Below are 56,120 nucleotides of genomic sequence, written 5' to 3'. Positions count from 1 at the left end.
GCCTCTCCGGCAGGCTGATGCGGCCCGTCCTGGCCAAGCCGAAGCTGTTCGCCGCCGTATCGGGCGCGCTGCTGCTGGTGCTGTGCGCGCCCGCCCTCGGGATGAAGACCGAACAGCTCGGCTTGGAGAAGCAGTTCGGCTCCGACGCCCCCATCACCGTGGCGTACCAGGAGATCACCGGCTCCTTCCCCGGCGGCCCCGCCCCGGCCGAGGTGGTGCTGCGCTCCGACGAGGTCGGCTCCGCCCGCTTCGACGCGGCCGTGGCGGACTTCAAGAAGGAGCTCGCCGCGTCCGGGCGGTTCGGGAAGACGGTCGACGTCGAGGCGCACCGTAAGGAGGGGGTGGCCCGGATCGAGGTTCCGCTGGCCGGGGACGGCCAGGACGCCACCTCCCGAGGTGCCCTGGACACGCTCAGGGAGGATCTGGTGCCGAGGATCCTCGGACCGGTCTCCGACCAGGTGTACGTGACCGGTGAGCTCGCCTCCAGCCGCGACTTCAACGACCAGCTGAAGACCGACATCGCACCGGTCTTCCTCTTCATCGCCGCCGTGACCTTCGTACTGATGCTGCTCTGCTTCCGGTCGCTGCCGATCGCGATCGTCTCGATCCTGCTCAACCTGCTGTCGGTGGGCGCCGCGTACGGCACGATGACCGCCGTCTTCCAGCACGGCTGGGGCGCGGAGTGGCTGGGGATGGAGCCGGCCGGGGCGATCGAGGGGTGGATGCCGCTGTTCGTCCTCGTCATCCTTTTCGGGCTGTCGATGGACTACCACGTGTTCGTGGTCTCGCGGATCCGGGAGGCCCATGAGCGGGGGCTCACCACCCGGGACGCGATCCGCGAGGGCATCCGGACGACGGCGGGCTCGGTCACCGGGGCGGCCGCCATCATGGTCGCCGTGTTCGCGGTCTTCGCACTGCTGCGGATGCAGGACATGCAGCAGATGGGCGTCGGGCTCGCGGTCGCGGTGCTGGTGGACGCCACGCTGGTGCGGATGGTGCTGCTGCCCTCGGTGATGGCGCTGCTCGGGGAGCGCAACTGGTATCTGCCCCGCGCCCTGCGGTGGCTGCCGAGCGTGGGCCACGGCGAGGAGCCGGTGGAGCGGCCGCGGCCGCCGCTGGTGGGTGCGGGCCGCTGAGGTCCCTGGTGGGTGCGGGCCGCTGGGGTCCCGGACTCGCACCGCATGCGCCCGCCGTGGCGGACAGGCTCCTGGCCTGTCCGCCACGGCGGGCGTTCGCGGGTTGACGAGGGGGTCAGATGGTGGGCACGTACTTGTACCCCACCCGCCGCACCGTCACGATCGTCCCCCGGTGCTCGGGGCCCATCTTGCGGCGCAGCCGGGCCACATGGACATCGACGGTCCGGCCGTCGCCGACATGGCCGTACCCCCACACCGTGGTCACCAGCTGATCGCGGGTGTGGACCCGGTGCGGATGGGCGACGAGATGGCTCAGCAGCTCGAACTCGAGGTACGTCAGGTCCAGCGGCCGCCCGGCGATCTCGGCGGTGCGCTGGTCGGGGTCGATCCGGATCAGTTCGTCACCCGTCACCGCCGGAACCCCCTCCGGGAGCGGCCCCGCCGCCTCGGGTCCCTGCCGGTCGGCCGGGACCAGCACCAGATAGCCGACCATCGGCGGATGGCCGGGGAGCGTGGGCAGGGTGTGCGGGGGAGCGGGCAGCCAGGTGGCGCCGGGGTGCAGCAGATCGGCGACCGGTGGCACCTCGTCCGGGGCGACGGCTCGCAGCCGCTGGCGGCCGGGCGGGAGGGGCGGTACGGACGGGCTGGACGGCGCCGCGGAAGCGGAGGCAGAGGCGGTGGCGGACGACAGGCCACGGAGGTTCGTCATGAGGTCAGCTCTTTCGCGCGAGAGGGCGTCAGTGGACGTCGTGCGCGCGGGCTGGGCGGCCGGGCGAAGAGGTCAGCGGCCGAGCGAGCGGGCCCGCGCATCGGATGCGCGGCAACACTCGCGGTCGAAGTGGTGCGCCTGCCGGGACGGCCAGAACGGCTCGAGGTCGTAACGACCCGTCGCGATGTCACGGAGGCTGGCCATGGCCCTATTGAAGCAGATACCGGGCCCGGGGCGCTCGGCCATTGGGCGCGCAGGCCATTGACCGCGAAGAGGTGCGACGATGCCCCGGTAAGAGGCCCCGCGCGGAAGGCTCCGCAGGCCACCGCGTACCCCTTGAGGAGCGCAAGCCCATGCCGCACATCGTCGTCGAATACTCCGACACCCTGACCGACGCGTTCGACCGCCCCGGCTTCGGTGCCGCCCTGCACCCGGTGGTCGCCAAGACCGTCGACACGGCGGTGGCGGGCTGCAAGACCCGGTTCCGGCGGATAGAGGAGGCCCATCTCGCGGACGGCGCCGAGGACCTCGCCATGATCCACATCGAGGTGTCGATCCTGTCCGGGCGCGACGCGGAGACCAAGCGGGAGCTGTCCGCCGCGGTGGTGGAGGTGGCGCGCGCCCATGTGTCGCCGGTGCCGGGGCTGACCGTGCAGACCACCGTCGATGTACGCGATCTCGACAGGGACTGCTACGAGAAGCACGAGGCGGTCCATCCCGCCTGACGGAGGCTCCACGGCGGCCGGGGGCGCACGATACACCTTTAAGTGCGAATCCGGCATCTACCTATATACCAAGGCGAGGCGCACAATGGGGGTGCGGTGTTTTTACCGCACTGTGCGGTCAGACTTGCATGGATCGAAGGAGGCGAGTCGAATGGCCGACGTCTCACGTGCGAGAGGCGATATAACGGGCCACCCCGACGTGTCCGAGATGCGGGAGCGCTACGCACGCATGATGGACGCGCGGGACGTTGTCTTCCTCGACGGGCCGGTGCTTCTCGCCGGTCTGTACTTCGCCATCTCTCCCTGGGTGGTGCACTTCTCGGGCACCAGCCCCAACCTCATGGTCAACAACCTCGTCCTCGGTATCACCATCGCCCTGCTGGGACTCGGCCTCACCACGGCGCCGAGGAGGATGTACAGCCTGTGCTGGGCCATGTCCGCGATCGGTGTATGGATGATCATTTCTCCCTGGGTGGTCGCCCGGGGCGCCGATGCCGGGATGATCGTGAACAATGTCGTCGTGGGTGCCATCACCTGCCTGTTCGGCCTGATCGCGGCCGGCATGGTGATGCGGAAGGGCAGGGAAACCACCTGACCGGACGCTGAATCACCGAACCGTCTGGACAACGGCGAAGGCCGTCCACCGCATACCCTCCGGGGCCGTGCGGCGGACGGCCTTCGCACGTTGCCCGTGCGCTGGACCTCAGCCGATCGGTTCGGGCAGCGGCACCACGTCGTAGGAGCATTCGATGGTCCGGCCGGTGGCCGGGTCGCCCAGCTCCACCCGCCAGCGCTCGGCGAACTGGTCCACGCCCTCGGCCATCGGGATGGTGCCGGAGATCAGCACGGTGCCGGGCACCAGGTCACCGCGTTCGCGCAGCACCTCGACCCAGTAGGCGGGCGGGAGCAGCTCGGCCAGGGTGCCGCTCTGCACCTCGGTCTCCTCACCGTCGTGAGTGACCCAGCCACGGAGCGTCAGATCGTCGAGGTGGGGCGCCACATCGGACAGCCGCCAGGCGCGGGTGGCCAGCACATCGGGGGCCGCGTTCTTGCTCCAGGCCACGCCGTGGACCTCCAGCTCCCGGTCGGTGTGGTCGCAGGCCGCGGTCAGCAGCAGTTCCCCGTCCGCGGCCACGACCAGCGCCCACTCGGCCTCGCCCGAGGTGCGGGCGTGCTGGACGCTGACGCGGCCGGTCTGCTGGGCCAGATAGGGGGCGACCGGGTAGAGGGCGGGGGTCACGGAGGGCGCGGGCACGCCCAGCTCGGCGAGTTCGGCCACGTGGGCGGCCACATCGTCCTGGCTGCGTCCCGCGTAGCCCGCGTTGAGCACCTGGACGACCTCCACGTGGTGCAGGGAGCCGTCGGGGAGTTCGAAGGTGAGCGAGGACGGGGCGGGCTGTGCTGCGGGCTGTGACGGCTTCGTTGTCATGGGTGCTGTGCTCTCCAGGGCGCGGTGGGGCTTGTGGGGGTGATCTGCGGTTTCCGGGCTTGCCGAGCGGTGACCCGCTGCCGCGGGTGGCCGCGCTGTTCGCGGTTTCGAAGCGGTTAACTTCCTCCGGAGGGGTTGCGCATACGCTTGGTATACAAGAAGTATGCCGGAAGCGCGATCCGCGCAACCCCCACCCCTCGCATCACTGAGAAAACGCCACGTACCATCCCGTAAGCCTCATGCACCACCTCGAGGACGGAATATGCAGCCCACCGCATCGAGCGCACCGCCACCCCGGACCGACCGGTCCGGGGTCCGCCGCGCCTTCGTCGCCAGCCTCACCGGCACCGCCCTGGAGTGGTACGACTTCGCCGTCTACTCCGCCGCCGCGGCCCTGGTCTTCGGCGATCTCTTCTTCCCCTCCAAGGACCCCACCACCGGCACCCTGCTGGCGTTCTCCACCTACGCCGTCGGCTATGTCTCCCGGCCGCTGGGCGGCTTCGTCTTCGGCCGGCTCGGCGATGTCATCGGCCGCAAGAAGGTGCTCATCGCGACGCTCGTGCTCATCGGCGCCGCCACGCTGCTGATCGGGCTGCTGCCCACCTACGCCACGGTCGGCGTCGCGGCCCCGGCCGCGCTGGTGCTGCTGCGCTTCGCGCAGGGCGTCGGCGTCGGCGGTGAGTGGGGCGGCGCGGTGCTGCTGTCCAGCGAGTTCGGCGATCCACGGCGGCGCGGCTTCTACGCCTCCGCCGCGCAGGTCGGCCCGCCGGCGGGCAATCTGCTGGCCAACGGCGTCCTGGCCGGGCTGGGTGCGACGCTGACGGAGGACCAGTTCAACAGCTGGGGCTGGCGGGTGGCGTTCCTGCTCTCCGGGCTCCTGGTGGTGTTCGGTCTGTGGATCCGCGCCAAGCTGGAGGAGACCCCGGTCTTCAAGGCGATGGAGGCCGCGCAGGACCGCCCGGAGGCGCCGCTGCGCGAGGTGTTCACCACCCAGCCCAGGGCGCTGACCGCCGCGATCCTCAGCCGGGTCGCCCCCGATGTGCTGTACGCGATGTTCACCGTCTTCGTACTCACCTACGCCACCCAGGAACTCGACATGTCACGCGGCTCGGCGCTCACCGCCGTGCTGATCGGCTCCTCGCTGCAGATCGTGCTCATCCCGCTGGCCGGGGCGCTCTCGGACCGGGTCAACCGGCGGCTGTTGTACGGGGGCGCCGCCGTGGCCGCCGGGGTCTGGCCGTTCCTGTTCTTCCCACTGGTCGCGGACGGCAGTTGGGCGCTGCTCACCCTCGGGGTCGTCGGCGCGCTGGTGATCCACTCGCTGATGTACGGGCCGCAGGCGGCCTTCGTCGCCGAGCAGTTCTCCCCCCGGCTGCGCTACACCGGCTCCTCGCTCGCCTACACCCTCGCCGGGCTCATCGGTGGCGCGATCGCGCCGCTGCTCTTCACCGCGCTGCTGGGGACCTATCACGCCTGGGTGCCGCTGGCCGTCTACATCGCGATCACCGCCGCGGTCACGGTGGCGGGCCTCTGGCTGGGCCGGGACCCGTCCACCGCCGAGGAGGAGGAGCCGGAGCCGCTCCCCGTCGGCCCCACCGCCTCCACGACCGTGTCCTGACCGCGGTCCGGCCCCGTCCCGTCCCACCCCGCTTGCCGCCGCGCGGAGCTGTAAAGCGAGCCGTACCGGGGAAGGGGCGGGATGGGGCCGCGTACCCCGCCGGGGCCGCGTACCCGGACCGAACCCCGACCGAATCCCGGACCGAACCCCGACCGAAGTCCGGCGCTGCCGACCAGGACCGCGCCCCGACCCTCCGACCAGGAAATGAGGCAAGCACCCGCCATGCCCCTCCGCATCGCACTGAGCCAGATCACCACGGGCCCGGACCCGGCGTCGAACCTCGCCCTGCTGCGCGAGGAGACCCGGCGGGCGGCGGCTGCCGGGGCGCGTCTGGTCGCCTTCCCGGAGGCGGCCATGGCCTGTTTCGGCACCCGGCTCGGCCCCATCGCCGAACCGCTGGACGGCCCCTGGGCCACCGAGGTCCGGCAGATCGCGAAGGACGCCGGGCTGGTGGTCGTGGCCGGGATGTTCACCCCGGCGCCCGACGGCCGGGTGACCAACACCCTGCTGGCCACCGGCCCGGGGGTGGAGACCTCCTACGACAAGATCCATCTGTATGACGCCTTCGGCTTCGCCGAGTCCAAGACCGTGGCCCCGGGCTCCGAGGTGGTGACCTTCGACCTGGACGGCGTCCGGATCGGCTTGGCCACCTGCTACGACGTACGGTTCCCGGAGCTCTTCCGGGCCCACGCCGACGCGGGCGCGGTGCTCTCCCTGCTGCCCGCCTCCTGGGGCGCGGGGCCCGGTAAGCGCGAGCAGTGGGAGCTGCTGACCCGGGCGCGGGCGCTGGACGCCACCGTATGGCTGGCGGCCGTGGGCCAGGCCGATCCGGAGGCGTCCGGCGTGACCGCCGCCACCTCCGCCCCCACCGGTATCGGCCACAGCGCCCTGATCGGCCCCGACGGCACCGTCCGTGAACGGCTGGACGCGGGGCCGGGGCTGCTGGTGGGGGAGGTGGACACCGAGGAGGTCACCGCGGTGCGCCGCACGGTGTCCGTCCTGGCCAACCGCAAGCTGGGCGGACAGTCATGAGCGACGCCGGGCGTACGGCCATGAGCGGCACCGGCGGGGCCAAGCCGGAGCACGAGTTCCATCGGCCCGCCGCGCCCTGGGCGCGGCCGCCGGGTGCGGCCGTGGGGGTCAGCGAACAGATCCTGGCCGCGGACGGGACCGGCACCCACACCACCGCCCTGGTGCGCTGGGAGCCGGGGACGGACACCTCCCCGTCCGGAGTGGTCCGCCACGACGGCTGGGAGGAGGTCTATCTCATCGAGGGCAGCATGCGCGATCTGACCCTGGGGGAGACCTTCTCGCGCGGCTTCTACGCCTGTCGGCCGCCGGGGATGCCGCATGGCCCCTGGGTCTCCGAGGAGGGCGTCACCATGCTGGTGATCACCTATCCGGAGGCGGCGACCGGGCGGTGACTCACCCCTGGGCGGTGGCTCAGCCCGGGCCTCGGGCGGTGGTTCACTCCGAGGCGGTGGCTCACTCCCGGGCGGTGGCTCTGCCCCGGGCGGTGGCTCACTCCCGGGCGGTGGCTCTGCCCCGGGCGGTGGCTCACTCCCGGGCGGTGGCTCTGCCCCGGGCGGTGGCTCACTCCCGGGTGGTGGCTCACTCCCGGGCAGTGGCTCTGCCTCGGGCGGTGGTTCACTCCGAGGCGGTGGCTCACTCCCGGGCGGTGGCTCTGCCCCGGGCGGTGGCTCTGCCCCGGCGGTGGCTCATCCGGCGAGCAGCACCTTCAGCGTCGACTCCAGATGGGCGCTGATCGCCGTGCGGGCCGCCTCCGGGTCCCCGGAGGCCACCGCGTCCAGGATCGCCCGGTGCTCGCCGAGCACCTCCTCCTGGCGGCCGGTCTGGGTGTAGAGGGCCACCACCCCGGCCCGGATCTGGCGGCTGCGCAGCCCGTCGTAGTGCCGGTTGAGGAGTTCATTGCCCACTGCGGCGATCATGGTCGCGTGGAAGAGGTGGTCGACGGCGATGAACTCCTTGGCCTGCTCCGGCCCCATCAGCTCGCGCTGCCGCTCCAGCAGCTCCCTCAGCTTCTCGACCGGCACCGTGCCCGCCTCGATGGTCCGCTCGGCGGCGTGGCGCTCGACGATTCCGCGCAGCTCCATCAGCTCGGTGATCTCCCGGCCGGAGAGCGGGGCGATATGCGCACCCCGCTTGGGGACCAGCTGCACCAGATCCTCGGCCGCCAGCAGGAGCAGGGCCTCACGGATCGGGGTCCGGGAGATGCCGATCCGGTCGGCGATCTCCTGCTCGGTGAGGAACTTGCCCTGCATGTCGGGATCGGTCAGCACGGTCTCCTTGAGGAACGCGTACGCCTTTTCTCGTCCGGACTGCGCTGGCACTGGGCCCCCATGCTGCTTCGCATACAACTCGTATACGAAAATTATCACGGACCGGTGGCCGCGTCGGGGAGGTCGGGTATCCAGGAGCCGTGGATGCCCGCGGGGACGCGGTGGGGCAGCTCCACGGTGGCCACGGGGGCGGCCGTGATATCCCGGGCGTCCAGGACGATCAGCTCGGAGGCGTCACGGTGGAGGTCGCTGACGACGGTCAGCAGATAGCCGTCGTCCTCGCTTCCCCCACGGCCCCCGTACGCCGCGCCGTCACCGCCCCCGGCCGCGGGCACGAACACCGCCTCCCCGGGCATCCGGCCCGGCCCGGTCGGCGCTATTTGCCGGGCCCCGGTGGCCGCGTCGTACTTGACCAGTGCGTACTCCTCCAGTCCGCTCCCGGGGAAGGCGACCGCGTAGGCATAGCGGCTGGGCCGCCCCAGCACGCTGTCATTGATCGTGGGGAACTCGGTGACCAGGTCGTCCAGCGGCTCCTCCCGAGTGCTGCCCGACGCGGGGTCCAGGATCCAGCGGTGGTGCAGGGAGCCGACCAGCGGGACGGCGGCGTGGCCCGGGGCGCCGGTCCACCACTTCCAGGAGGTCTCCCAGGCGGTGCGGTCATAGCGCGGCCCCTCGATGACGACGCGGCCCGCCGGATCCTCATAGGCGTTGGCGATGTGCAGCAGGGCGCCGGGCTCCACCTCGCACCAGGTGACTCGGGGCGGCCCGGTGCGCGGCATGATCCCGATGCGCGGCCGGTAGCCGTCGGACCAGCGGTAGGGGATCCCGGACTGCTCGGCTGGGTCGAAGACGACCGGCAGATCCAGCCACACCACATAGCGCTCGGTCAGCCCGAAGTCGTGCATCAGCGAGGGCCCCGCGCCCTCGATGGTCTCCTCGCGGACGATATGGCCGTCGCGGGACGCCACGTAGTAGACGAGGTGGGGCGGTAACGGGGAGTACGAGAAGAAGTGCAGCTCCCCGGTGACCGGATCCTCCTTGGGATGTGCCGTCATGGCCCGGTTCAGCTTTCCGCCGAAGTCATAGGCGCCGACCGTGGCCAGCTCGGGGGTCAGCTCATAGGGGAGGTTGGCCTCCTGGAGGGCCAGGATGCGGCCCGCGTGCTCGATCACATGGGTGCCGGCGACGCTGGCGGCGAGATCCTCCGCGCCGTCCGCGCCCCCGTCACCCGTGGCCGGGTCCTTGCCGCCCGCGGCCGTCCCCTTGCCGTCCGCTGCCGCCGCCTTGGCGTCGTGGAGGGCCGGTGTGCGCACCCAGCGGTTGCGGTACCACTCCGCTCTTCCCTCGCACAGCCGCAGCCCGTGGACCATGCCGCTGCCCTTGAACCAGTGCGAGGGCACCACCCCGGGCGGGGGATTGTGGCCGTTGCGCAGATAGCGGCCGGTCAGCTCGGGAGGGAGGGAGCCGTGCACGGTGAGGCCCCAGACGGTGGACTCCAGCCCCACCGGGGCGTAGTGGCCGCTGAGATAGGGCGGCCGGGCGGGCTCGTCGGGCTCGGCGGGATTGGCGGATGTGCCGAAGAACCGGCCGCTCATCGCGCGCCCTCCTCGCCGCTCCGGCGGGCGTCCTCGTCAGCGACCAGGACCACCTTTCCGGTGACGGTGCCGGACTCGGCCAGCCGCATCGCCTTCGCGGCGTCGGAAAGCGGAATCCTCGCCGCCACCAGTGCGGTGAACTCGCCCTTCGCCATCAGCTCCAGCACCTGCCCCAGGTCGGCGCGGACCCGCCCCTGGAAGGCGGCCAAGCGCCGCCGCCCGGCCCAGAGGTTGTAGAAGTGCGCCCGCCGTCCGTTCGGCAGCAGGTTCCACAGGGCCAGCCGGGCGAACAGCTTGAGCACCGGGGTCCGGGACGAGCCGGGGACGTCCCGGGTGGCCGCCGTGCCGTAGGAGACCAGCGTGCCGCCGCGGGCGAGCAGCCGGAAGGAGTCCACGATGCCCTCGCCGCCGATGTGGTCGAAGACCGCGTCGACCCCGCCCGGCGCCAACGCCCGCACCCGGGCGGGCAGATCCGGATCGCGGTAGTCGAGCGGGGTGGCGCCGAGGGCGTGCACCGCGTCGTGATGGCGGGGCGAGGCGGTGCCGATGACCTTGATGCCCGAGTGGCGGGCGAGCTGGACCAGGGTGGTGCCCACCCCGCCATTGGCCCCGTGGACCAGCACGGTCATCCCGGGGCGCACCTTGGCCACGCGGTGGAGCATCTGCCAGGCCGTGATCCCGTTGACCACCACCGTCTCGGCCTCCGCCGCGTCCACCCCCTCGGGGACCTCCACCAGATCGCCCGCGTCGACGAGGGCGTGGCTGGCCCAGCCGCCGATCTTCGTGAGCGCCGCGAACCGGCGCCCGCGCAGGGCCGGATCCGCCCCGGGGCCGGTCGAGACCACCCTGCCCACCAGGTCATAGCCGGGCACGAAGGGGAACGGCGGCTGGTCGTAGTACTTCCCGCGGCGCATCTGCTGCTCCGCGAAGGAGACCCCCGACGCCTCGACGGCCACCAGCGCCTGCCCGGGACCGGGCTCGGGCAGCGGGCGGGTGCGGAGCTCGAGCCCTTCGGGCTCCACCTGGCCCGGCAGAACGACTTCGGTGATCATGGCTGACCTCGTTTCACGGTGAGGAGTTCTCGCCGTTGTGAGAACTTCTAACCAAACAATGAACCTGTTACTCTCGAGGTGTCAAGTCCGAATTCGAAGACCCGCACGGGAGGCGCGTCCATGGCGACAGCACGGCGCGAGCGCTACCGCAAACAGACCCGGGAGGAGGCCAAGGCCGTGGCCCTGGCCCAGCTGGCCGAGTCGGGCACGGCGGGCATCTCGGTGAACGCCATCGCGAAGGCGATGGGGATGACCGGCCCCGCGCTCTACCGCTATTTCGCGAGCCGGGACGAGCTGCTGACCGAGCTGATCACCGACACCTACCGCGATCTGGCCGAAACCCTCGCCCAGGCCGTGGCCGACGCCGCCCCCGCCGACCGCTTCCGCGCCATGGCCCGCGCCCTGCGCGACTGGGCGAAGCGCCAGCCCGACCGCTATCTGCTCATCTACGGCACCCCGGTGCCCGGTTACCACGCGCCGCCGGAGACCGCCGAGATCGCTGCCGGGATGATGCGGACCATCGTCGACGCCTGCTCCGCCGTCGGCGGCGCCGATGGCGCCACCGTGCGCGGCGCCACCGCCGGCCCGGAGCAGCAGCCCCTCACCGAGCTCGAGGCCGAGCTGGCGCGTCATCTCGAGGGTGTGCGCTCCTGGGTGCCAGGGGAGGAGCCCGGTGGTGAGCTGAAGGGCCGCGCGCTGCGCACCTGGACCCGGCTCCACGGCGTGATCAGCCTTGATGTGCAAGGCCAGTTCACGGGCATGGGCTTCGATCCCTCGGTCCTTTTCGAGGCCGAGATCGACGCCCTGGTGCGGGGCGGCTGAGGCGCCCCCGTCGGAGCTGCCCGCCCGGCGGGCCCGGCGCACACTGGAAGCACACCGGAACGCGACGGGGAGCGGAGGCCGCGATGGAGCAGGGTGAGTTCGATGTGGTCGTGGAGATCCCGGAGGGGTCCCGCAACAAGTACGAGATGGACCATGAGACCGGCCGGATCCGGCTGGACCGGATGCTGTTCACCTCGACGAAGTACCCGGCCGACTACGGCTATGTCGACCACACCCTCGGCCGGGACGGCGATCCGCTGGACGCCCTCATCACCGTCGCGGAGCCGACCTTCCCCGGCTGTGTGATCCTCTGCCGTGCCATCGGCATGTACTGCATGCGCGACGAGCAGGGCCCGGACGAGAAGATCCTCTGCGTCCCGGCCCATGACCCGCGCTATGTCGGCGTGCAGGACATCGGCGACGTCCCCGAATTCGACCGGAAGGAGATCACCCACTTCTTTGAGGTCTACAAGGACCTCGAGCCCGGCAAGTCAGTCGAGGGCTCCCACTGGGAGGGCCGCGACCGGGCCTACGCCGAGATAGCCGCCTCCCGCGCCCGCGCGGCCGAAGCCGGCCGCTTCCAGAGCCCCTGAGCGGGACCGGCGGCGCCGGCCCCTGAGCGGAGCCGACGCTCAGGGCGCCGCCTCGCGCGGCGCCGGCACGCCGGGGTCGTTCCGCGGCATGCCGGGGTCGTTCTCCGGTGTCCCGGGGTCGTTCTCCGGCGTCCCGCGGTCGTTCTGCAGCTCCCACAGCTCCCGGAACAGCCCGGGGGACCCCGTCAGTTCCGCGAACGTGCCCTGCTGGATCACCCGCCCCCGCTCCAGCACCACGATCCGGTCCGCCACGGCCACGTTCGCCAGCCGGTGGGTCACCAGGACCACGGCGCGGTCCTCCGCGATCCGCCGCAGCCCCGCGAAGATCCGGTGCTCGGCGCGGGCGTCCAGCGCGCTGGTGGGCTCGTCCATCACCAGCAGCCCCGCGGGCCGGTGGAACGCGCGGGCCAACGCGATGCGCTGCCACTGCCCGCCGGACAGCTCCACCCCGCCCCACCACTGCCGGGCGAGCAGGGTGTCCAGCCCGCTGCGCAGCCCGTCCACCACCTCATGCGCCCCGGAGTGGACCGCCGCCTCCCGGACCCGCTCGTCCCCGCCGTGCGGCTGGCCCAGGGTGATGTTGTCGCGGGCGGACAGCGGCCAGTGCGCGTAGTCCTGCGGCACGACCGCCGTATGCCGCCACATCGCCTGCGGATCCAGCTCCGCCACGCCCACGCCGTCCCAGGTCACCATGCCCTTGGTGGGCAGATAGAGCCCGGTCAGCAGCTTGCTCAGGGTGGTCTTGCCCGAGCCGTTCTCCCCGACCAGCGCGAGCACCTCGCCCCGCCGCACCTCGAGCGTGACCTCGTCCAGGGCCGGGGCGTCGGACTCCGGATAGGCGTACGTCAGCCCCTCGGCCCTGATGACCCGCGGCGCCGCCGGGACCAGGGCGCCGCGCCGCATCCGGTGCCCGCCCGCCTCCTCGATGAACTCCGCCCAGTCGTCCAGATACAGCCCCGTACGGAACAGCCGCGTCCCATAGCCGACCATCCCCTGCAGCGAGGTGCCGACCGTCCGCAGCGCGAACACCGCCGTACCCGCCGACGCCACCGACATCTGCCCCGCGCCCAGCAGCAGCGCCAGCGACGCCCAGACCAGCCCGGACGCCAGCCCTCCGGCCAGCGCCCCCAGCACCGCGTACCGCGCCCCCCGGTGCACCGCCTTGTCGGTCGCCGCGTCCACCCGCGCCCCGATGGCCCGGTACCGCTTCAGCAGAAACTCCGCCATGGTGCCGGAACGGAGCTGATCGGCGATGTCCTTGTCCACCATGTACCAGCGCAGCAGCCCGAGCGTGCGCCGGTCCGCGCTGATCGCACGACTGGTCTCGTACTGCACCCGGGCCGCCTTCATCCCCGCGATCCCCTGCGGCAGCGCGGCCAGCAGCAACAGCGGCAGCAGCGCCGGATGCAGCACGGTGACCACGCCCGCCGCCGCGATCAGCGATGACAGACACGCCATGAGCTGCTGCGACTCGGTGATCAGATCCCGTGCCACCTCGGCGCCCCGGTCCGCCGCGTCCCACTTGTCGTTGAACCCGGGGTTGTCGTACGCCGCCAGCTCGGCGTTGATCGCCGCGTCCAGCATCTGGGTCTCGGCCTCCCGGGAGATCCGCGGGGAGAGCCGGCTGGAGATGTTGTTGACCGCGATCCCCAGCAGCGCCCGCAGCCCGGCCGCCCCCGCCAGCACCGTGATCGAGGGCAGCGCGTCCCGGAGCCGGTCGGTGATGTGGCCGGACGAGATGAGCGCCGTGATCGTGCCGGTGGTGGCCAGCAGCCCGAACGCCTCGAGGAACCCCGACAGCGCCTGGCACACCAGCAGCGCCACCACCGCCTTACGGTCCACCTTCCAGGCCAACGCCAGGGAGCGGCGCACCAGTTGGGGCAGTCGGCGGGCCATGGCCCGGGTGGTGACGGGATGCCGCTCCAGGGCCATCAGCGCGGGCGGCCGGAACCGTAACTCCTCACCGGGTCGCTCGGCCGACGGTTCCGATGGTGGTTCAGAGGGCCGGTCCGATGGTTGTTCCGAAGGTTCCGAAGGCTTCGAAGGCTTCGAAGGTTCCGAAGGCTTCGATGGTGGTTCCGGTGGCTGTTCCGCCTGCTCCGTGGATCGAGACGTCACAAATCCCCCCTGAGAGTCTGTTTTCCATTCGGTATGCCTCAGACTGCCGCAGAACGGGACCCGGGCGCCCAGGGTTTACGCGAGGTCCACCGATCGTGGAGCGCGTCCGTGTGTCACACGACCGGGAAAAGCGCTGGAGTCGCGCGCCGTTCGCATGCTTCGATGCGCTTCATGGTGTCCATCGACCGACTGCTCGCCTTCGCGGCCATGTCCTTCCTGCTGATCGTGATCCCCGGTCCGAGCGTGCTCTTCGTGGTCGGCCGGGCCCTGGCCCAGGGCCGCCGCGCCGCGCTGACCACGGTCGTCGGCAATACGCTCGGGGCGTATGCGCTGGTCGTGGCCGTGGCGCTGGGCGTCGGATCGGTGGTGGAGCGCTCGGTCCTCGTCTTCACCGCGCTGAAGCTGGTGGGCGCCGCGTATCTGGTGTACCTGGGGGTCAAGGCGGTGCGGCAGCGCCGCTCGCTGCAGGCCGCCTTCACCGGCGACAGTCCCGCCCGCGGGGGCCTGCGCACGCTGTGGGAGGGGTTCGCGGTCGGTGTGGCCAACCCCAAGACGATCGTGTTCTTCGCCGCCGTACTGCCCCAGTTCGTCGACCGGGAGCAGGGACATGTCGTGCCGCAGATGCTGCTGCTCGGGCTGGTCTTCAACGCCATCGCGGTGATCTCCGACAGCGTCTGGGGCCTGGCCGCGGCCACCGCCCGCACCTGGTTCGCCCGCTCCCCGCGGCGCCTCGCCATGGTCGGCGGCGTCGGCGGACTCTCCATGATCGGCCTTGGTGTCACCGTCGCCGCGACCGGCCGCGCGGACTAGCCCCGTATGGACTCCGTCCGGGTCAGGCCGCTGTGCTCCGACGACCTTCCCTCCGCCGAACGCGCCTCGGCCACCACGTTCCTCGAGGCCGACCGCCGCGGCAGGAGGGTCGGCGAGCCCGAGCCCCGGCCCCGCCCGGCCGCCGCCTCCCGGCAGTGGATCGACCGGATGCGCCACTTCCTCACCGAGGACCCCGGCGGCTGCTGGGTCGCCGTGGACGAATCCGAAGGCGGCGACGGCGTCATCGGCTTCGCCATCTCCCAGAACCGCGGCCCGTTCTGGTTCCTCGCCACGTACGGTGTGCTCCCCGGCCACCAGGCCAAGGGCATCGGCCGGCGCCTCATGGACGCGGCCCTGGCTCATGCCGACGGCCGTCAGGGCATGTTCTCGTCCACCGTCCACCCCGGGGCGACCCGGCGCTACCGCCTCGCCGGGTTCTCGCTCCACCCCCAGATGCGCATGGTCGGCACCGTCGACCGCGCCACCCTCCCCGCCGTCACCGGCGTCCGCGAGGGACGGGACGACGACATCGACTGGATGAACCACCTCGACCGGCGCCTGCGCGGCGCCGGCCACGGCCCCGACCACGCCTATATGCGGGGCACCCTGCGGCTCGTCGTCTCCCGCGCCTACGGCAGACCGGGCTATGTCTACATCGACGACCAGGGCCGCGCCGCCCTCCTCGCCGCCGCCCAGCCGGCCACCGCCCAGGACCTGCTCTGGGAGGCCCTGGCCGCCTCCGGCGGCGACACCCTCGTCAACTGCATCACCCCGGCCAACGAATGGGCGGTCGACGTCGGCCTGGCCGCCCGCCTCGACATCGGCCAGGAGGGCTATCTGGCCCTCCGCGCCATGCCGCCTCCGGCGCCCTACCTGGCCAGCGGCCACTTCCTCTGACGCCACGCCACGCCACGCGCCATGCGCCCCGCGTGCGTGGGCAGTAGGGGATGGGGTACGCGCGCCGCGCATGGGGTGGGAGGTGCGCCGGGGCAGTCGGTGACGTTCACCGCCACGGTCACCCCGATCGCGCCCGGTGCGGGCGTCCCGACCGGCACGGTCACCTTTTCCATCAGCGGCAGCGGGGGCGGTACGTTCGCCCAGCCGCTGTCGGGGGGCGTCGCGACGCTGTCCCTCAGTACCCTCGGCGTCGGCACCCACACCGTGGTCGCCATCTACAACGGCGACGCCAACTTCCTGCCGTCCAGCGGCACCGACACCCACACCGTGAACCCCGGGCCCGCGGCCACGACCACGACGCTGATGTCCTCGGTGAACCCGTCCGTGTTCGGGCAGCCGGTGACGTTCACCGCCACGGTCACGCCGAACGCGCCGGCCACCGGGATCCCAACCGGCACGGCACGCTGCTGGGCGGGTCCCTCGGCCCCGACTACGGGACCGGTGCGTTCGACGGTGGCTTCGGCGACGGCGGTGGCTTCGACGGCGGTTTCGGGGGCGGTTTCGGCGACGGCTGACCCCCGCGACGACACGACGGCACGGGGGCAACCCGGCACCCGTCCTGTGCGCGGTGCGTACGCGGTGCTCTGACCACGGGGAACGCGCGCGGCACGGGGCGGATGGTGTGCGCGGGGAAGGCCGCCGAGCGCTGCGCTATCCGGGGTAATTCGGCGGCACATCCCTGGCGGTTGACGGCGAGTCGCGCGCCTACTGGTGCTACAGACCGGTGGGTTCCACATCTGCCGGGGGACGCCCCCGCGTGGATCGCCGTACGCGCGCACCCCCTGACCGCCGATGCGCCGTCGCGCCGTGTTCCCACATGCGTGGCGAGTAACGGCCCACCACCCCACACCACTTGGAGGGCCACCCATGGCTACGCCCACGATCACCCTGGTCACGGTCTCACCCAACCCCGCCACCTTCGGACAGTCGGTCACGCTCACCGCGACCGTGATCCCGCTCGGCACCGGAACCCCCACCGGCACCGTCACCTTCGTCATCACCGGTGGCCCCACCCTGACCGGGACCCTGTCCGGCGGGACGACCTCGGTCACCGCCCCCAACCTGAGCGTCGGTGCCCACGCCGTCCTCGGCAACTACAACGGTGACACCAACTTCTCCCCGTCCACCGGCGCCAACGTCATCCTCGTCATCCAGGCGGCCACCACCACATCGGTGTCCTCGGCGCCGGACCCCTCGACGCTGGGACAGTCGGTGACCTTCACCGCCAACGTCGCCCCGGTCGCGCCCGGCGCGGGCGTCCCGACCGGGACGGTCACCTTCATCATCGGCGGCTCCGGCGGCGGCGCCTTCGTCCAGCCACTGTCGGGGGGCGTCGCGACGCTGTCCCTCAGCACCCTGGGCGTCGGCACCAACCCGGTGGTCGCCCTCTACAACGGCGACACCAGCTTCCTGCCGTCCTCCGGCACCGACACCCAGACCGTCAACCCGACGGCATGACCCAGCCACACACCACCGAGCCCCCGTCGCCGCCCATCAGGGCGGTGGCGGGGGCTCGGCCGGAGCCGGAAGGGCTCACAGAGCGCGCACGGCTCACACGTCGAAGTAGAGCTCGAACTCGTGCGGGTGCGGACGCAGCTGCAGCGGGGCGATCTCGTTGGTGCGCTTGTAGTCGATCCAGGTCTCGATCAGGTCGGAGGTGAAGACACCGCCCTGGAGGAGGAACTCGTGATCGGCCTCGAGGGCGTCGAGAACGGCCGGGAGGGAGGTCGGGACCTGGGGGACGCCCGCGTGCTCCTCGGGGGCGAGCTCGTAGAGGTCCTTGTCGATCGGCTCGGCCGGCTCGATCTTGTTCTTGACGCCGTCCAGGCCCGCGAGGAGCAGGGCGGAGAAGGCCAGGTACGGGTTGCCCGAGGAGTCCGGGGCGCGGAACTCGACGCGCTTGGCCTTCGGGTTGGAGCCGGTGATCGGGATACGCATCGCGGCGGAGCGGTTACGCTGCGAGTACACCAGGTTGACCGGCGCCTCGAAGCCCGGGACCAGGCGGTGGTAGGAGTTCACCGTCGGGTTGGTGAAGGCCAGCAGCGACGGGGCGTGCTTGAGGATGCCGCCGATGTAGTAGCGGGCGGTGTCCGACAGGCCCGCGTAGCCCTGCTCGTCGTAGAAGAGCGGGGAGCCGCCCTGCCACAGCGACTGGTGGACGTGCATGCCCGAGCCGTTGTCACCGAAGATCGGCTTCGGCATGAAGGTCGCGGTCTTGCCGTTCTTCCACGCCACGTTCTTGACGATGTACTTGAACAGCATCAGGTCGTCGGCCGCGGCCAGCAGCGTGTTGAACTTGTAGTTGATCTCGGCCTGGCCGGCGGTGCCCACCTCGTGGTGCTGGCGCTCGACCTGGAGACCGGCCTTGTCCAGCTCCAGGGAGATCTCGGCACGCAGATCGGCGAAGTGGTCGACCGGCGGGGTCGGGAAGTAGCCGCCCTTGTAGCGGACCTTGTAACCCCGGTTGTCCTCCAGCGCACCGGTGTTCCAGGCGCCCGCCTCGGAGTCGATGTGGTAGAAGGACTCGTTCGCCTTGGTCTCGAAGCGCACGCTGTCGAACACGTAGAACTCGGCCTCAGGGCCGAAGTACGCGGTGTCGGCGATACCGGTGGAGGCGAGGTAGGCCTCGGCCTTCTTCGCGATGTTCCGCGGGTCACGGCTGTACTGCTCACCCGTGATCGGGTCGTGGATGAAGAAGTTGATGTTGAGCGTCTTGTCCCGGCGGAACGGGTCGACACGCGCCGTGGACAGGTCCGCACGCAGCGCCATGTCCGACTCGTGGATCGCCTGGAAGCCGCGGATCGACGAGCCGTCGAAGGCCAGCTCCTCGTTCGGGTCGAACGCCTGCGCCGGTACGGTGAAGTGCTGCATGACGCCGGGAAGGTCACAGAAGCGGACGTCGACGAACTTCACGTCCTCGTCCGAGATGAACTTCCGAGCGTCGTCGGCGTTCTGGAACATCCAACTCCTCCTAGCCCGGCCGCGGTGGGACGGGGATATGTCCGGTGGCGCGATTCCATGTGCGGTGGCGCGCTCCCGCCGACCATAGGCAGACGGGATTTCCCGGGCATGACCCATTTGTTTCACCCAGGTTAACCGGCCCGAGGGTGCTCGCGGGGACCTCGTGGCCTCGGAAAAGGCGCCGTACGGGGTCCCGGGAACCGCTGGGAAGGGGTCCGGCCGGGGGAACGTACCCGGTCGCAGTAACGTAGACGGGTGGACAAGAGGCAAGCAATCGGATCGTGGCTTTCCGGGCCCCGCGCGGCGGCCGAGGAGATGGGCGTCGACTTCGGCTACCGGGGCCAGGGCCTCGGTCTTCCCGAGAGCGGACCGGGCTCCATCGCGCCGCTGGGACGCCGTTTCGGGGCGCTCTTCATCGACTGGGGCCTGTGCCTGCTCGTCTCCTACGCCCTGCTGTCCGGCCGTAACGCCCAGGTCGCCGGGAACTGGGCGCTGCTGGTCTTCCTGGTGCTGAGCCTGGTCACCGTGGGCACCGTCGGCGCCACCCCCGGCAAGCTGCTGCTGAGGCTGCGGGTCGTCGGCGAGGGCGGGGTGCGGCTGAGCCTGCCGCGGGCCGTGCTGCGCAGTGTGCTGCTGGTGCTGGCCATCCCGGCGGTGGTCTGGGACCGCGACACCCGCGGGCTGCACGACCGGCTCTCCCGCGCGGTGCAGATCAGGGTCTGAGCCCCTGCGGATCAGGGTCTGAACCCCTGCAGAATCAGGGTCTGAACCCCTGGTACCGCCCGCGGATTGCGTACAACCGCGTTACACACGAAACGGCGGCCCGGACTCTCTGTCCGGGCCGCCGTTTCGTTTTCGTTTCGGTGCGGGAGGCGCTCAGCGCCCCTTCGGCATCCGCATCCCCTTGGGCATCGGGCCCTTTGGAATCGGCATGTTGCTCATCAGGTCGCCCAGCGCGCGCAGCCGGTCGTTCACCACCGTGACCTGTGCGCCCGGCAGCACCCGGGGCAGCTTCAGCAGCGTGGTGCGGAGCTTCTTGATCTCGACCTGGCCCTCGCCGGAGCCGACGATCACATCGTGGACCGGGACCTCCGCGACGATGCGCGCCATCTTCTTCTTCTCGGCGGCCAGCATGCCCTTGAGCCGGTTCGGGTTGCCCTCGGCGACCAGCACGACGCCCGCCTTGCCCACCGCGCGGTGGATGACGTCCTGGCTGCGGTTCATCGCCACCGCGGGGGTGACCGACCAGCCGCGGCCCACGTTCTCCAGCACCGCCGCCGCCGCGCCCGGCTGGCCCTCCATCTGTCCGAAGGCGGCCCGTTCGGCACGGCGGCCGAAAATGATCGCCATCGCGAGGAAGGCCAGGACGAAGCCCAGGATGCCCAGGAAGATCGGGTGACCGATCCAGAAGCCGATCGCGAGAAGGACACCGAAGGTGACAATCCCCACGCCGGCGACGACAAGTGTGACCTTCGGGTCGACCCGCTTGGTCATCTTGTAGGTCAGGGCGATCTGCTTCAGACGCCCGGGGTTCTCGGATGTTTCCTTCCTCGCCATACAGCGAAGTTTACGTGGCCTGGGAAGCCCCGGTGGACACGGCCTCCAGCACGTGTTCGGCCTCGTCCCGGTCCTTGGCCCGGCGCCGGTCCTCGAGCACGGCCGTCCAGGCGTTGCGGCGGGCGGTGCGCTGCCCGCCGCGCAGCAGCAGACCCTCCAGGACGAGGAGCGCGTCGGTGACGGACGGGCGTACGGGCGCAGCCGGCATGGATACCCCTCGGAAGCGGCGGATGATCGCTACGCACAACGTATAAGCAGTGCGTGGCTCAATCGTTACCCAATGGTGTTACCAGTGCGTGACTGGCCGGTCAAACACCGATGAAGCCCTGCTGCGGCCCGTATTCCGTCCTTGACCTGGGGCGTTCTCGAAGCCCTCGAATCTGTGTGTGCTCGCAATCACACAGCGTGTTGCTCACACGGCCGTCCGCCGACGGAACGTGACGGCGGAGCGACGACGGAGAGTCAGCCGGCCTGAGAAGCCACCGCGACATTGCGCCGCTCGATGGCCTGCTGGTACAGACGGCCGGCGCGGTACGAGGAGCGGACCAGCGGGCCGGACATGACGCCCGCGTAACCGATCTCGTCCGCCTCCTCCTTGAGCTCCACGAACTCCTGGGGCTTCGCCCAGCGCTCCACGGGGTGGTGGCGCGGGGACGGCCGCAGGTACTGGGTGATGGTGATCAGTTCGCAGCCCGCGTCATGGAGGTCCTGGAGCGCCTGGCTGATCTCCTCGCGCTCCTCGCCCATGCCCAGGATCAGGTTGGACTTGGTGACCAGACCGGCCTCGCGCGCCTTGGTGATCACCTCGAGCGAGCGCTCGTAACGGAAGCCGGGGCGGATGCGCTTGAAGATCCGCGGCACCGTCTCGACGTTGTGCGCGAGCACCTCGGGACGGGCCGAGAAGACCTCGGCGAGCTGCTCGGGGACCGCGTTGAAGTCCGGGATCAGCAGCTCCACACCGGTGTCCGGCATCAGGGAGTGGATCTGGCGCACGGTCTCCGCGTAGAGCCAGGCGCCGCCGTCCTCCAGATCGTCACGGGCCACGCCGGTGATGGTCGCGTACTTCAGCTCCATGGTGCGTACGGATTCGGCCACCCGGCGCGGCTCGTCGCGGTCCAGCGCCTGCGGCTTGCCGGTGTCGATCTGGCAGAAGTCGCAGCGCCGGGTGCACTGGTCGCCGCCGATGAGGAAGGTCGCCTCGCGGTCCTCCCAGCACTCATAGATGTTCGGACAGCCCGCCTCCTGGCACACGGTGTGCAGGCCCTCCCGCTTCACCAGGCCGTGCAGCTCGGTGTACTCGGGGCCCATCTTCGCCCGGGTCTTGATCCACTCGGGCTTGCGCTCGATGGGGGTCTGGCTGTTCCGGACCTCCAGGCGCAGCATCTTGCGTCCGTCGGGTGCGACTGCGGACACGTCCGGCACTCCTCTTTGCTTGACTCTGCTTGGCGGCTCGGCGTGGCGAGTTCGCCGGCGGGCTTTCGAATCGTCGGCGGTCACCAGGGTACGCCCGTGGTTCGTACGGATTTACGTCCAGGGCAACCGAACGCCGCGAGGACGCATTCCCGCAAGGGCCGTCCCGGAACGATCGGGAACGACCGGGAATGATCGGGAACGATCCGGAACGATCCGGAACGGCCCAGGAGGTCAGACCGCGCGCGGCAGCGGGACGGAGGCCTCCAGGACGTCCCGCAGATGCCGCTCGACCACCGGCAGCACCTCGGCGATCGGCACATCCCGGCCCAGCTCCTCCGAGAGCGAGGTCACACCCGCGTCCCGGATGCCGCACGGCACGATCCGGTCGAACCAGGTGTTGTCCGGATTGCAGTTGAGCGAGAAGCCGTGCATCGTCACGCCCTTGGCGATCCGCACCCCGATGGCGGCCAGCTTGCGGTCCTCGCGGCGCTGCCCGGCGTTGGACGGGGCGTACTCCGGCCCGTTCAGCCGTGGGTCGAACTCCTCGTCCTCCAGCCGCGGGTCGAAGTCCAGCTTCAGCCCGCCGAGCGCGGGGCGCTGGTCCACCGGGTCGCCCAGCACCCACACTCCGCTGCGGCCCTCCACCCGGGTGGTCTCCAGACCGAACTCCGCACAGGTGCGCAGCAGCGCGTCCTCCAGGCGGCGGACATGCGCGATGACGTCCACCGGGCGCGGCAGCTTGAGGATCGGATAGCCGACCAGCTGGCCAGGGCCATGCCAGGTGATCTTGCCGCCGCGGTCCACGTCCACCACCGGGGTGCCGTCCAGCGGGCGCTCACTGTCGGCCGTGCGCCGCCCCGCCGTGTAGACCGGGGGGTGCTCCAGCAGCAGACAGGTGTCGGGGATCTCGTCCGCGAAGCGGGCGGCGTGCACCCGGCGCTGCTCCTGCCACGCCTCCTCGTAGTCCACGGCGTCCGCGCCGAAGCCCAGGTGGACGTAGGCCAGTGCCGGTGAACCGGGGGCCGACCCCGGGGAAGACGTGGTCACGGCGGTCACGGCAAGCTCCTTCTCGACCCGCGTCGGATGGGGTGGCGGAGCCTCGCGGCGGCGCCCCCGCCACTGTACGACCGTGTCCCCTTACGTCCGCACCCGGCTCGTTCTCACACGATCGGATGAATGCCGCCGGACGGCCACGATCAGCCCTCGAGCGGCGGTTACATTCGCGCCGTTCCACAGAGCGATCAGGGAGACCGGCAGGCTGATGACGGAACGACCCCCGCAGCGCATCCCCAATCGTCAGCTCGCCGCGCTCATCGCAGAGGCGGGCTTCTCCAACGCCGGGCTCGCCCGGCGGGTGGACCAGCTCGGACTGGAGCACGGCCTGGACCTGCGGTATGACAAAACATCGGTGACACGGTGGCTGCGCGGACAGCAGCCACGGGGCACCACCCCGGCGCTGATCGCCGAGGTGTTCACCCGGCGGCTGGGACGCCGGCTGACCGCCCAGGACCTGGGCCTGGACGCATGCGCGCCCGTCTACGCGGGGCTGGAGTTCGCCGCCACCCCGCAGGAGGCGGTGGACATCGTCAGCGGGCTGTGGCGCAAGGACTCCGGGAGCCATGCGGAGCTGCGGAAGATCGCGTTCACCCCGGCGGGTCTTGTCGTGCCCAGCCGCGACTGGCTGATCGGACGGCCCGACGACCGGGTGGCGCGCGGCGATCCACCGGCGGGGGCCGCTCCGGCGGGGGCGGCGGTCGGAGCCGGGTCCGGGCCGGGGGCCGGTGCCGCCGGGGCGGCCGGGGCCGGGGTCGGGCGGCTGCCCGCGCAGGGCGGCCGGGTGGGTGGCCCGGTGGGCGGCCCGGCGGGGGCGGTGGCGGGGCGCGCGGTCGGGCAGGGCGCCCATGGCGCACACGGCGCCCAGGGGCCTCACGGCCCTCATGGCGCCCAGGGATCTCACGGCCCCCATGGCACCCATGGCCCGCACGGCGTCCATGGTCCTCAGGGCCGGGCGCCGCTGCCCCGCCAGCGGCGCCACGACCGCGACCGGCGCGGCCCGGGTTACCGCGTGACCTCCGGCGACATCGCGGCCCTGCGCTCGGTCGGCGAGCTGTTCGCGGCGCTGGACCAGACGTACGGCGGCGGCCATGCCCGGCAGGCCCTGGTGCGCTATCTCGAGCATGAGGGCGAGCCGATGCTGCGCGGCTCGTACAACGAGGCGACCGGGCGACGGCTGTTCGGCGCGATCGCCGATCTGACCCGGCTGGCCGGATGGACCTCGTTCGACATCGCCGCCCACGGCCTGGCGCAGCGCTACTTCGTTCAGGCGCTGCGGCTGGCGCAGGCGGCCGGGGACCGCACGTACGGCAGCTATGTGCTGGTCACGATGAGCCGCCAGGCCGTCTATCTCGGCCATGGGCGGGAGGCCGTACAGCTGGCCCGGGTGGCCCAGCAGGGGGTCGGCGGCGGCGCCCCGCCGGTGCTCCAGTCGCTGCTGCACGCGATCGAGGCGCGCGGCCATGGTGTGCTGGGCGAGGTGCGCGCGTGCACCGCCTCGCTCGCCCGCGCCGAGCGGTCGCTGGAGGCGGCCCGGCCGGGGGACGAGGTGCCGTACTGGGCGCGGCTGTTCGACGAGGCGCAGCTGGCCGACGAATTCGGCCACTGCCACCGCGATCTGCAGCAGTACCGCGCCGCCGCCCAGCACGCGGAGCGCTCCCTGCAGCTCCACGGCGCCGGGTTCGCGCGCAGCCGGCTGTTCTGCCGGGTGGTGCTGGCGACGGCGCGGCTGGGCCTCGGCGAGCTGGAGCAGGCGTGCCAGCTGGGCGCGGAGGCGGCGCAGCAGGCGTCGGAGATGCGGTCGGTGCGGGCGGCGGAGTACGTACGGGACTTCGAGCGCCGCCTGGAGCCGTACCGCGACGCGGCACCGGTGCGGGGCTACCGGGAGCGGGTGGCGGCGCTGGGGTAGGGGCGGCCGGGGTGGGGGCCTGCCGCCGCTCAGGCGTCCAGCGCGACGCCGAAGGTGCGCTCCAGGCCGGTGCGGCCGGCATCGGTCAGGTTGATCACGCGGCGGCGGCTGCCACGGCGGATCCAGTCCAGCGCGAAGAGCCGGTCCGTCAGGGCGGCCCCCAGCGCCCCGGCGAGATGGTGGCGCTGCTCGGTCCAGTCGACGCAGTAGCGGATCAGCTGACGGCGCCCGGCGAGCTCGTCCGCGTCCACGCCGAACGCCGCGAGCTCCGCGCGGCCCGGGGCCGTCAGCCGGTACGTGGTGTCCCTGCCCGGGGCGGAGAGCCGGTCGCCCTCCGCCGTCTCGGGGTGGAAGCGCCCGTCGCCGCCCGCCAGGACCCCGCGCTCCAGCAGCGCCGCCATCAGGGCCACGCCGAGGGCGCCCGCGACATGGTCGTAGCAGGTGCGCGCCCGGCGCAGGGCGTGTGCGTGGGTGCTCTGCCGCAACGAGGTGACGGGCAGCGGCGGGGCGATCCTGGCCAGCGCCTCGAGCGCCTCGCCAACGGCGGGACCGGCCAGCCGGTAATACCGATGCCGCCCATGCCGCTCGACCCGCACCACCCCGGCCTCCAGCAACTTGGCCAGATGCCCACTCACCGTGGACGCGCTGACCCCTGCTTCACCGGCCAGCACACTGGCGGGCAGCGCCCGCCCCTCCAGCAGCGCCCGCAGAACGCGAGCACGGGACGGATCGGCGATCGCCGCGGCCGCGCGAGCGATGTCGGCGTCACGGGCATCCGTGGTGGTGGCCATGGCTCCAGCGTAGGACGGGCTCACTTCGGTGATGACCGAAGTGTGGGCGGGGCGCCCCCGCCCACCCCCGGCGGCACGGCCCACGCCGCAGCGCCTTGCGCTGCGCGCGTCGGGCTGGACGCATGGCCCTGCGAGCCTCCGGCCGCGTGCTCCGGGCCGGGCGCCGCGCCCTACGCGTCTCCGGCGGCGGGCCGGGTGCGGTGCGTAAGCGGGGCCGCATGCACCCTCGGCGGCGCGGGCCGCAGGGCCGCAGCGCCTCGGTCCGCGTGTCTGGCGCTGCGCGCGCCGGGTTGGGCGCGTCTCCGGGTGCGGGCTACGGGCTCCGGGGCGCTCGGGCCGGGCAGGCCAGGGGCAGAGGGAGGGCCGTGCGGTGTGGCGTCGCCCAGTCTTCCGCGCGTCCTGGGCCCGCCATGGTTCGGTCCGTACCGAAGGGATCAGCCCCGAGGCTGGACGCATGAGGACGTACCGCTCCACACACCGGCCTCCGCGATCCTCGAGCCCGCCCGTGGCGGGTGTCGTGCGGAAGGGGCCGCTGCTCGCCATCTGCCTTGGCTACTTCCTGGTCATCCTCGACGTCACCGTCGTCAATGTGGCCGTGCCCCGCATCGGGGCCGGACTGGGGGCCGGGCAGGGGGCGCTGCAGGGGGCACCTCCCGGCCGAAGGCTGGGGGAGGATTGTGGACGGGTACACGCTCGTCTTCGCCGGGCTGTTGCTGCTCTGCGGTGGGCTGGGGGACCGGCTGGGCCATCGGCGGGTGTTCCTCGCCGGGCTCGGGCTGTTCACGGTGGCCTCCGCCGCATGCGCGCTCGCGCCGAGCGCCGGCTTTCTGGTCGGCGCGCGGCTGGCGCAGGGGGCGGGGGCGGCGACCATGGTGCCCGCCTCGCTCGCGCTGCTCGGGGCGCTGCACCCCGAACCCGGCGCGCGGGCACGGGCGTTCGGGGCGTGGGGCGGGATCGCGGGGGTCGCCGCCGCGGCTGGTCCGGTGCTCGGCGGGGTGCTGGTGTGGGGCGTGGGGTGGCGGACGGTGTTCCTCGTCAACATCCCGCTGGGCGCGCTCGCCATCTGGCTCACCGTCCGCCAGGTGCCCGCCGCGCGCCCGCGCGCGGAGCGTCCGCCGCTGGACCTCACCGCCCAGTTCATCGGCGTCGTCGCGGTGGCCGCCCTGACGGCCGGGCTGAACGAGGCGGGCGGGCGCGGCTGGACCGATCCTCCCCCAGCCTTCGGCCGGGAGGTGCCCCCCGTGCTCGGCGCGCTGGCGGCCGCGCCGCTCGCGGGGGCGCTGTTCCTGTGGCTGGAGCGGCGCGCGGCGGCCCCCGCGCTGCCACCGCGGCTGCTGACCGGGTTCCGGTTCCCGGCCGCGCTGGCCGTGGGGGTGCTGCTCAACCTCGGCTTCTACGGGCTGCTCTTCCTCACCACCCTCTACTTCCAGTGCCACCGGGGCTGGGACCCGCTCGCCACCGGTCTGGCGCTGCTGCCGATGGGCGCGCTGGTGGCGTTCGCCTCGCCGCTGTCCGGGCGGGTCGCGGCGCGCGCCGGCACCCATGTCCCGGCCGTGGCCGGACTGCTGACCGGGGCCGTGGGGCTGCTCGGCTGGGCGGCCGTGGGGCCGCATACGCCGTATGCGCTGCTGGTCGTGCCGCTGTTGCTGACCGGGTTCGGCACCTCGTTCACCATGCCGTCGGCGACGATCGCGGCGATGGAGGCCGCGCCGCACGAGGTCCGCGGCGCGGCGTCGGGCGCGTTCAACGCGGCGCGGCAGCTGGGCAGCGCCATCGGCGTGGCCCTGTTCGGAACCCTCGCGGCAGCGTCCGCGAGCTCCGCCTTCTACGCCGGGATGCGGCTGTCCGCCGTGATCGCGGCCGGATGCTTCGTATGCGGCGCGATCCTGGCGGCGCTCTCGGGCCCCGCCGCCCGCACCACGCCCAACGCCTCCGCTACGGAGGCGTCTTGACGCACGGTCGCGCGGCAGCCGCGGCCCACGGGCCCCGGTGGCCCTGCTGAGCCCTCACCCGGGCCGCCCCGGCGGCCCGGCCGGGGCCGGACCCGGAGCCCGGCGGTGAGCCCCGCAAGGGCCCCGCAAGGGCCCCGCAAGGGCCCCGCAAGGGCCTCGCGTCAGGCTGCCGCGGCGGGCAAGGTGCCCGAGTTCGTGTCGGAGCCCGAGTCCGGTGGGGCGCCGAAGTCGCTGAGGACTGCTCGGGCGGCTCGGCGGCCGGAGGCCAGGGCGCCTTGGACCGTGCTGGAGTCGCGGTGGTCGCCGCAGACGTACAGGCCGGACAGCAGTCGCACCGGGCGGCGCGGGTCGTGGGGTGCGGGCATGGCCGGGACGGCGTACGGGTCGTGGTGGGCGGCCAGCAGGTCCCAGGCCGCCGTCGAGGTCCCGTACACCGCGGCCAGTTGGGCCCGGACGGCCCGGTCGAGCTCGGCGGTCGGCAGCGCGGCGGAGGCGCCCAGCACCGTGGAGGTGATCAGCACCCGGCCGGGCGGGGTGCGTGAGGGGTCCACCTCGCTGGCCACCATGGTGTGGGCCACCGGGCCCCCGCCACCGCGCGAGCCCGCGGCGAGTATCAGCGCGGGCTCGCGCAGCGGCGGCCGGTCGGCGGTGTGGTGCACCACCGTGACGGGGTGGAAGGCCGGCACCCGCAACCCGGGCAGCAGCCCGGCCGCGTCGTGTGCCCCGGTGGCCACCAGCACCGCACGGCAGCCGAATTCGCCGTGTTCGGCGGTGGCCACGGCGGTGGTGGAGGCCGATACGGCCCGGACGCCCGTACGGACCGTCCCCGGCGGCAGCGCGGCCGCGAGCAGTTCGGGGACGGTGGACGCGCCGCCCGCCGGGAGGCAGAGGCGGCCGCGTGCGTAGCCGCGCAGCGCGAGGTCGGCGCAGCGGCTGGAGGTGGTGAGGTCCGGGTCGCTCAGCAGTGAGACGAGCAGCGGACGCAGCACCCCCTCGACCGTACGAGCAGGTAGGCCCCGCCCCCCCAGGGTCTCGGAGACCGGCCGGTCGGGGCGGGCGAGCAGGCGGTCCGCGGGCAGGGCGGCGAGCCTGCCGAGCGCGGCACCGAGTCGGGCCTGATCGAGCCCGCTGCCGAGCGGCGCGCGGGCGGCGTTCGCGAGGGCGCGTGCCGTGGTGAATGCGCCCCTCATGCTCCGGGGAGTGTCCACCCGGTGCGTACGGCCCTCGCTGTGAACCAGCACCCCCTGGGCGAAGGGGCGCAGGGCGAGGGCGCCGAGCCCCGGAGTGCGCCGCAACTCCGGGAACGAGGTGTTCATCAGATGGCCGGTGCGGTCCAGCCGGAAGCCGTCCACGGTCTCGGTGGTCATCCGTCCGCCCACGTGGGGCGCGGCCTCGAGCACCGTGACCGCGACTCCCGCGCCGGTCAGCCGATGGGCCGCGGCCAGCCCAGCGAGCCCGGCGCCGACGATGACGACGTCCGTGCGGTGCGCGCGCTTGAGCACGTGTCCTCCCCGAGGTCGGTGCGTCCGTCACGGGGGCTGCTGCCCCGACCGGCGGTCCGGATGCGTGGGTCCCGCGAGTCGGCTCGGCGAGACGGTCTTGACAGTACGGACAAAAACGGTCGATGCCAGACGCGCATCGACCGGGCACGGGCGCACACCGGTCGCACACCAGTCGCGCACCGCCATCGAACGGTCCGCGGCCGGGGGAGGAGAGAGCGCGGGGGAGAGCGGGAGGGGGCGCGGAGCGCCCAACTCCCTTATGTGAGCGCCGTCTTGATCGCCTCGTCCACATGCGGGCAGGCGAATGTGAAGCCGGAGTCCAGAAGGCGGCGGGGGATGGCCCGGACGCTGCCGAGGACGTCCCCGGACATCTCCCCCAGGGCGATCCGCAGCGCGGGCGCGGGCACCGAGAGGAGCGTGGGGCGGCCCAGCACCCGGCCCATGGCGGCCGTGATCTCGCGGTTGGTCACCGGCGTCGGCGCCGTCAGGTTGACCGGCCCGGTGAGCTCGGGGGTGTCGAGGATGTGGCGCAGCGCGGCGATATGGTCCCGCAGCGCGATAAAGCTCCAGTACTGCCGGCCGCTGCCCATCCGCCCGCCGAGCCCCAGCTTGAACAAGGGGAAGAGCTTCCCCCACGCCCCGCCCTCGGCGGAGACCACCAGACCGGTCCGGGCGAAGACCGTACGGACGCCCGCCTCCTGCGCCGCGGTCGCCGCCTCCTCCCAGTCCTGGCAGAGATCCGGAAGGAAACCATGGCCGGGGGGCGCACTCTCGTCGACCGCGCGCTCCCCGGTGTCACCGTAGAACCCCACCGCGCTCCCGCTGACCAGCACCCGCGGCGGGGTGTCCAGCGAGGCGATCGCCTCGGCGATGGCGGCGGTGCCCAGCACCCGGCTGTCCCGGATCTCCTTCTTGTACGCGTCGGTCCAGCGCCGGTCGCCGACGCCCGCGCCCGCGAGATGGACCACGGCCGCACAGCCCACCAGCCCGGAGGCGTCCACCCACTGCCGCCGCGGGTCCCACTCCACCTCGTCCTCCGCACGCGACGGACGCCGCACCAGACGCACCACCTGGTGGCCGTCCTCGCGCAGCGAGCGGACGAGTGCCGTGCCGATGAGCCCGGAGGAACCGGTGACCGCGATACGCATGGCCCCATCCTGCCCTCGATCACGGGAGGGATGTCGGACAACGGGCGGGCGTGGCACGGTGATTCGCCTGCCCCAGCCCTACAACCTGCCCCAACCGTCCCATCGTCCCAGCGGTCCGAGCTGATCATCCGACCCGCCGTGATCGGTGCTGGGCCACAACACCCCCGCACGGCGGCTGTACGCGTCGGAGGGCACCAGGCCGTTGTCAGGCCCTGAAGCGCTCCCACAGCCGCGGATACCGCTCCGCCAGCACCGCCTCGCTCTCGAAGTCGAGGGGCTCCCCGACCGGTTCCCGGGGCGTGGGCGGGAGCCCCAGCTCCGGCAGGGGCGCGCCGGTCAGCCGCTCGTACGCCTCGTCCGCCGCGTACCCCAGGTCCTCGCAGTCGCCGTCCACCTGGTCGTCGAAGTCCTCGAGCAGCTCGGCGAGCGCGTCCGGATCGTGCAGCGTGCCCTCGAAGATCTCCCGGCCCTGGCCGATCAGCCAGTAGCGGAACGCCTCGAAGGCGTCGTCGCTGACCCCGCCGAGCAGCACCCAGGCGGCGCCCCACACATCCCAGCGGTACGCCCGGTCGGAGCGGGCCTCGAAGTGCCGGGCGAAGTCCAGCACCGCGTCGGGGTCGAGCCGTGACAGCTGCTCGACGAGCAGGTCGGACTGGTCCTCGGGGTCGCCGTCCGCGGCCTCCCGAGCGCTGTCGACCAGCCCCCAGAACTCCGTCTCGTCCATCATCACGGGACCAGGATCGGCCCTCCCGCGCACCCCCGCACGCGGAACGCGCCGGATGCGGCCGCCTCGCAATACCGGACAGCGGATGTCGGATTTCCCTGCGAAGGTCGATCCGTGGTCGACCCGTGGTCGGCCCGAGCCGACCACGGGTCGGCCTGAGTCGACCACGTCACCCAACATGGCATCCACACCGAGAGGACGTATTGGACGTGAGCACACAGGGCGCACTGGCGGGCCGGGTCGCGCTCGTCGCGGGGGCGACGCGCGGCGCGGGCCGGGCGATGGCCGTCGAGCTGGGGGCGGCCGGGGCCACCGTCTACGCGACGGGGCGCACCACCCGGGATCGGATCAGCGAGGTGGGGCGGGCCACCGAGACCATCGAGGAGACGGCGGAGCTGATCACGGCCGCCGGCGGCACGGGCATCGCGGTGCCGACGGACCACCTCGAGCCCGAGCGGGTCCGGGCGCTGGTGGAGCGGATCGACCGGGAGCAGGGCCGGCTGGACGTCCTGGTCAACGACGTATGGGGTGGTGAGGCGCTGATCGAGTTCGGCAAGAAGACCTGGGAGGTGAATCTGGCGGGCGGGCTGCGGATGCTCCGGCTCGGCGTCGAGACCCACCTCATCACCAGCCACTACGCGCTGCCGCTGCTGATCCGGCACCCGGGCGGTCTGGTGGTCGAGGTGACCGACGGAAACGAGGAGTTCAACAAGACGTACCGGCTGAACCTCTTCTACGACCTCGCCAAGAACGCGCCCATCCGCACCGCCTTCGGGCTCGCGGAGGAGCTGAAGGAGTTCGACGGCACGGCGGTCAGCGTCTCGCCGGGCTTTCTGCGCTCCGAGCAGATGCTGGACCACTTCGGGGTGACGGAGGAGAACTGGCGGGACGCGGTCGAGAAGGAGCCGCACTTCGCCATCGCCGAGTCACCGCACTTCGTCGGGCGCGCGGTCGCCGCGCTCGCCGCCGACCCGGACCGGGCGCGGTGGAACGGCAAGTCCGTCTTCAGCGGGGAGCTGGCCAAGGTCTACGGCTTCACCGATCTGGACGGCTCGCGGCCGGACGCCTTCGGCTACTTCCGGGACGTCGTCTTCGGCGGCAAGGAGGGCACGGCCGCCGACTACCGGTAAGGCCGACTACCGGTAAAACCGTGCGGTCATCGGTACAGCTCCGCCGTACGGCGCGCCGCCTCCGCGAAGAGCGCCCGCAGCTCCGGCGGCCCCAGCACCTCCGCGTCCGGGCCGAGCCCGAGCAGCTGGGCGAGGGCGACCTCGTACGACTCGACGGGCAGGGTGACGGTGAGCCGCCCCTGCCCGTCGGGCTCCCCGGCCTCGCGTACGGCCTCCTCGGCCGCCACCCGGTCCGTGACCTGCGGCAGCCGCCGGGCCCCGGCCGGGGTCAGCCGTACGACGGCCCGCTCGCGCAGGATCGAGCGGGCGAACTGCTCGGCCCGCTCCTCCCAGAAGGCGGGCAGGTCGAACTCCTCGTCCCGGGTGAAGCGGGCGCCGGTCGGTTCCACGGCGGCGAAACGATCCACCCGGTACACCCGGAAGCCGCCCTCCGCGCGGGCCGCGAGATACCAGACGCCCGCCTTGAGCACGAGCCCGTACGGTTCCAGCTCCCGCCGGACCTCCGCGTCCCGGCGCCGGTAGCGGACAGCGATCCGCAGATCGTCCCAGACCGCGTCGGCGATGCCCGGCAGCAGCTCCGGCGCCTCCGGCTCCCGCCACCAGCCCGGGGCGTCGAGGTGGAACCGCTGGGCCACCGTGTGGGAGGCGTCCCGCAGCTCGGGGAGCAGCGCGGCGGACACCTTCAGCCGGGCGGCGGAGGCGGCGTCCGCGAGCCCCATCTCGCGCAGCGCGGAGGGCACACCGGACAGGAACAGCGCCTCGGCCTCGGTCCGCCCGAGGCCGGTCAGCCGGGTGCGGTAGCCGCCGATGAGCCGGTAGCCCCCGGCCCGGCCCCGGTCCGCGTAGACCGGGATCCCCGCCTCGGACAGCGCGGCCGCGTCCCGTGTCACGGTGCGCTCGGAGACCTCCAGCTCCCGCGCCAGCTCGGCCCCGGTGATCGAGGGCCGAGCCTGGAGCAGAAGCACCATCTTGATGAGCCGGGCAGCACGCACGGCCCCATGATGCCGTGCCCTCGGGGCGGGCGGCGGATCGTGCCGGGCTCGCGGCTGAAGCGCGCCCGGCCGCTCCCGGGGCGGGCTCGGTCTTGCGTGCGGCCCGTCGGCCGGATACCGCCCCGAGCGGCGGTTGGGAGGCGGGGCGCCGCGCCTGGGCCCCGGGCGTCCGCCCCGGGGGCGGGGCCTCGGCCTTGCGCCGCCCGTCGGCCGGATGCCGCGCAGGAGCGGCGGCTCGGGCTACGGGGTGCCGGGCGGTTCTTTCCCCTCCCCGCCCCTTCCCGTAGCCAAGGGCTCCGCCCCTGGACCCCGCTCCTCAAACGCCGGAGGGGCTGGATTTGGGCGGGGAGGGGAGCAGCTCGCCGCAGGCGTCACCGGGCCCCGCGACCGGGGCGACGGCCGGGCGGGCGCCGGGGGCCGGGCGACGGCCGGGCGCGCGCCGGGGGCCGGGCCGGCGCCAAGGGGCCGGGCGGGCGCCAAGGGGCCGGGCGGGCGCCAAGGGGCCGAGCGCGCGCCAAGGGGCCGGGCCTCTCAGCCCGGCCCCCCCGGCGGCGGCATCGTCAGATGCCGTACCGTTCCGCGGCCTCCTTGGGGGCCGTGGCGCGGACCGCGCCCTGGCGGGCGAGGCGGGACAGGGCGGCCACCACGATGGCCGGGGCGTCCACGCCGAAGTGGCGGCGGGCGGCCTCGCGGGTGTCGGAGAGGCCGAAGCCGTCCGTGCCCAGCGAGTACCAGTCCTGCTCGACCCACTGGCTGATCTGGTCGGGGACGGCACGCATCCAGTCGCTGACGGCGAGGACCGGGCCCGGTGCGCCTGCCAGGGCACGGGTGACGTACGGGACCCGGTCTTCGCCCTTGAGCTGCGCCGCGTCACAGGACAGGGCGTCGCGGCGCAGCTCGCTCCAGGAGGTGGCGGACCACACGTCGGCGGCCACGCCCCAGTCGTCGGCGAGGAGTTTCTGGGCCTCCAGCGTCCAGTGGACGGCGGTGCCGGAGGCGAGGAGCTGGATGCGGGGGGAGTCCGCGGCCGGGGCCGTGGCCTCCTGGTAGCGGTACAGGCCCTTGAGGATGCCCTCCTCGACGCCGTCACCCGCAGGGATGGCCGGCTGGACCTTGGGCTCGTTGTAGACCGTCAGGTAGTAGAAGACGTCCTCGGCCTCGGGGCCGTACATCCGCCGCAGACCCTCCCGCACGATCGCGCCCACCTCGTAGGCGAACGCCGGGTCGTAGGTGAGCGCCGCCGGGTTGGTGGAGGCGATCAGCGGGGAGTGGCCGTCGGCGTGCTGCAGGCCCTCGCCGGTCATCGTCGTACGGCCCGCCGTGGCGCCGATGAGGAAGCCGCGGCCGAGCTGGTCGGCCAGCGCCCACATCTGGTCGGCGGTGCGCTGCCAGCCGAACATCGAGTAGAAGATGTAGAACGGGATCATCGGCTCGCCGTGGGTCGCGTACGACGTCGCGGCGGCGGTGAAGTCGGCCATCGAACCGGCCTCGGTGATCCCCTCGTTGAGGATCTGACCGTTCGCGGCCTCCTTGTAGTACAGGAGCTGATCGCGGTCGACCGGGTCGTAGGTCTGGCCGAGCGGGGAGTAGATCCCGGCGGTGGGGAAGAGCGACTCCATGCCGAAGGTCCGTGCCTCGTCCGGCACGATCGGCACCCAGCGCTTCCCGGTCTCCTTCTCCCGCATCAGGTCCTTGACCAGCCGGACGAAGGCCATGGTGGTGGCGATCTCCTGGTTGCCGGAGCCCTTGGCGAGCGCCTGGAACGGCTTCGCGGACGGCTCGGGCAGGGCCACCGGGTGGACCCGGCGGGCCGGGGCCGGGCCGCCGAGGGCCGCGCGGCGCTCCTGGAGGTAGCGCACCTCGGGGGAGTCGGGGCCGGGGTGGACGTACGGCACGAGGGCGTCGTCCAGCTTGCTGTCCGGGATGGGGAGTTCGAGGAGGTCCCGCATGGCGCGGAACTCCTTGCCCGTCAGCTTCTTCATCTGGTGGTTGGCGTTGCGCGACTCGAAGCCGGGGCCCAGCGTCCAGCCCTTGACGGTCTGGGCGAGGACGACGGTCGGGGCACCCTTGTGCTCCACGGCCGCGCGGTACGCCGCGTACACCTTGCGGGGCTCATGGCCCGCGCGCGAGGTGTGGAAACACTCGGTGAGCCTGGCGTCGGTGAGCCCCCGCGCCAGCCGGGCCAGCTCGGGGTCGGCGCCGAAGAAGTGCTCGCGGATGTAGGCCGCGTCGCGGGTCGCGTACGTCTGGAACTGGCCGTCCGGGACCTCGCGCAGCCGGCGGGCCAGCGCACCCGAGGCGTCCAGCGCGAACAGCTCGTCCCAGGCGGAGCCCCACAGCGACTTGATCACGTTCCAGCCCGCCGCGCGGAACTGGGCCTCCAGCTCCTGCACGATCTTGAAGTTGGCCCGCACCGGGCCGTCGAGGCGCTGGAGGTTGCAGTTGATGACGAAGGTGAGGTTGTCCAGGCCCTCGCGCCCGGCCAGGGCGAGCGCGGCCGTCGACTCCGGCTCGTCCATCTCGCCGTCGCCGAGGAAGGCCCATACGTGGGAGTTCGCGGTGTCCTTGATGCCGCGCGCCGCCAGATAGCGGTTGAAGCGGGCCTGGTAGATCGCGGAGATCGGGCCGAGCCCCATCGAGACGGTGGGGAACTCCCACAGCCACGGCAGCCGGCGCGGATGCGGATAGGACGGCAGCCCAGGAACATCGCTGCCGCCCGCCTCGCGGCGGAAGCGGTCCAGGTGGTGCTCGGTCAGCCGCCCGTCGAGGAAGGCGCGGGCGTAGATGCCGGGGGAGGCGTGGCCCTGGATGTAGAGCTGGTCGCCGCTGCCGTCCGCCTCCTTGCCGCGGAAGAAGTGCTGGAAGCCCGTCTCGTAGAGCCAGGCGGCGGAGGCGAAGGTGGCGATGTGGCCGCCGAGGCCGTCACGGCTGCCGCGGGTGACCATCGCCGCCGCGTTCCACCGGTTCCAGGCGGTGATGCGGCGCTCCATGGCCTCGTCGCCCGGGAACGCGGGCTCGGCGGCGGTCGGAATGGTGTTGAGGTAGTCCGACTCCAGCAGGGGCGGCAGCGCGAGCCCGGCGCTCTCGGCGCGCTCCAGGGTGCGGCGCATGAGGTACGAGGCGCGGTGCGACCCGGCCGCCCGGGTGACGGCGTCCAGGGAGGCGCCCCATTCGGCGGTCTCCTCGGGGTCACGGTCGGGGAGCTGGTCGAGCGCACTCGGCTGCGTGCGTGCGAGATCGGTCATGAAATAACCGTAAGACTGATCGATGATCGATCAAAGCTCTGTCGAGGAAAAAGTGCTCCGCAAGCCGAAATTGGCATTCCGTGCCGCGAAACTAGGCACGCGGTGCACAGCCGAGGACGTGTTCCTTGACCAGTTCGCCGACCCGCGGATCCCGCCGCTTGAAGGCGTCCACCACCGCCTGGTGCTCCTCGGCGTACGACTGCTGGACGGTGCCCAGCCAGCGGATCGACAGCGTCGTCCAGATCTCGATGCCCAGCGACTCCCAGGTGTGCAGCAGCACGCTGTTGCCCGACGCCCGCACCAGCTCCCGGTGGAACGCCACGGTGTGCCTGACCTGCGCCTCCCCGTCGGCCGTACGGTCCGCCTCGTACAGCGCCCGCACCTCGGGCTCCAGGGCGGAGGTGTCCTCGGCCAGCACGGGCGCGGCCAGCTCCGCCGCCATCTGCTCGAGCCCGGCCCGTACCGGATAGATCTCCTCCAGATCGGCGGCGGTCAGATTCCGCACTCGGACGCCCTTGTTCGGTGCCGACTCGATCAGCCGCAGCGACTCAAGCTCCCGCAGCGCCTCCCGTACGGGCGTCTGGCTGACCTCCAGCTCGGTGGCGATCCGGCGCTCCACGATCCGCTCGCCCGGCTTCCAGCGGCCGCTGACGATGCCCTCCACGATGTGCTCGCGGATCTGCTCGCGCAGCGAGTGGACGACGGGCGCGGCCATGGGGGACTCCTTAGAACCAGCGGTGAACAGCTGCCATTATCCCGGCTGTGCGGTAATGAAAACCGCGCCCCGCACGGGAAGCCCGTGCGGGGCGCGGCAGGGAAACCGAGATGAGGGTCAGAGCCCGAGGTCCACCTCGAACTCGCCGGCCTCCAGGATCTCCTTGACGGCCGTCAGGTAGCGGGCCGCGTCGGCACCGTCCACCAGGCGGTGGTCGTAGGAGAGCGCCACGTACGTCATGTCGCGCACCGCGATGGTCTCGCCCAGCTCCGGGTGGTTGATGACCACCGGACGCTTGACGGTCGCGCCGATGCCCAGGATGGCGACCTGGTTCGGGGGCACGATGATCGTGTCGAACAGCGCACCGCGCGAGCCGGTGTTGCTGATCGTGAAGGTGGCGCCGGACACCTCGTCCGGGGTGATCTTGTTGGAGCGGACCTTGCCCGCCAGCTCCGCCGTCTTCTTGGACAGACCGGCGATGTTGAGGTCGCCGGCGTTCTTGATGACCGGGGTCATCAGGCCCTTCTCGGCGTCCACCGCGATACCGACGTTCTCCACGTCGAAGTACGTGATGGTGTTGTCGTCCTCGTTGATCCGGGCGTTGATGGCCGGGTGGGCCTTCAGCGCCTGGACGGCGGCCTTCACGAAGAACGGCATCGGCGAGAGCTTGACGCCCTCGCGCTGGGCGAACGCCTCCTTGGCCCGGGCGCGCAGCCGCATGACCTTGGTGACGTCCACCTCGACCACGCTGGTCAGCTGGGCCTGGCTGTGCAGGGCCTTCATCATGTTGTCGCCGATGACCTTGCGCATCCGCGGCATCTTGATGGTCTGGCCGCGCAGCGGGGACACCTCCTGCGGGGCGGCCTTCGGCGCGGCGGCGGCCGGCGCCTGGGCCTTGGCCGCCTTGGCGGCCTCCGCGGCGGCGATGACGTCCTGCTTGCGGATGCGGCCGCCGACGCCGGTGCCCTTGACCGTGGACAGGGCCACGTTGTTCTCGGCGGCGAGCTTGCGCACCAGCGGGGTGACGTAGGCGCCCTCGGCCTCGGGGGCCGCGGGAGCCGGGATGGTGGCGACCGGCGCCGGAGCCGGAGCCGGGGCGGGCGCCGGAGCGGCCGGGGCCGGGGCGACCGGCGCCGGGGCGCTCGGGGCCTGCGGGGCCGGGGCGGGCGCCGGGGCCTCCTGGACCGGCTCGGGAGCCGGGGCGGGGGCGGCCGGGGCGGGCGCGGCGGCCGGAGCGGCACCGGCGGCACCGATCACGGCCAGCTTGGCGCCGACCTCGGCGGTCTCGTCCTCGGCGACCAGGATCTCGAGCAGGGTGCCCGCGACCGGGGCCGGGATCTCGGTGTCGACCTTGTCGGTGGAGACCTCGAGCAGCGGCTCGTCGGCCTCGACGGACTCGCCGACCTCCTTGAGCCAGCGGGTCACGGTGCCCTCGGTCACGCTCTCGCCGAGCGCGGGAAGGACCACATCGGTGCCCTCGGCGCCACCGGCCGGAGCGGCGGCGGCAGGGGCGGGTGCGGGTGCGGGGGCCTCGGCGGCGGGCGCCGGGGCGGGCTCGGGCTGAGCCGCCGGAGCGGGCTCGGCCGCGGGGGCGGGGGCTTCGGCCGGGGCCGCGCCGCCGTCGTCGATGACGGCCAGCTCGGCGCCGACCTCCACCGTCTCGTCCTCGGCCACCTTGATGGACGTCAGCACACCGGCCGAGGGGGCCGGGATCTCGGTGTCGACCTTGTCGGTCGACACCTCGAGCAGGGGCTCGTCGGCCTCGACGCGCTCACCTTCGGCCTTGAGCCAGCGGGTGACGGTGCCCTCGGTCACGCTCTCGCCGAGCGCCGGCAGGGTTACGGAAACCGCCATGGTGTTCGGTTGCTCCTTAACGATCTTTGGATGGTTCGCGCTCGGGATGAGTCAGTCGTGGGAGTGCAGCGGCTTGCCGGCCAGGGCCAGGTGGGCCTCGCCGAGCGCCTCGTTCTGGGTCGGGTGGGCGTGGACGAGCTGCGCGACCTCGGCCGGCAGCGCCTCCCAGTTGTAGATCAGCTGAGCCTCGCCGACCTGCTCGCCCATCCGGTCACCGACCATGTGGACGCCGACGACGGCACCGTCCCGTACCTGCACGAGCTTGATCTCGCCCGCGGTCTTCAGGATCTTGCTCTTGCCGTTGCCCGCGAGGTTGTACTTCAGGGCGACGACCTTGTCCGCACCGTACAGCTCCTTGGCCTTGGCCTCGGTGATGCCGACGGAGGCGACCTCGGGGTGGCAGTAGGTCACCCGCGGCACGCCGTCGTAGTCGATCGGAACGGGGTTCTGGCCCGCCAGCCGCTCGGCCACCAGCATGCCCTCGGCGAAGCCGACGTGGGCCAGCTGGAGGGTGGGGACCAGGTCGCCGACGGCGGAGATGGTCGGCACGTTGGTCCGCATGTACTCGTCGACGAGGACATAGCCGCGGTCCATGCTGACCCCGGCCTCCTCGTAGCCGAGCCCCTGCGAGACCGGGCCGCGGCCGACGGCCACCAGCAGCAGCTCGGCCTCGAAGGTCTTGCCGTTCTCCAGCGAGACCTTGACGCCGTCGGCGGTGTACTCCACGCCCGAGAAGCGGGAGCCGAGGGAGAAGTTGATGCCGCGCTTGCGGAAGGCGCGCTCCAGCAGCTTGGAGCTGTTCTCGTCCTCGACCGGGACGAGGTGGGGAAGCGCCTCGACGATGGTGATGTCGGCCCCGAAGGACTTCCACGCGGAGGCGAACTCGACGCCGATGACGCCGCCGCCCAGCACGATCGCGGACTTCGGCACGCGGTCGAGCACCAGCGCGTGGTCGGAGGAGATGACGCGGTTGCCATCGATCTCCAGGCCGGGCAGGGACTTCGGCACCGAACCGGTGGCCAGCAGGATGTGGCGGCCGGTGTAACGCTCGCCGTTCACATCGACGGAGGTCGGGGAGGACAGCCGGCCCTCACCCGTCACATAGGTGACCTTGCGGGAGGCGATGAGGCCCTGCAGACCCTTGTAGAGGCCCGAGACCACGCCGTCCTTGTACTTGTGCACACCCTCGATGTCGATGCCCTCGAAGGTGGTCTTCACACCGAATTCCGAGCCCTCGCGGGCCTGGTCGGCGAGCTCACCGGCGTGCAGCAGCGCCTTGGTGGGGATACAGCCACGGTGCAGACAGGTGCCGCCCAGCTTGTCCTTCTCGATCAGGGCGACGTCCAGACCCAGCTGCGCCGCGCGCAGGGCAGCGGCGTAACCGCCGCTACCGCCTCCGAGGATCACTAGGTCGAAAACGGTGCTGGCGTCGTTCGCCACGTCACGTCCTCCATGCATGGTGCGCCGGGACCGGCCTTGGTCGGCCGGGCGGCGGCGTGTGTTCGGCCGCTTCTTACTTCGGCCCTGGTGTCGGTGGCCCTGTCCTGCCGGGACAACATCTTCGCACTTGTTGGGAGGGGGCGGGACGCGGGGCCGCTGTGTGAGAAATCTCCACGCCCCAGTTCACGGGTTACTCCTGCGTATCCGGAACACGAAGCCCCGTCGATTTCGTTGAGGGCGAAATCGACGGGACTTTCGGCCCATGGCGGCGGGTGTCTCAGCCGAGGTCGCCGTCGGCGGTGCGCTCGGCCAGCCGCACCAGGGTGCGGACCGCGGCGCCCGTGCCGCCCTTGGGGGTGTAGCCGAACGGACCGGACTCGTTGAAGGCCGGACCCGCGATGTCCAGGTGGCCCCAGGTGATCCCGTCCGCCACGAACTCCTTCAGGAAGATGCCGGCCACCAGACCGCCACCCATGCGCTCGCCCATGTTCGCCAGATCGGCGACCGGCGAGTCGATGCCCTTGCGGAGGTGGTCGGGCAGCGGCATCGGCCAGGACGGCTCACCGACCTCGCCCGCGACCTCGTGGAGCGTGGTGCGGAACGCCTCGTCGTTCGTCATGATCCCGAACGTGCGGTTGCCCAGTGCGAGGACCATCGCACCGGTCAGCGTCGCCACGTCCACGATCGCGTCCGGCTTCTCCTCACCGGCGCGGGTGATCGCGTCGGCGAGCACCAGCCGGCCCTCGGCGTCGGTGTTCAGCACCTCGACGGTCTTGCCGCCGTACATCGACAGCACATCGCCGGGGCGGGTGGCCGAACCCGACGGCATGTTCTCGGCGAGCGCCAGCCAGCCGGTCAGATTGACCCGCAGGCCCAGCTTGGCGGCGGTGACGACCGCGGCGAACACGGCGGCGGCACCGCTCATGTCGCACTTCATCGTCTCGTTGTGACCGGCCGGCTTGAGGGAGATGCCGCCCGAGTCGTAGGTGATGCCCTTGCCCACCAGGGCGAGCGTCTTCTCGGCCTTGGGGTGGGTGTACGCGATCCGGACCAGCCGCGGCGGGGCCTCCGAGCCCTGGCCGACGCCGAGGATGCCGCCGTACCCGCCCTTCTTGAGCGCCTTCTCGTCCAGCACCTCGGTCTTGAGGCCGTGCTCCTTCGCGGCCGCGACCGCCTCGGCCGCGAAGACGGCCGGGTTGAGCAGGTTGGACGGGGTGTTGATCAGGTCACGGGCGCGGTTGACCTCCGCGACGAGGGCGGTGGCGCGCTCCACGGCCGCCTTGTACGCCTTGTCGCGCGGCTTGCCGCCGACGAGGGCGACCTCGGCGAGCGGCCCGTTGTTCTTCTTGTTCTTGTCCTTGGCGTTGCCGCCGTTGCCGTTGCTCTTGTCGTACGTGTACGCGCCGAGCAGCGCGCCCTCGGCCACGGCGGTGGCGTCGGCCAGGTCCTCGATCGGCAGCGCGAACGCGCCCTTCTTCGAACCGGACAGCGCGCGGGCGGCCGCCCCCGCGGCCCGGCGCAGCGTCTCGGCGTCATAGCCGTCGCCCTTGGCCGGGACCTCGCCCAGCCCGACCGCCAGCACGACCGGGGCCTTGAGGCCGGACGCGGCGGGCAGTTTGGTCACCTCGCCCTCGGCGCCGGTCGCGCCGAGCGTCTCCAGAACGGCGGCCAGCTTCCCGCCGAACGCCTTGTCCACGGCCTCGGCGCCGACAGCGACGACGGGGCCCTTGGCCCCCTTCGCCACACCGACGACGACGGCGTCCGCGCGCAGTGCCGCGGCGGACGAGGTGCTGAGAGTCAGAGCAGTCACAGTGGTCGGGTCCCTCTTCCGGTAGTTCGTCGGCCGTCATGGATTGGTAGGCCGCGCCCCTCCGCATCGTATGCCTAGGCCCCATTTGGGCTCGGTTCTCCCCCGGCTACCGCCGGGAGGTGCCCGCGACCGGAAGTGCCAAGCACCGGGCGTGCCTTGGCACTCAGGGCTCAACAGGGGCGCGCCCTGGGGCTTACCCGCTACGGGTGACCGGGATAGCCTTCCGCGCGATGGACACCACGCCGGAGCCGCCGCAGCCGCGATCGCAGCCGTCCGCACGCCCGCGGGAGGCCGAGCCCGAGCCCAAGCCCGAGCGGCCGGAGAGCTCCGAGCCCTCTGAGTCCTCCGAGCCTCCTGAGGGTGCGGAGCAGCAGCCCGAGCGGCCGGAGCATCCGCCGCGGCCCGACTACGACCCGCCGCCCGCCCATGCTCCGCGTGCCCCCTGGAGCGACGGGGTCCGCTTCGCGTTCGGCACGCTCACCGTGCTGCCCGTACGGGGCACCCGGTGGGACCGGGAGGCGGCGCACGCGGGGATGCTGTGCGCTCCGCTGGCCGGGCTGGCCGTGGGGCTGTGCGCGGCCGCGGTGGGCGGGGTGTTGCTGTTCCTGGGCGGCGGTCCGCTGCTCGCGGCCGTGGCCACCGCCGCGATACCCGCCGTACTGACCCGCGGCCTCCATCTCGACGGGCTCGCCGACACCGCGGACGGGCTCGGCAGCGGCAAGCCCGCCGAGGACGCGCTGCGCATCATGAAGCGGTCGGACATCGGGCCGTTCGGCGTGATCACGCTGCTGTTCGTCCTGTTCGGGCAGGTGGCGGCCCTGGCCGAGCTCTACGGGGAGGACTGGGCGCACGGCGCGGTCGGGGCGGCCGTGGCCGGCGTCACCGCGCGCTGCGCCCTGACGCTCGCGGCCCGCGTGGGGGTTCCGGCGGCGCGCCCGGAGGGGCTGGGCGCGGCGGTCGCGGGCAGCGTGCCGTGGCGTTCCGCCGGTGTCGTGGCGGCGGTGACGGTGGTGGGCTGCGCGGCGGTGGCCGTTCCGTTCGGCCCGTACGCCGTTGTCGGTCACGCCTTCGCCGCACTGGCCGCTCTGGCGGCCGCCGAACTCCTCCTGCACCACTGCCACCGCCGTCTCGGCGGGGTGACCGGCGATGTCTTCGGCGCGCTGGCCGAAACGGCCGCCACGACCGCCCTGGTGGTCCTGACCTTCGGCTGAGAGGTGTCCGGCGGGTCGGTCGTGGCGCCTGCGGCGGGCCACGCGGCGGAGCCGCATATCGATGCCTCCCCCTCCCCGCCCCTTCCCACAACTGGGGCTCCGCCCCAGCTCCCACTCCTCAAACGCCGGAGGGGCTGGAAGGCAGGGGCTTCGCCCCTGGACCCCGGGGTCTGGGGCGGAGCCCCCACGCGGCGGAGCCGCATTTCGTCAGGTGTCGGGAAGGGGCGGGGAGGGGAGTGGCCCGCCGCAGGCGCCAAGATCCGCCGGACACCCCCTAGCCGTCGCGCTCCGGGAGTTCCGCGTGCAGGGCCGCGGCCGCCTGCACGAGCGGCAGGGCGAGGAGCGCGCCCGTGCCCTCGCCGACCGTGACACCGTGGTCGAGCAGCGGGGTGAGGGCGATGCGGTCGAGGGCCTTCTCCTGGCCCGGTTCGCCGCTGGCCTGACCGGCCAGCCACCAGTCCGGGGCGCGGAACGCCACCCGCTGGGCGACCAGCGCGCAGGCCGCCGAGACGACGCCGTCGAGGATCACGGGGGTGTGCCGTACGGCGCTCTGCAGCAGGAAGCCGGTGATCGCGGCGAGGTCGGCACCGCCGACGGTGGCCAGCAGCTGGAGCTGATCGCCGAGCACGGGGCGGGCGCGGCGCAGCCCGTCGCGGATGGCGGCGCACTTGCGCATCCAGGCGAGGTCGTCGATGGCGGCCCCGCCGCGGCCGGTGACCACGGACGCGTCCGTACCGCACAGCGCGGCGATGAGCGTGGCCGCGGCAGTGGTGCCGCCGACGCTGAGGTCGCCGAGGACGAGGAGGTCCGTGCCGGAGTCGGCCTCCTCGTCGGCGATGGCCATCCCGGTGCGGAAGGCCCGCTCGGCCTCGTCCAGGGTGAGCGCGTCCTCGACGTCGATCCGGCCGGACCCGCGGCGTACCCGGTGGCGGGTGACGTCTTCGGGGAGGTCCTCGGGGTCGCAGTCCAGGGCCATGTCGATGACCCGGACGGGCGTGCCGAGACGGGCGGCGAGGATGGCGGCCGGGCTCTCGCCGTCGAGCACGGCGCGGACCAGACGGTGGGCGCTCCCGGCGGGGCGGGCGGAGACGCCGAGTTCGGAGACGCCGTGGTCGCCCGCGAAGAGGACGACGCGGGGCTGCTCGATGGGCTTGACCGGCACCCGCTGCTGAGCGGCGGCCAGCCACTCGCCCAGTTCGTCCAGCCGCCCGAGCGCACCCGGCGGCAACGCGAGCCGCTCGCGGCGCTCCTCGGCGTCACGCCGGATGCCCCCGTCGGGGCGCTCGATCAGGTCGACGAAGTCATCGAGATTGAGAGCACTCACCTGGCGAACCCTACCCGGCGCCCCGGGAACCGGTACGGCGTCCGTCCGTTGAGCCCGGCGCGGGCCGCGCGCAGGCCCCGCGCGGGCACGGGTCGGGGCCAGCGCGGGCACGGGTCGGGGCCTGTGTCGGCCTACTCGGCTCGGCTGCCCGCGCCGCCGTCTCGCGCCTTCGGCGCAATTGAGCAGCGGGGCAGGGGGTGGGGGCGCGGGCCGCGTCGCCGGGCGCCGGGCCGGTGGGGCGCGGGGACCGTGGCGGCTCGGGCCTACGGGGGCTGGGCCCGTTGCCGGACTGCCGGGGGTCGGGGCACCCCCTTCGAAAACGTTTGACAAATTAGTTGCGCCAGATCAAGTGTTTTCGAGAGGGGTACCCGGAGGGGCCGCCCCGGGACCACCGGCCCGCAGTCCGGAGGGACCTCGGCCCCCGGGCCACGGAGGCCGCCACCGGCGCCCACTCCCGCCGTCCCGTCGCCCGGCGGCGGCGCCGCGCCCCCCACCCCCTGCCCCGCTGCTCAATTGCGCCGAAGGCGCGAGACGAAAGCCGCACCCAACCGAGCCGAGCAGCCACGCACCCTCAGCCCCCACACCCCCCAGCCCCTGGCCCCCGGCCCAAGATCAGCCGCGTAGCGGCAAGGGCTGACCCGCCACCACCAACAGCACCTGCTCGCACTCCTCGGCGAACGCCGCGTTCAGACGGCCCAGTTCGTCGCGGAAGCGGCGCCCGGAGGCGGTCGCGGGGACGACGCCCGCGCCGACCTCGTTGCTCACCGCGACGACCGTACGGGCCGTGGCGCGGACCGCCGCGACGAGGGCGGAGACCCGTTCGTGGAGGGCGCGTTCACCGCCGTGCGCCCACTTCTCGTCGTCCCAGGCGCTCACGGAGTCCATCGCGTCGGTGAGCCACAGCGCCAGGCAGTCGATGAGCAGCGGTGGGCCGTCCTCGGCGAGCAGCGGGGGCAGGTCGCAGGTCTCGGTGGTGCGCCAGGAGCCGGGGCGGCGGTCGCGGTGGGCGGCGACGCGGGCGGCCCACTCGGAGTCGCCCTCGCGGGTGCCGCCCGTCGCGACGTACAGGACGTCGGGGAACGCGGCCAGCCGCCGTTCCGCCTCGAGGGACTTGCCGGACCGGGCGCCGCCCAGCACCAGCGTGCGGCGCGGCAGGTCCGGCACCGCGTGGTACTCGCCGACGATCAGCGTCTGCCCGTCCGGCACCGCCCGCGCGCCCGCCGTGGCGAGGCGCCGGTGCAGCTCCCGGCCGGGCGGGGTGGTGTGGTCGAGATGGACCGCCAGGACGTCGGTGGTGGCGCCCACGGCGCCCGAGGAGCGCAGGGCGGCCAGCGCGTCGGGGCGGCCCGGCACGTCGAGCAGCACCATGTCGTACGGCTCGGCCGGGTCCGGGAGCCCGGCGGCGGCCGCGCCCGGCGGGAGGTACAGCAGCCGGGTGCTGTCGGGCCCGGTGACCTCGTAGCCGGTACCGGGGGAGTCCAGCGCGACCGCCCGCACCCGATGGCCGCTGATCAGGGACAGCGCGCGGCCGTCCGGCACCCGCCCCGGCGCCGGCAGCCCGGCCGGGAACTCGACGGCCGGACCCGCGTGCGGATGGGAGAGCAGCACCTGGCGGACGCCCACCAGGGAGTACCCGGCCCGCGCGGCGGCGAAGGCGGCCCCCGGGGTGAGATCGATCAGCAGCGCGCCGTCGATCAGCAGCGAGGTCGCGGCCCGTGCCTCCTCGCCGACGGCGGCGGCACAGGCGGCGCAGGGGCAGCCGTGGCGCGGCAGCCCGTCGGGGGCCCCGGTGCCCAGAAGAGTGAGTTCCACGCCCCGATCGTCTCGCGTCCGTTCCCACGGGTCGCGCGGGGCCACCCCGTACGGAGTGATCAGTCACCTAGGCTGCGGGCAGACATCAGCTGTGGACCGCCGGGTATGACCTGTGGGCCGGCGGGATGGAGGAGGCTGGAATGGCGTGGACATGGCGGTTCGAGAAGTCCGACGGGGCGGAGACGAAGCCCGCGGTGCAGCCGGAGGAGTTCCCGACCCAGGGGGACGCGGAGTCATGGATCGGTGAGGAGTGGCGGGAGCTCCTCGAGGGAGGCGCGGAGCAGGTGACGCTCTTCGAGGACGGGAAGAAGATCTACGGCCCGATGAGCCTGCGCGCCGAATAAGCAAATAAGCAAATAAGCAAACCCGCACGCCGAATGGGCAAAAGCGCGGGGTGGCGGTCCTGACCGCCACCCCATCCCGCGGCCCGGATCAGCCGCGTACCCCGCACAGATGCAGCAGCGCCGCCACCGCCCGGTAGGGATCCGTGCGGCCGGCCCGCTCCTCGGCCGTCAGCAGCCGCTCCCACTCCGGGGAGCCCGGCGGCTCCGCGTCGTCCGGGGCGAGGTCGGTGAAGACCCGCACGCCGTACCAGGCGCGCAGGGGCGCGCCGATCGCGGTGAGGGTGCCGGCAAGCTCCTCGCGCCGGTCGGCGCGCACCGGCAGCCCGATCCGGTTGGTGTACGAGGGGGAGTCGAAGGCGGCCAGCGCGGTGTCGAAGTCCCCGGCCAGCCCCGGCCGCATCGCCAGCGCGTCACCGTTGCGCACCAGCAGCGAGAGCAGACCGCCGGGGGCCAGCACCCGGGCCAGCCCGGCGAGCAGCGGATCCGGTTCGGGCACGTACATCAGCACGCCGTGGCACAGCACCACATCGAAGGTTCCCGGCAGGAAGTGTGCCCCGGTCTCCCGGCCGTCGCCCTCGAGCAGCCGCACCCGTCTTCGGATGCCCTCGGGCTCGCCGGCGAGCGCGGCGCGGGCCGCCTCCAGCATGGTGGCGTCGGACTCCAGCCCGGTCACCTCATGGCCCGCGCGGGCCAGCCGCAGGGCCTGGGTGCCCTGGCCGACGCCCACGTCGAGCATCCGCAGCCGCTGCCCCACCGGGAAGCGCGCGGTGATCTGCTCATCGAGCTGGTGGGCGACCAGCGCCTGCCGGACGGTGTTCCGCAGGCCCCCTAGGTGACTCAGCCAGCCGGCCGCCCCGCCGGTGAAGCCGGAGGGTGGGCCGCTCAGGGCCGCTCTCCGCGCTTGACCTGCGGCTTGGGCAGCCGCAGTCGGCGCATCTGGAGGGTACGCATCAGGGCGTACGCCACCGCGCCGCGCAGATTCTCGTCGGGGAAGCGCTTGCGCAGCTGCCGCTTGAGCTGGACGCCGAGGACGAGGGAGTTGACCACGATGAGGACGATGACCACCATCCACACCAGCAGCACATAGCTCTGCATGGCCCCGGCCCGGACCATGCTCAGGACCAGGATGACCACCGCGAGCGGCAGGAAGTACTCGGCGACGGAGAACCGCGAGTCCACGTAGTCACGGGCGAACCGCCGCACCGGACCCTTGTCGCGGGCCGGCAGATACCGCTCGTCACCTCCGGCCAGCGCCTGGCGCTGCTTGGCCAGATCGGCGCGGCGGGCCTCGCGAGCACGCTTGGAGGCGTCCTTACGGTTGGCCGGCGTCTTCGCCAGGCTGCGGCGCTGCGTCTGGGCCTCGCTCCGCTTGGGAGTGGGGCGGCCCTTGGGCGCCTGCGGGTCACGGGTCTGCTGCGGCTGGTCCGCGGTCACCTTGGCGGTAGCGGCCTGCTCATCCTTGGAACGGCTTCGGAACACAAAGCCCAAGGGTACGGGTTGCGGGGTGTGTGCCCCAGCCTCTGGGGGAACGATCAGGCAACGGAGTCCCGCCCTAATCGGGACACAGGGGGCGCACTCCTCCTTGCGCCGGAGGCTCCCACCGTCTGATCGTCCTGCAGGAGGAGCGCGAGCGGGCTCGAACAGTGCGGTAATGGAAGCAGGGCCCGTAGGCTGGGTCTGTTGGAGTGCCGGAGTCACACGTCCGTCAGAAGGGGGCGCGCGAGGCCCATGAGCGGTGTCATGAAGCGTATGGGGATGATCTTCCGCGCGAAAGCCAACAAGGCCCTGGACCGGGCCGAGGACCCGCGCGAAACCCTTGACTACTCGTACCAGAAGCAGCTGGAGCTGCTCCAGAAGGTGCGCCGCGGTGTCGCCGACGTGGCGACCTCGCGCAAGCGCCTGGAGCTTCAGCTCAACCAGCTGCAGGGCCAGTCCACCAAGCTGGAGGACCAGGGCCGTAAGGCGCTCGCGCTCGGCCGGGAGGACCTGGCCCGTGAGGCGCTGTCCCGCCGCGCCGCGCTGCAGCAGCAGGTCACCGACCTGGAGACGCAGCACCAGACACTCCAGGGCGAGGAGGAGAAGCTGACCCTGGCCGCCCAGCGGCTGCAGGCCAAGGTCGACGCCTTCCGTACGCGCAAGGAGACCATCAAGGCCACCTACACCGCGGCCCAGGCCCAGACCCGCATCGGCGAGGCGTTCTCCGGCATCTCCGAGGAGATGGGCGACGTCGGCATGGCGATCCAGCGCGCCGAGGACAAGACGGCGCAGCTCCAGGCGCGCGCGGGCGCGATCGACGAGCTGCTGGCCTCCGGCGCCCTGGACGACCAGTCCGGTATGGCCACCAAGGACGACATCGCGGCCGAGCTCGACCGGATCTCCGGCGGTACGGACGTGGAGCTGGAGCTTCAGCGGATGAAGGCCGAGCTGGCCGGCGGCAGCCCGCAGCAGGCGATCGAGGGCGGCAAGACGGACGAGTCCCAGCAGTCCCGGACCCAGCACAAGTTCGACAAGCAGTAGCCCGCGCCCCCGCCTGGGCGAGGTCTCCAAGGAGGTCGTCATGATCGTACGGATCATGGGGGAGGGCCAGATGCGGGTGGCCGAGAGCCATCTGCCCGGACTGAACAGGCTGGACGACGAGCTGCTCACGGAGATCGAGGGCGGCGATCACGAGGGCTTCCGGAGGACCCTGGGCGCGCTGCTGGACGCGGTGCGCTCGGCCGGTGAGCCCCTGCCCCACGACGCGCTCCAGCCGTCCGAGCTGATCCTCCCCGCCGCCGACGCGACCCTCGAGGAAGTCAAGGCGATGCTCAAGGACGACGGCCTCATCCCGGGCTAGCGCGGCGCGCTCCCGGATCCACACTCCAGCACTGAGCACAGGTCGTACCTCCCTTCACCGGCCGGGTACGGGCCGCCCGGAAGCCGGGCGGCCCCCCGCGGCTCTTACCTTGGATTCCGTGACTCCCCTCGCCGTCGGGCCGGGCCTGGCCCGTCCGCACCGCTGGCTGTGCGCCCACCCCCGTGCCCTGGACACCCTGGTGGCGCTGGGGGTCCTCGCGCTGATCCTGATCGGCGCGGTGGCCGGCCCGCGCATGCGCCACCAGTCGCTGGGCGCCTTCTTCGTACTGCTGGCCGTGCTCGCCGCCGCCTCACTGGTGCTCCGCCGCGATCTGCCCCGCGGGGTGCTCGCCTTCAATGTCGCCCTCACTCTCGCCGAGCTCGTCACCAATGACGTGGGCCCGCCGCGCACCTCGATCGTGTTCGGGGTCGTGGTGGCGCTCTACACCGTGGCGGCCAGCACCGACCGCCCCACCACCTGGCGGGTCGGCGCCGCCACGGCCGTGCTGCTGACCGGCGCCGGAATGCTCTTCGCGCTCAACCCCTGGTACTCACAGGAGAACTGGGGCCTCTTCGCCTGGACCGGGCTGGCCGCGGCCGCCGGTGACGCGGTGCGCAGCCGGCGGGCCTATATCGCCGCCATCGAGGAGCGGGCGGTACGCGCCGAGCGCACCCGCGAGGAGGAGGCGCGCCGCCGGGTCGCCGAGGAGCGGCTGCGGATCGCCCGTGAGCTGCACGATGTCGTGGCGCATCACATCGCGCTGGTCAACGTCCAGGCCGGGGTCGCCTCCCATGTCATGGACAACCGCCCGGACCAGGCCAAGGAGGCGCTCGCGCACGTACGGCAGGCGAGCCGCTCGGCGCTGGAGGAGCTGCGCGCCACGGTCGGCCTGCTGCGGCAGTACGGCGACCCCGCCGCCCCCACCGAACCGGCCCCCGGCCTCGCCGTCCTGGACCAGCTCGTGGACGGCTTCGTACGGGCCGGGATGCGGGCCCGGGTCCGGGCGGAGCCACCGGAGAAGCTGGGTCCGCTGCCGGGCTCGGTGGACCTCACGGCCTACCGCGTGGTCCAGGAGGCGCTGACCAATGTGCACAAGCACGCCGGGCCCGGGGCCACGGCCGAGATCCGCATCGCCCGGCTCGCGGACGCCCTGGAGGTCACGGTCGAGGACGACGGGGCGGGGACGCGGACCGAGGGCCCCGAGAAGGCGCCGGACGGCGCGGACGGGGCCGGGGAACCCCGGGCGGACGGGACGGAGCCAGGCGGCGGACACGGCCTGCTGGGGATGCGCGAGCGGGTGGCCGCGCTGCGCGGCAGCTGCGAGGTGGGACCCTTGCCCGAGGGCGGCTTCCGGGTGCGGGTGAGACTTCCTCTGCAGCCGCGTAGGGGAGGGGACTCATGACGATCAGGGTGCTGCTGGCGGACGATCAGGCGCTGCTGCGCAGCGCGTTCCGCGTCCTGGTGGACTCCGAGCCGGACATGGAGGTGGTGGGGGAGGCGTCCGACGGCGCGGAGGCGGTGGAGATCGCCCGCGCCCGGGGTGCCGACGTCGTCCTGATGGACATCCGGATGCCCGGTACGGACGGGCTGGCCGCCACCCGCATGATCACCGGGGACCCGCAGCTCAAGGACGTACGGGTGGTCATGCTGACGACCTTCGAGGTGGACGAGTACGTGGTGGACTCGCTGCGGGCGGGCGCCAGCGGCTTCCTCGGCAAGGGCGCCGAACCCGATGAGCTGCTCGCGGCGATCCGTATCGCGGCGGCGGGCGAGGCGCTGCTGTCCCCGGCCGCCACCAAGGGGCTGATCGCCCGCTTCCTGGCCCAGGGCGACGGGAGCGGCGGCGAGGCCGCCTATGACTCCTCACGGCTGGACGCTCTGACCGTGCGCGAGCGCGAGGTCCTGGTCCAGGTGGGCGGCGGGCTGTCCAACGACGAGATCGCCGCCCGGCTGGAGGTCAGCCCGCTCACGGTCAAGACGCATGTCAACCGGGCGATGGCCAAGCTGAGCGCCCGCGACCGCGCGCAGCTGGTGGTGATCGCCTACGAGACGGGTCTGGTCCGCGCGGGCGCGTAGGCCTGCCCGCCGGACCTTGGCGCCTGCGGCGGGCTGCTCCCCTCCCCGCCCCTCCCCGAAACTGGGGCTCCGCCCCAGCCCCCAGGTCCGGGGCTCCGCCCCGGGCCCCGGTCCGGGGCTCTGCCCCGGGCCTCGGACGGGGGCTCTGCCCCGGGCCTCGGACGGGGGCTCTGCCCCGGGCCTCGGACGGGGGCTCTGCCCCGGGCCTCGGACGGGGGCTCTGCCCCGGGCCTCGGACGGGGGCTCCGCCCCGGGCCTCGGACGGGGGCTCCGCCCCGGGCCTCGGACGGGGGCTCCGCCCCGGGCCCCGGACGGGGGCTCCGCCCCGGGCCCCGGACGGGGGCTCTGCCCCAGGCCTCGGTCCCGGGTTCCGCCCCAGGCCCCCGGACGGGGGCTCCGCCCCAGGTCCCGGTCCCGGGCTCCGTCCCAGACTCCGAAACTGGGGCTCCGCCCCAGACTCCGGGGTCTGGGGCGGAGCCCCAGTTGTGGGAAGGGGCGGGGAGGGGAAGGCAGCCCGCCGCAGGCGCCACGATCGTGCGCCCCGCCCCGCCCCGCCCCATCGCCGAGCAACGCTGCCTACGGCAGCATGAGCATCCGCTCCAGCGCCAGCTTGGCGAAGTGCTCGGTCTCCTCGTCGACCTGGATGCGGTTGACCACCTTGCCGGCCACCAGCGACTCCAGCGCCCACACCAGATGCGGCAGATCGATCCGGTTCATGGTCGAGCAGAAGCAGACCGTCTTGTCGAGGAAGACGATCTCCTTGCCCTGGTCGGCGAAGCGATTGGCCAGGCGCCGTACGAGGTTCAGCTCCGTGCCGATCGCCCACTTCGATCCGGCGGGGGCGGCATCCAGGGCCTTGATGATGTACTCGGTCGAGCCCACGTAGTCAGCGGCCGTCACGACCTCGTGCTTGCACTCGGGATGCACCAGCACGTTCACGCCCGGTATGCGCTCGCGCACATCGTTGACCGAGTCCAGTGAGAAGCGGCCGTGCACCGAGCAGTGGCCGCGCCACAGGATCATCGTGGCGGCGCGCAGCTGCTCGGGGGTGAGCCCGCCGTTCGGCTTGTGCGGGTTGTAGACGACGCAGTCCTCCAGCGACATGCCCATGTCGCGGACCGCCGTATTGCGCCCCAGGTGCTGATCGGGCAGGAACAGCACCTTCTGGCCCTGCTGGAACGCCCACTCCAGCGCCCGCTGGGCATTGGAGGAGGTGCAGATCGTGCCGCCGTGGCGACCGGTGAACGCCTTGATGTCGGCGGAGGAGTTCATGTACGAGACGGGCACCGTCGCATCCGCCACACCGGCCTCGGTGAGAACCTCCCAGCACTCGGCCACCTGCTCGGCCGTGGCCATGTCGGCCATCGAGCAGCCGGCCGCCAGATCGGGGAGGACGACCTGCTGGGCGTCGCCGGTGAGGATGTCGGCGGACTCGGCCATGAAGTGCACACCGCAGAAGACGATGTACTCGGCGTCCGGCCGCGCGGCCGCGTCCCGGGCGAGCTTGAAGGAGTCTCCGGTGACGTCCGCGAACTCGATGACCTCGTCGCGCTGGTAGTGGTGGCCGAGCACGAAGACCTTGTCCCCGAGCTTCTCCTTGGCCGCGCGGGCGCGTGCCACCAGGTCCGGGTCGGAGGGCGCCGGGAGGTCTCCCGGGCACTCCACGCCGCGCTCGCTCCGGGGGTCGGCCTCCCGGCCGAGAAGCAGCAGAGCGAGCGGGGTCGGCTGCACGTCGAGGGGCTGGGCGGTGGTCACGTCACGCACCCTTCTTTCTTCGCTGGGAACCCTAATCGTCAGAATGACGCTATCTATCATAGCTCCTTCACGTCACGTTGACGAGAGGCATTGTGTCGATGTGACGCATTCCGGTGTGTCCGCCCGTATGCGAGCATGAAGGGCAACAGGAGATAGGCGCTTGGGCCCGGAATGAATCCGGGACGCCGTTGGTTTGTGCCAACGGCAAGCAGTCCGTACGACCCGGGAGAGAAGCAGATGACCGTTCAGGACGAGACCACCGCGAGCGAGGGCATCATCCTGTCCGACGCCGCCGCGTCGAAGGTCAAGAGCCTGCTGGAGCAGGAGGGCCGCGACGACCTCGCGCTGCGCGTCGCCGTCCAGCCCGGCGGCTGCTCCGGCCTGCGCTACCAGCTCTTCTTCGACGAGCGTTCGCTCGACGGCGACGTCGTCAAGGACTTCGGCGGCGTGAAGGTCGTGACCGACCGCATGAGCGCCCCGTACCTGGGCGGTGCCTCGATCGACTTCGTCGACACCATCGAGAAGCAGGGCTTCACCATCGACAACCCGAACGCCACGGGCTCCTGCGCCTGCGGCGACTCCTTCAGCTGAGCCCCCGGGCGCGGCGGAGTAGACAGCGCGACGGAAGGGGGCGGGCCCACTGGGCCCGCCCCCTTCCGGCTGTCCTGAGTCCGGCTGTCCTGAGCCGTTCGCTCACTTCCGCAGCGGCACCGTCTCACCGGTGGACCCGTCCACGACCTTCCGGCCGTCCAGCGGCTCCTTGAGCGTCACCTTCTGCTCCAGCTGCTTGGCGATGAGGATGCAGGCCCGCCCCGGATGCTTCGGCTTGCTCTTGAGGTCCAGCGTCACCTTGTCGGAGGTCTCCTTCGCGGAGACCGAGTAGGTGTTGCAGACCCCGCCCCAGAAGCGCAGTGTCAGGGTCTTGCCCTCCACGCTGTACGAGGTGAGGTGATCCGGCTTGGAGGTGCCGTCCCCCTTGCCGGGCGAGGGGGAGTGGCCCGGCTCCTTCGCCTTCTTGATGAACTCCGGCTTCACCGCGGGGTAGGGGAGGGTGACCGCCACCCGGTTGGTCCCGGTCGGCTTGGTCTCGAAGATCCACGACGGCACCAGCGCCCGCCGGCCGTCCACCATGTGCGAGGCGAGGCCGAACGTCACCTTGCGCACGCTCACCTTGCCGGAGGGGCCGTCGCTCCTGCCCGACGTCGAGTTCAGCCGCTGCAGCGCCTGGTCCGCGCCGAGCACCGGATAGGTGTCGTCCTCCTTGGGCTTCGACAGCGTCCCGCTGCCGCCGACCAGCTGGCCGTCGGCGCCGACCTGCAGATTGGTGCCCCAGCCGTAGGTGGGCAGATCGCCCACCTTCGGGTCCGCGTTCACCATCCGCACGGCGCCGTAGAGGCCGCTCGCGTCCAGCTTGGCGTCCGACAGCCCGAGCGCCTTGAGCACCGGCTCGGCGGCGCTCTGGGCCTTCTCCTCGGAGACGGCCTTGTCGCGGCCCTCGGCGGCGCCGTTGTCGCCGCGCTTGTCGCCGTCGCGGTAGGTGGGGCAGCTCTGGTCGGTCTTGTTGGGCTTGTCCGCCCCGTCGCCCTTGTCGGTCCGCGTGGTCTGCGGCGCCTTCTTCCCGTCCGGGTGGACGCAGGACGTGTCGCCCGGCGCCCCGTAGCGGGAGTACGACCAGCTGCCCGGCCCGGTCCGGCTCACCCGCAGCGTCGGGCCGCCGGCGTCCGGGGTGCCGCCCACCTTCCAGTACCCGTGGTCGGCGCGGGGGCTGCCGGAGACGTCCAGGGCCTTCGCCAGCCGCGCCACATCGGCCTTGGCGACCTTCGGGTCGGTCAGATACACCGGGGCCTCGTCGGGCCCGTCCGGCAGCTTGCCCGTCACCACATAGCGGCCGCCGTGCGGGTCGGGCTCACCGGGCGCGATGCCCTCGTTCCCGCCCCGCTTTCCGCCCGGGTCTCCGCCCGGGTCTCCGCCCGGGGAGGCGTAGGCGTCCAATGCGAGGGGTTTCGGCGATCCGTCCTCGCCCGACGCGCCCGGACCCCGGGTGCCGCCGTCCGCCGCGGTGGAGGCCCAGTAGGCGCCGCCACCACCGGCGACCAGCACCGCGGCCGCCACCGAAACGACGGCCAGCGGCGAGCGCCGGCGCGCACGGGAAGTGTCGTCGTCGGGGGTCTGCGGGGTGTCGGTGTCCTCGGTGCTCACCGTTTCGCTCCTTCGGCTCCGCTCACGTTCTACGGTCCCATCCCTCGCGAGGAGATGCCGATGAGACGGAGCCGGGGCGCGGCCGGTTCCTTCAATCGCCGTAATCGGACATGCCGGCCAGCAGATCGGCCGATGTGGCGGGCACCGTGATCCCCCGGATGCGGGAGGCGGCGACCGGGGAAACGGGCCTGGTGGGAGCGGCCGATACGGTGACCGTCCAGTGCGGCGCCATCCGCGCACCGTCGCCGCGCAGCTCCTCCAGATATTCGGGCTCGATGGCCCCGGTGGCGGGAAAAGCGGGGGTGAGGTGCTGGGGCATGATGCCTCCCGGTCCTTGGGTGTCGCCGACGCGTCCCCCGTATCCACGCACCGTATTCAGCGGGTGTCGGTGAAAAAAGACCTACTATTGGGTAGTTTCTTCCGTTCGTATGGGCCGGGCCGAGCAGATAGCGTGAAGCGTCCGATCTCTCTGCCCCGCAGGAGCGACTCAGTGCGTATCGCCG

53 protein-coding genes (2 of these 53 running past the window's edge) are annotated in these 56,120 nt (G+C 72.5%); 24 read left to right on the top strand and 29 right to left on the bottom strand.

Annotation, left to right across the window (positions count from 1 at the left end):
• Positions 1 to 1,136, top strand: partial view of an MMPL family transporter gene (locus JK364_RS43450; protein ID WP_201856964.1) — the 3' portion only. The gene continues 1,060 nt to the left of window position 1, outside the view; the window shows 1,136 of its 2,196 coding nt (coding positions 1,061–2,196); its start codon lies beyond the left edge, outside the window; the stop codon is at positions 1,134 to 1,136.
• A gap of 115 nt (positions 1,137 to 1,251) precedes the next feature.
• On the opposite strand, the gene JK364_RS43445 is transcribed toward JK364_RS43450, so the two are convergent.
• Complete coding sequence (locus JK364_RS43445) at positions 1,252 to 1,845, bottom strand: winged helix-turn-helix domain-containing protein (RefSeq protein WP_201856963.1); 594 nt, start codon at positions 1,843 to 1,845, stop codon at positions 1,252 to 1,254.
• Positions 1,846 to 1,917: 72 nt separating this feature from the next.
• Positions 1,918 to 2,049, bottom strand: a complete 132-nt coding sequence (locus tag JK364_RS57260; RefSeq protein WP_269146383.1) for a hypothetical protein — start codon at positions 2,047 to 2,049, stop codon at positions 1,918 to 1,920.
• Positions 2,050 to 2,198: 149 nt separating this feature from the next.
• Here JK364_RS57260 and JK364_RS43440 point away from each other — a divergent pair, with 149 nt between their 5' ends.
• Positions 2,199 to 2,570: a 5-carboxymethyl-2-hydroxymuconate Delta-isomerase gene (locus JK364_RS43440; RefSeq protein WP_191069558.1), complete on the top strand. Its 372-nt coding sequence runs from the start codon at positions 2,199 to 2,201 to the stop codon at positions 2,568 to 2,570.
• Positions 2,571 to 2,721: 151 nt separating this feature from the next.
• Complete coding sequence (locus JK364_RS43435) at positions 2,722 to 3,165, top strand: SPW repeat protein (protein WP_201856962.1); 444 nt, start codon at positions 2,722 to 2,724, stop codon at positions 3,163 to 3,165.
• A 108-nt stretch (positions 3,166 to 3,273) separates the two neighbouring features.
• Here JK364_RS43435 and JK364_RS43430 read toward each other — a convergent pair whose 3' ends face one another.
• Positions 3,274 to 3,999 carry a DUF2848 domain-containing protein gene (locus JK364_RS43430; protein WP_201856961.1) on the bottom strand — a complete coding sequence of 242 codons (726 nt, stop codon included), beginning with the start codon at positions 3,997 to 3,999 and terminating at the stop codon, positions 3,274 to 3,276.
• 262 nt (positions 4,000 to 4,261) lie between these two features.
• On the opposite strand from JK364_RS43430, the gene JK364_RS43425 reads away from it, so the two are divergent.
• The 3 genes from JK364_RS43425 to JK364_RS43415 all read left to right on the top strand — a co-directional run bounded on the left by JK364_RS43425 (position 4,262) and on the right by JK364_RS43415 (position 7,041).
• Positions 4,262 to 5,617 (top strand): MFS transporter, encoded by a 1,356-nt coding sequence (locus JK364_RS43425; protein ID WP_201856960.1) that lies wholly within the window; start codon positions 4,262 to 4,264, stop codon positions 5,615 to 5,617.
• A gap of 222 nt (positions 5,618 to 5,839) precedes the next feature.
• Positions 5,840 to 6,649 (top strand): carbon-nitrogen hydrolase family protein, encoded by an 810-nt coding sequence (locus JK364_RS43420; RefSeq protein ID WP_201856959.1) that lies wholly within the window; start codon positions 5,840 to 5,842, stop codon positions 6,647 to 6,649.
• The gene (locus JK364_RS43415) at positions 6,646 to 7,041 is read left to right on the top strand and encodes a cupin domain-containing protein (protein WP_372462068.1); all 396 of its coding nucleotides are present in this window, start codon (positions 6,646 to 6,648) and stop codon (positions 7,039 to 7,041) included. The genes JK364_RS43420 and JK364_RS43415 overlap by 4 nt, the downstream gene beginning before the upstream one ends.
• 294 nt (positions 7,042 to 7,335) lie before the next feature.
• On the opposite strand, the gene JK364_RS43410 is transcribed toward JK364_RS43415, so the two are convergent.
• The 3 genes from JK364_RS43410 to JK364_RS43400 are packed head-to-tail and all read right to left on the bottom strand — an operon-like array spanning position 7,336 to position 10,564.
• Positions 7,336 to 7,968, bottom strand: coding sequence for a GntR family transcriptional regulator (locus tag JK364_RS43410; protein WP_201856958.1), 633 nt, complete (start codon positions 7,966 to 7,968; stop codon positions 7,336 to 7,338).
• A 44-nt stretch (positions 7,969 to 8,012) separates the two neighbouring features.
• Complete coding sequence (locus JK364_RS43405) at positions 8,013 to 9,512, bottom strand: carotenoid oxygenase family protein (RefSeq protein WP_201856957.1); 1,500 nt, start codon at positions 9,510 to 9,512, stop codon at positions 8,013 to 8,015.
• A complete protein-coding gene (locus tag JK364_RS43400) occupies positions 9,509 to 10,564 on the bottom strand; it encodes a medium chain dehydrogenase/reductase family protein (RefSeq protein ID WP_201856956.1) in 1,056 nt (351 codons plus the stop codon). Before JK364_RS43400 ends, JK364_RS43405 begins: the two co-directional genes overlap by 4 nt.
• Before the next feature lie 120 nt (positions 10,565 to 10,684).
• Here JK364_RS43400 and JK364_RS43395 point away from each other — a divergent pair, with 120 nt between their 5' ends.
• Both JK364_RS43395 and JK364_RS43390 read left to right on the top strand, forming a co-directional pair.
• On the top strand, positions 10,685 to 11,386 hold the full coding sequence (locus JK364_RS43395; protein ID WP_201856955.1) for a TetR/AcrR family transcriptional regulator: 702 nt from the start codon (positions 10,685 to 10,687) through the stop codon (positions 11,384 to 11,386).
• 83 nt (positions 11,387 to 11,469) lie between these two features.
• Positions 11,470 to 11,979, top strand: coding sequence for an inorganic diphosphatase (locus JK364_RS43390; protein WP_201856954.1), 510 nt, complete (start codon positions 11,470 to 11,472; stop codon positions 11,977 to 11,979).
• Between the two features lie 39 nt (positions 11,980 to 12,018).
• On the opposite strand, the gene JK364_RS43385 is transcribed toward JK364_RS43390, so the two are convergent.
• The gene (locus JK364_RS43385; protein WP_230993373.1) at positions 12,019 to 13,875 is read right to left on the bottom strand and encodes an ABC transporter ATP-binding protein; all 1,857 of its coding nucleotides are present in this window, start codon (positions 13,873 to 13,875) and stop codon (positions 12,019 to 12,021) included.
• Between the two features lie 393 nt (positions 13,876 to 14,268).
• Here JK364_RS43385 and JK364_RS43380 point away from each other — a divergent pair, with 393 nt between their 5' ends.
• From JK364_RS43380 to JK364_RS43365, 4 genes are all read left to right on the top strand, one after another.
• Complete coding sequence (locus JK364_RS43380) at positions 14,269 to 14,907, top strand: LysE family translocator (RefSeq protein WP_201856953.1); 639 nt, start codon at positions 14,269 to 14,271, stop codon at positions 14,905 to 14,907.
• Between the two features lie 6 nt (positions 14,908 to 14,913).
• Positions 14,914 to 15,804: a GNAT family N-acetyltransferase gene (locus JK364_RS43375; RefSeq protein WP_230993372.1), complete on the top strand. Its 891-nt coding sequence runs from the start codon at positions 14,914 to 14,916 to the stop codon at positions 15,802 to 15,804.
• Positions 15,805 to 15,903: 99 nt separating this feature from the next.
• Complete coding sequence (locus JK364_RS43370) at positions 15,904 to 16,452, top strand: Ig-like domain-containing protein (protein WP_307841560.1); 549 nt, start codon at positions 15,904 to 15,906, stop codon at positions 16,450 to 16,452.
• Between the two features lie 279 nt (positions 16,453 to 16,731).
• Complete coding sequence (locus JK364_RS43365; RefSeq protein ID WP_201856951.1) at positions 16,732 to 17,322, top strand: Ig-like domain-containing protein; 591 nt, start codon at positions 16,732 to 16,734, stop codon at positions 17,320 to 17,322.
• A gap of 93 nt (positions 17,323 to 17,415) precedes the next feature.
• Here JK364_RS43365 and glnA read toward each other — a convergent pair whose 3' ends face one another.
• Positions 17,416 to 18,825, bottom strand: coding sequence for a type I glutamate--ammonia ligase (gene glnA, locus JK364_RS43360; RefSeq protein WP_201856950.1), 1,410 nt, complete (start codon positions 18,823 to 18,825; stop codon positions 17,416 to 17,418).
• A gap of 255 nt (positions 18,826 to 19,080) precedes the next feature.
• Between glnA and JK364_RS43355 the strand changes: the two genes are divergently transcribed.
• Entirely contained in the window at positions 19,081 to 19,548 is a 468-nt protein-coding gene (locus JK364_RS43355) for an RDD family protein (protein WP_201856949.1), read from the top strand.
• A 153-nt stretch (positions 19,549 to 19,701) separates the two neighbouring features.
• Here the strand turns inward: JK364_RS43355 and JK364_RS43350 are convergent, their stop codons facing one another.
• From JK364_RS43350 to lipB, 4 genes are all read right to left on the bottom strand, one after another.
• A complete protein-coding gene (locus tag JK364_RS43350) occupies positions 19,702 to 20,382 on the bottom strand; it encodes a DUF4191 domain-containing protein (protein WP_201856948.1) in 681 nt (226 codons plus the stop codon).
• Positions 20,383 to 20,392: 10 nt separating this feature from the next.
• Entirely contained in the window at positions 20,393 to 20,590 is a 198-nt protein-coding gene (locus tag JK364_RS43345) for an SCO2195 family GlnR-regulated protein (RefSeq protein ID WP_020871972.1), read from the bottom strand.
• A gap of 254 nt (positions 20,591 to 20,844) precedes the next feature.
• Positions 20,845 to 21,795, bottom strand: a complete 951-nt coding sequence (gene lipA / locus JK364_RS43340; protein WP_201856947.1) for a lipoyl synthase — start codon at positions 21,793 to 21,795, stop codon at positions 20,845 to 20,847.
• A gap of 231 nt (positions 21,796 to 22,026) precedes the next feature.
• Positions 22,027 to 22,851: a lipoyl(octanoyl) transferase LipB gene (lipB, locus tag JK364_RS43335; RefSeq protein ID WP_201856946.1), complete on the bottom strand. Its 825-nt coding sequence runs from the start codon at positions 22,849 to 22,851 to the stop codon at positions 22,027 to 22,029.
• A gap of 205 nt (positions 22,852 to 23,056) precedes the next feature.
• Here lipB and JK364_RS56030 point away from each other — a divergent pair, with 205 nt between their 5' ends.
• On the top strand, positions 23,057 to 24,757 hold the full coding sequence (locus JK364_RS56030; RefSeq protein WP_230993371.1) for an NsdA family TPR-like regulatory protein: 1,701 nt from the start codon (positions 23,057 to 23,059) through the stop codon (positions 24,755 to 24,757).
• Between the two features lie 29 nt (positions 24,758 to 24,786).
• Here JK364_RS56030 and JK364_RS43325 read toward each other — a convergent pair whose 3' ends face one another.
• Positions 24,787 to 25,548 carry an ArsR/SmtB family transcription factor gene (locus JK364_RS43325; RefSeq protein WP_201856945.1) on the bottom strand — a complete coding sequence of 254 codons (762 nt, stop codon included), beginning with the start codon at positions 25,546 to 25,548 and terminating at the stop codon, positions 24,787 to 24,789.
• A 677-nt stretch (positions 25,549 to 26,225) separates the two neighbouring features.
• On the opposite strand from JK364_RS43325, the gene JK364_RS43320 reads away from it, so the two are divergent.
• Positions 26,226 to 27,500, top strand: a complete 1,275-nt coding sequence (locus tag JK364_RS43320; protein WP_201856944.1) for an MFS transporter — start codon at positions 26,226 to 26,228, stop codon at positions 27,498 to 27,500.
• A 161-nt stretch (positions 27,501 to 27,661) separates the two neighbouring features.
• Here the strand turns inward: JK364_RS43320 and JK364_RS43315 are convergent, their stop codons facing one another.
• The 3 genes from JK364_RS43315 to JK364_RS43305 form a co-directional block, all read right to left on the bottom strand.
• On the bottom strand, positions 27,662 to 29,002 hold the full coding sequence (locus JK364_RS43315; protein ID WP_201856943.1) for an NAD(P)/FAD-dependent oxidoreductase: 1,341 nt from the start codon (positions 29,000 to 29,002) through the stop codon (positions 27,662 to 27,664).
• Between the two features lie 257 nt (positions 29,003 to 29,259).
• Positions 29,260 to 30,150 (bottom strand): TIGR01777 family oxidoreductase, encoded by an 891-nt coding sequence (locus JK364_RS43310; protein ID WP_201856942.1) that lies wholly within the window; start codon positions 30,148 to 30,150, stop codon positions 29,260 to 29,262.
• Between the two features lie 205 nt (positions 30,151 to 30,355).
• On the bottom strand, positions 30,356 to 30,877 hold the full coding sequence (locus tag JK364_RS43305) for a DUF4240 domain-containing protein (protein WP_201856941.1): 522 nt from the start codon (positions 30,875 to 30,877) through the stop codon (positions 30,356 to 30,358).
• Positions 30,878 to 31,083: 206 nt separating this feature from the next.
• Here JK364_RS43305 and JK364_RS43300 point away from each other — a divergent pair, with 206 nt between their 5' ends.
• On the top strand, positions 31,084 to 32,004 hold the full coding sequence (locus tag JK364_RS43300) for an SDR family oxidoreductase (RefSeq protein ID WP_201856940.1): 921 nt from the start codon (positions 31,084 to 31,086) through the stop codon (positions 32,002 to 32,004).
• A gap of 26 nt (positions 32,005 to 32,030) precedes the next feature.
• Here the strand turns inward: JK364_RS43300 and JK364_RS43295 are convergent, their stop codons facing one another.
• From JK364_RS43295 to JK364_RS43270, 6 genes are all read right to left on the bottom strand, one after another.
• Positions 32,031 to 32,996, bottom strand: coding sequence for a helix-turn-helix transcriptional regulator (locus JK364_RS43295; RefSeq protein ID WP_201856939.1), 966 nt, complete (start codon positions 32,994 to 32,996; stop codon positions 32,031 to 32,033).
• Between the two features lie 560 nt (positions 32,997 to 33,556).
• Positions 33,557 to 36,241, bottom strand: a complete 2,685-nt coding sequence (aceE, locus tag JK364_RS43290) for a pyruvate dehydrogenase (acetyl-transferring), homodimeric type (protein WP_201856938.1) — start codon at positions 36,239 to 36,241, stop codon at positions 33,557 to 33,559.
• Between the two features lie 91 nt (positions 36,242 to 36,332).
• The gene (locus tag JK364_RS43285) at positions 36,333 to 36,956 is read right to left on the bottom strand and encodes a GntR family transcriptional regulator (protein WP_201856937.1); all 624 of its coding nucleotides are present in this window, start codon (positions 36,954 to 36,956) and stop codon (positions 36,333 to 36,335) included.
• Positions 36,957 to 37,073: 117 nt separating this feature from the next.
• A complete protein-coding gene (sucB, locus tag JK364_RS43280; protein WP_201856936.1) occupies positions 37,074 to 38,810 on the bottom strand; it encodes a 2-oxoglutarate dehydrogenase, E2 component, dihydrolipoamide succinyltransferase in 1,737 nt (578 codons plus the stop codon).
• A gap of 51 nt (positions 38,811 to 38,861) precedes the next feature.
• A complete protein-coding gene (gene lpdA, locus JK364_RS43275) occupies positions 38,862 to 40,250 on the bottom strand; it encodes a dihydrolipoyl dehydrogenase (protein ID WP_201856935.1) in 1,389 nt (462 codons plus the stop codon).
• A gap of 277 nt (positions 40,251 to 40,527) precedes the next feature.
• The gene (locus tag JK364_RS43270; protein ID WP_201856934.1) at positions 40,528 to 42,060 is read right to left on the bottom strand and encodes a leucyl aminopeptidase; all 1,533 of its coding nucleotides are present in this window, start codon (positions 42,058 to 42,060) and stop codon (positions 40,528 to 40,530) included.
• Positions 42,061 to 42,542: 482 nt separating this feature from the next.
• Between JK364_RS43270 and JK364_RS43265 the strand changes: the two genes are divergently transcribed.
• The gene (locus JK364_RS43265; RefSeq protein ID WP_372462069.1) at positions 42,543 to 43,271 is read left to right on the top strand and encodes an adenosylcobinamide-GDP ribazoletransferase; all 729 of its coding nucleotides are present in this window, start codon (positions 42,543 to 42,545) and stop codon (positions 43,269 to 43,271) included.
• A gap of 274 nt (positions 43,272 to 43,545) precedes the next feature.
• Here the strand turns inward: JK364_RS43265 and cobT are convergent, their stop codons facing one another.
• Both cobT and JK364_RS43255 read right to left on the bottom strand, forming a co-directional pair.
• Positions 43,546 to 44,595, bottom strand: coding sequence for a nicotinate-nucleotide--dimethylbenzimidazole phosphoribosyltransferase (gene cobT, locus JK364_RS43260; protein ID WP_201856932.1), 1,050 nt, complete (start codon positions 44,593 to 44,595; stop codon positions 43,546 to 43,548).
• Between the two features lie 612 nt (positions 44,596 to 45,207).
• Positions 45,208 to 46,407, bottom strand: coding sequence for a bifunctional adenosylcobinamide kinase/adenosylcobinamide-phosphate guanylyltransferase (locus JK364_RS43255; RefSeq protein WP_201856931.1), 1,200 nt, complete (start codon positions 46,405 to 46,407; stop codon positions 45,208 to 45,210).
• Positions 46,408 to 46,547: 140 nt separating this feature from the next.
• On the opposite strand from JK364_RS43255, the gene JK364_RS43250 reads away from it, so the two are divergent.
• Entirely contained in the window at positions 46,548 to 46,751 is a 204-nt protein-coding gene (locus JK364_RS43250; RefSeq protein WP_020871990.1) for a hypothetical protein, read from the top strand.
• A gap of 88 nt (positions 46,752 to 46,839) precedes the next feature.
• Here JK364_RS43250 and JK364_RS43245 read toward each other — a convergent pair whose 3' ends face one another.
• Both JK364_RS43245 and JK364_RS43240 read right to left on the bottom strand, forming a co-directional pair.
• A complete protein-coding gene (locus tag JK364_RS43245) occupies positions 46,840 to 47,574 on the bottom strand; it encodes a class I SAM-dependent methyltransferase (protein WP_201856974.1) in 735 nt (244 codons plus the stop codon).
• 59 nt (positions 47,575 to 47,633) lie between these two features.
• Positions 47,634 to 48,230: a DUF3043 domain-containing protein gene (locus JK364_RS43240; RefSeq protein WP_201856930.1), complete on the bottom strand. Its 597-nt coding sequence runs from the start codon at positions 48,228 to 48,230 to the stop codon at positions 47,634 to 47,636.
• A gap of 249 nt (positions 48,231 to 48,479) precedes the next feature.
• Between JK364_RS43240 and JK364_RS43235 the strand changes: the two genes are divergently transcribed.
• The 4 genes from JK364_RS43235 to JK364_RS43220 all read left to right on the top strand — a co-directional run bounded on the left by JK364_RS43235 (position 48,480) and on the right by JK364_RS43220 (position 51,663).
• Positions 48,480 to 49,268 (top strand): PspA/IM30 family protein, encoded by a 789-nt coding sequence (locus JK364_RS43235; RefSeq protein ID WP_201856929.1) that lies wholly within the window; start codon positions 48,480 to 48,482, stop codon positions 49,266 to 49,268.
• 40 nt (positions 49,269 to 49,308) lie between these two features.
• A complete protein-coding gene (gene pspAA, locus JK364_RS43230; RefSeq protein ID WP_201856928.1) occupies positions 49,309 to 49,587 on the top strand; it encodes a PspA-associated protein PspAA in 279 nt (92 codons plus the stop codon).
• Between the two features lie 109 nt (positions 49,588 to 49,696).
• On the top strand, positions 49,697 to 50,989 hold the full coding sequence (locus tag JK364_RS43225) for a sensor histidine kinase (RefSeq protein WP_201856927.1): 1,293 nt from the start codon (positions 49,697 to 49,699) through the stop codon (positions 50,987 to 50,989).
• Positions 50,986 to 51,663: a response regulator transcription factor gene (locus tag JK364_RS43220; protein WP_201856926.1), complete on the top strand. Its 678-nt coding sequence runs from the start codon at positions 50,986 to 50,988 to the stop codon at positions 51,661 to 51,663. The genes JK364_RS43225 and JK364_RS43220 overlap by 4 nt, the downstream gene beginning before the upstream one ends.
• A 576-nt stretch (positions 51,664 to 52,239) precedes the next feature.
• Here the strand turns inward: JK364_RS43220 and nadA are convergent.
• Positions 52,240 to 53,427 carry a quinolinate synthase NadA gene (gene nadA, locus JK364_RS43215; protein WP_504942635.1) on the bottom strand — a complete coding sequence of 396 codons (1,188 nt, stop codon included), beginning with the start codon at positions 53,425 to 53,427 and terminating at the stop codon, positions 52,240 to 52,242.
• A 228-nt stretch (positions 53,428 to 53,655) separates the two neighbouring features.
• Between nadA and JK364_RS43210 the strand changes: the two genes are divergently transcribed.
• Positions 53,656 to 54,009: a HesB/IscA family protein gene (locus JK364_RS43210; RefSeq protein WP_020871998.1), complete on the top strand. Its 354-nt coding sequence runs from the start codon at positions 53,656 to 53,658 to the stop codon at positions 54,007 to 54,009.
• 102 nt (positions 54,010 to 54,111) lie between these two features.
• Here JK364_RS43210 and JK364_RS43205 read toward each other — a convergent pair whose 3' ends face one another.
• Together JK364_RS43205 and JK364_RS43200 are read right to left on the bottom strand one after the other, a co-directional pair.
• Entirely contained in the window at positions 54,112 to 55,617 is a 1,506-nt protein-coding gene (locus JK364_RS43205) for a hypothetical protein (RefSeq protein WP_201856924.1), read from the bottom strand.
• Positions 55,618 to 55,708: 91 nt separating this feature from the next.
• Positions 55,709 to 55,936 (bottom strand): hypothetical protein, encoded by a 228-nt coding sequence (locus tag JK364_RS43200; protein ID WP_020872000.1) that lies wholly within the window; start codon positions 55,934 to 55,936, stop codon positions 55,709 to 55,711.
• 171 nt (positions 55,937 to 56,107) lie between these two features.
• Between JK364_RS43200 and JK364_RS43195 the strand changes: the two genes are divergently transcribed.
• Positions 56,108 to 56,120: the 5' end (the start) of a carbohydrate kinase family protein gene (locus JK364_RS43195; RefSeq protein ID WP_201856923.1), read on the top strand. It continues 962 nt past the right edge of the window; 13 of the gene's 975 nt are visible here — the first part of the coding sequence; the start codon lies at positions 56,108 to 56,110; its stop codon lies beyond the right edge, outside the window.

Origin of the sequence: Streptomyces endocoffeicus (assembly GCF_016741935.1) — a bacterium.
In the GTDB taxonomy this organism is placed as follows: Bacteria; Actinomycetota; Actinomycetes; order Streptomycetales; family Streptomycetaceae; genus Streptomyces; species Streptomyces endocoffeicus.
The sequence above is the reverse complement of the archived record's forward strand: the minus strand, read 5'-3'. Positions and strand labels throughout refer to the sequence as shown.

Bases quoted from the DNA above. Each gene is read 5' to 3' on its own strand.
- JK364_RS43200 (WP_020872000.1), bottom strand. From the start codon at position 55,936: ATGCCCCAGCACCTCACCCCCGCTTTTCCCGCCACCGGGGCCATCGAG.
- JK364_RS43305 (WP_201856941.1), bottom strand. From the start codon at position 30,877: ATGATGGACGAGACGGAGTTCTGGGGGCTGGTCGACAGCGCTCGGGAG.
- JK364_RS43220 (WP_201856926.1), top strand. From the start codon at position 50,986: ATGACGATCAGGGTGCTGCTGGCGGACGATCAGGCGCTGCTGCGCAGC.
- JK364_RS43375 (WP_230993372.1), top strand. From the start codon at position 14,914: ATGGACTCCGTCCGGGTCAGGCCGCTGTGCTCCGACGACCTTCCCTCC.
- JK364_RS43365 (WP_201856951.1), top strand. From the start codon at position 16,732: ATGGCTACGCCCACGATCACCCTGGTCACGGTCTCACCCAACCCCGCC.
- pspAA (WP_201856928.1), top strand. From the start codon at position 49,309: ATGATCGTACGGATCATGGGGGAGGGCCAGATGCGGGTGGCCGAGAGC.
- glnA (WP_201856950.1), bottom strand. From the start codon at position 18,825: ATGTTCCAGAACGCCGACGACGCTCGGAAGTTCATCTCGGACGAGGAC.
- JK364_RS43445 (WP_201856963.1), bottom strand. From the start codon at position 1,845: ATGACGAACCTCCGTGGCCTGTCGTCCGCCACCGCCTCTGCCTCCGCT.
- JK364_RS43440 (WP_191069558.1), top strand. From the start codon at position 2,199: ATGCCGCACATCGTCGTCGAATACTCCGACACCCTGACCGACGCGTTC.
- JK364_RS43250 (WP_020871990.1), top strand. From the start codon at position 46,548: ATGGCGTGGACATGGCGGTTCGAGAAGTCCGACGGGGCGGAGACGAAG.
- JK364_RS43210 (WP_020871998.1), top strand. From the start codon at position 53,656: ATGACCGTTCAGGACGAGACCACCGCGAGCGAGGGCATCATCCTGTCC.
- sucB (WP_201856936.1), bottom strand. From the start codon at position 38,810: ATGGCGGTTTCCGTAACCCTGCCGGCGCTCGGCGAGAGCGTGACCGAG.
- JK364_RS43345 (WP_020871972.1), bottom strand. From the start codon at position 20,590: ATGCCGGCTGCGCCCGTACGCCCGTCCGTCACCGACGCGCTCCTCGTC.
- JK364_RS43420 (WP_201856959.1), top strand. From the start codon at position 5,840: ATGCCCCTCCGCATCGCACTGAGCCAGATCACCACGGGCCCGGACCCG.
- JK364_RS43310 (WP_201856942.1), bottom strand. From the start codon at position 30,150: ATGCGTATCGCGGTCACCGGTTCCTCCGGGCTCATCGGCACGGCACTC.
- JK364_RS43235 (WP_201856929.1), top strand. From the start codon at position 48,480: ATGAGCGGTGTCATGAAGCGTATGGGGATGATCTTCCGCGCGAAAGCC.
- aceE (WP_201856938.1), bottom strand. From the start codon at position 36,241: ATGACCGATCTCGCACGCACGCAGCCGAGTGCGCTCGACCAGCTCCCC.
- JK364_RS43325 (WP_201856945.1), bottom strand. From the start codon at position 25,548: ATGGCCACCACCACGGATGCCCGTGACGCCGACATCGCTCGCGCGGCC.
- JK364_RS57260 (WP_269146383.1), bottom strand. From the start codon at position 2,049: ATGGCCAGCCTCCGTGACATCGCGACGGGTCGTTACGACCTCGAGCCG.
- JK364_RS43385 (WP_230993373.1), bottom strand. From the start codon at position 13,875: ATGGCCCGCCGACTGCCCCAACTGGTGCGCCGCTCCCTGGCGTTGGCC.
- JK364_RS43435 (WP_201856962.1), top strand. From the start codon at position 2,722: ATGGCCGACGTCTCACGTGCGAGAGGCGATATAACGGGCCACCCCGAC.
- JK364_RS43415 (WP_372462068.1), top strand. From the start codon at position 6,646: ATGAGCGACGCCGGGCGTACGGCCATGAGCGGCACCGGCGGGGCCAAG.
- JK364_RS43380 (WP_201856953.1), top strand. From the start codon at position 14,269: ATGGTGTCCATCGACCGACTGCTCGCCTTCGCGGCCATGTCCTTCCTG.
- JK364_RS43405 (WP_201856957.1), bottom strand. From the start codon at position 9,512: ATGAGCGGCCGGTTCTTCGGCACATCCGCCAATCCCGCCGAGCCCGAC.
- JK364_RS43400 (WP_201856956.1), bottom strand. From the start codon at position 10,564: ATGATCACCGAAGTCGTTCTGCCGGGCCAGGTGGAGCCCGAAGGGCTC.
- JK364_RS43285 (WP_201856937.1), bottom strand. From the start codon at position 36,956: ATGGCCGCGCCCGTCGTCCACTCGCTGCGCGAGCAGATCCGCGAGCAC.
- JK364_RS43390 (WP_201856954.1), top strand. From the start codon at position 11,470: ATGGAGCAGGGTGAGTTCGATGTGGTCGTGGAGATCCCGGAGGGGTCC.
- JK364_RS56030 (WP_230993371.1), top strand. From the start codon at position 23,057: ATGACGGAACGACCCCCGCAGCGCATCCCCAATCGTCAGCTCGCCGCG.
- JK364_RS43425 (WP_201856960.1), top strand. From the start codon at position 4,262: ATGCAGCCCACCGCATCGAGCGCACCGCCACCCCGGACCGACCGGTCC.
- JK364_RS43350 (WP_201856948.1), bottom strand. From the start codon at position 20,382: ATGGCGAGGAAGGAAACATCCGAGAACCCCGGGCGTCTGAAGCAGATC.
- JK364_RS43395 (WP_201856955.1), top strand. From the start codon at position 10,685: ATGGCGACAGCACGGCGCGAGCGCTACCGCAAACAGACCCGGGAGGAG.
- JK364_RS43430 (WP_201856961.1), bottom strand. From the start codon at position 3,999: ATGACAACGAAGCCGTCACAGCCCGCAGCACAGCCCGCCCCGTCCTCG.